General features: G+C 60.5%; 56 protein-coding genes (2 of these 56 running past the window's edge). 31 read left to right on the top strand and 25 right to left on the bottom strand.

Translation table 11 applies throughout. The annotated features are described in order from the left end of the window. The 4 genes from G9X67_RS22345 to G9X67_RS22330 all read left to right on the top strand — a co-directional run. On the top strand, window positions 1–159 hold the 3' end of the coding sequence (locus tag G9X67_RS22345) for a D-lyxose/D-mannose family sugar isomerase (protein ID WP_171599703.1). Its footprint begins 513 nt before the window's first position; only the last 159 of its 672 coding nucleotides appear in the window; its start codon lies beyond the left edge, outside the window; the stop codon is at window positions 157–159. Beyond that, window positions 159–1,217: a carbohydrate kinase family protein gene (locus tag G9X67_RS22340; protein WP_171599702.1), complete on the top strand. Its 1,059-nt coding sequence runs from the start codon at window positions 159–161 to the stop codon at window positions 1,215–1,217. Before G9X67_RS22345 ends, G9X67_RS22340 begins: the two co-directional genes overlap by 1 nt. A 109-nt stretch (window positions 1,218–1,326) precedes the next feature. After that, the gene (locus G9X67_RS22335; protein ID WP_138334422.1) at window positions 1,327–2,115 is read left to right on the top strand and encodes an L-iditol 2-dehydrogenase; all 789 of its coding nucleotides are present in this window, start codon (window positions 1,327–1,329) and stop codon (window positions 2,113–2,115) included. 106 nt (window positions 2,116–2,221) lie between these two features. Beyond that, on the top strand, window positions 2,222–3,232 hold the full coding sequence (locus G9X67_RS22330; protein ID WP_138334421.1) for a zinc-dependent alcohol dehydrogenase family protein: 1,011 nt from the start codon (window positions 2,222–2,224) through the stop codon (window positions 3,230–3,232). A gap of 15 nt (window positions 3,233–3,247) precedes the next feature. Here the strand turns inward: G9X67_RS22330 and G9X67_RS22325 are convergent, their stop codons facing one another. Then, window positions 3,248–4,267: a LacI family DNA-binding transcriptional regulator gene (locus G9X67_RS22325; protein WP_138334420.1), complete on the bottom strand. Its 1,020-nt coding sequence runs from the start codon at window positions 4,265–4,267 to the stop codon at window positions 3,248–3,250. 317 nt (window positions 4,268–4,584) lie between these two features. Here G9X67_RS22325 and G9X67_RS22320 point away from each other — a divergent pair, with 317 nt between their 5' ends. The 4 genes from G9X67_RS22320 (at window position 4,585) to G9X67_RS22305 (ending at window position 8,369) form a co-directional block, all read left to right on the top strand. Continuing rightward, complete coding sequence (locus tag G9X67_RS22320) at window positions 4,585–6,000, top strand: FGGY-family carbohydrate kinase (RefSeq protein ID WP_138334419.1); 1,416 nt, start codon at window positions 4,585–4,587, stop codon at window positions 5,998–6,000. Window positions 6,001–6,020: 20 nt separating this feature from the next. After that, window positions 6,021–6,776, top strand: coding sequence for a DeoR/GlpR family DNA-binding transcription regulator (locus G9X67_RS22315; protein ID WP_138334418.1), 756 nt, complete (start codon window positions 6,021–6,023; stop codon window positions 6,774–6,776). Between the two features lie 90 nt (window positions 6,777–6,866). Beyond that, window positions 6,867–7,568: a class II aldolase/adducin family protein gene (locus tag G9X67_RS22310; protein WP_138334417.1), complete on the top strand. Its 702-nt coding sequence runs from the start codon at window positions 6,867–6,869 to the stop codon at window positions 7,566–7,568. 27 nt (window positions 7,569–7,595) lie between these two features. Next, entirely contained in the window at window positions 7,596–8,369 is a 774-nt protein-coding gene (locus G9X67_RS22305; protein ID WP_171599701.1) for a glucose 1-dehydrogenase, read from the top strand. A gap of 70 nt (window positions 8,370–8,439) precedes the next feature. Here the strand turns inward: G9X67_RS22305 and G9X67_RS22300 are convergent, their stop codons facing one another. The 9 genes from G9X67_RS22300 to G9X67_RS22260 form a co-directional block, all read right to left on the bottom strand. Further along, complete coding sequence (locus G9X67_RS22300) at window positions 8,440–9,300, bottom strand: Pnap_2097 family protein (RefSeq protein WP_138334415.1); 861 nt, start codon at window positions 9,298–9,300, stop codon at window positions 8,440–8,442. A gap of 2 nt (window positions 9,301–9,302) precedes the next feature. Then, window positions 9,303–10,574, bottom strand: coding sequence for an MSMEG_0569 family flavin-dependent oxidoreductase (locus G9X67_RS22295; protein ID WP_171599700.1), 1,272 nt, complete (start codon window positions 10,572–10,574; stop codon window positions 9,303–9,305). A gap of 12 nt (window positions 10,575–10,586) precedes the next feature. Further along, window positions 10,587–10,874 (bottom strand): MSMEG_0570 family nitrogen starvation response protein, encoded by a 288-nt coding sequence (locus G9X67_RS22290; protein ID WP_138334413.1) that lies wholly within the window; start codon window positions 10,872–10,874, stop codon window positions 10,587–10,589. Then, window positions 10,867–12,036 carry an MSMEG_0565 family glycosyltransferase gene (locus G9X67_RS22285; protein ID WP_138334412.1) on the bottom strand — a complete coding sequence of 390 codons (1,170 nt, stop codon included), beginning with the start codon at window positions 12,034–12,036 and terminating at the stop codon, window positions 10,867–10,869. Before G9X67_RS22285 ends, G9X67_RS22290 begins: the two co-directional genes overlap by 8 nt. Continuing rightward, complete coding sequence (locus G9X67_RS22280; protein WP_138334411.1) at window positions 12,033–13,007, bottom strand: sll0787 family AIR synthase-like protein; 975 nt, start codon at window positions 13,005–13,007, stop codon at window positions 12,033–12,035. The genes G9X67_RS22285 and G9X67_RS22280 overlap by 4 nt, the downstream gene beginning before the upstream one ends. 2 nt (window positions 13,008–13,009) lie before the next feature. Continuing rightward, window positions 13,010–13,552: an MSMEG_0567/Sll0786 family nitrogen starvation N-acetyltransferase gene (locus G9X67_RS22275; protein ID WP_138334410.1), complete on the bottom strand. Its 543-nt coding sequence runs from the start codon at window positions 13,550–13,552 to the stop codon at window positions 13,010–13,012. Next, window positions 13,549–14,667 (bottom strand): MSMEG_0568 family radical SAM protein, encoded by a 1,119-nt coding sequence (locus G9X67_RS22270; RefSeq protein ID WP_171599699.1) that lies wholly within the window; start codon window positions 14,665–14,667, stop codon window positions 13,549–13,551. Before G9X67_RS22270 ends, G9X67_RS22275 begins: the two co-directional genes overlap by 4 nt. After that, window positions 14,594–15,640 carry a Nit6803 family nitrilase gene (locus tag G9X67_RS22265; protein WP_171599698.1) on the bottom strand — a complete coding sequence of 349 codons (1,047 nt, stop codon included), beginning with the start codon at window positions 15,638–15,640 and terminating at the stop codon, window positions 14,594–14,596. The genes G9X67_RS22270 and G9X67_RS22265 overlap by 74 nt, the downstream gene beginning before the upstream one ends. Window positions 15,641–15,714: 74 nt before the next feature. Continuing rightward, window positions 15,715–16,197 carry an MSMEG_0572/Sll0783 family nitrogen starvation response protein gene (locus G9X67_RS22260; RefSeq protein WP_171599697.1) on the bottom strand — a complete coding sequence of 161 codons (483 nt, stop codon included), beginning with the start codon at window positions 16,195–16,197 and terminating at the stop codon, window positions 15,715–15,717. Window positions 16,198–16,780: 583 nt separating this feature from the next. On the opposite strand from G9X67_RS22260, the gene G9X67_RS22255 reads away from it, so the two are divergent. From G9X67_RS22255 to G9X67_RS22245, 3 genes are all read left to right on the top strand, one after another. Then, window positions 16,781–17,476: an alpha/beta hydrolase gene (locus G9X67_RS22255; RefSeq protein WP_171599696.1), complete on the top strand. Its 696-nt coding sequence runs from the start codon at window positions 16,781–16,783 to the stop codon at window positions 17,474–17,476. 189 nt (window positions 17,477–17,665) lie between these two features. Further along, window positions 17,666–18,316 (top strand): alpha/beta fold hydrolase, encoded by a 651-nt coding sequence (locus tag G9X67_RS22250; protein ID WP_171599695.1) that lies wholly within the window; start codon window positions 17,666–17,668, stop codon window positions 18,314–18,316. A 156-nt stretch (window positions 18,317–18,472) separates the two neighbouring features. Beyond that, window positions 18,473–19,633: a right-handed parallel beta-helix repeat-containing protein gene (locus tag G9X67_RS22245; RefSeq protein WP_348649130.1), complete on the top strand. Its 1,161-nt coding sequence runs from the start codon at window positions 18,473–18,475 to the stop codon at window positions 19,631–19,633. A gap of 80 nt (window positions 19,634–19,713) precedes the next feature. On the opposite strand, the gene G9X67_RS22240 is transcribed toward G9X67_RS22245, so the two are convergent. Genes G9X67_RS22240 through G9X67_RS22230 form a run of 3 tightly spaced genes read right to left on the bottom strand, consistent with a single transcriptional unit; the run spans window position 19,714 to window position 22,940 of the window. Next, complete coding sequence (locus G9X67_RS22240) at window positions 19,714–20,820, bottom strand: acyltransferase (RefSeq protein ID WP_171599693.1); 1,107 nt, start codon at window positions 20,818–20,820, stop codon at window positions 19,714–19,716. Continuing rightward, the gene (locus G9X67_RS22235; RefSeq protein WP_138334403.1) at window positions 20,807–22,162 is read right to left on the bottom strand and encodes an O-antigen ligase family protein; all 1,356 of its coding nucleotides are present in this window, start codon (window positions 22,160–22,162) and stop codon (window positions 20,807–20,809) included. Before G9X67_RS22235 ends, G9X67_RS22240 begins: the two co-directional genes overlap by 14 nt. A gap of 43 nt (window positions 22,163–22,205) precedes the next feature. Further along, complete coding sequence (locus G9X67_RS22230; protein WP_171599692.1) at window positions 22,206–22,940, bottom strand: GDSL-type esterase/lipase family protein; 735 nt, start codon at window positions 22,938–22,940, stop codon at window positions 22,206–22,208. 236 nt (window positions 22,941–23,176) lie between these two features. Between G9X67_RS22230 and G9X67_RS22225 the strand changes: the two genes are divergently transcribed. Beyond that, on the top strand, window positions 23,177–23,983 hold the full coding sequence (locus G9X67_RS22225; protein WP_171599691.1) for a Ku protein: 807 nt from the start codon (window positions 23,177–23,179) through the stop codon (window positions 23,981–23,983). Between the two features lie 178 nt (window positions 23,984–24,161). Here G9X67_RS22225 and G9X67_RS22220 read toward each other — a convergent pair whose 3' ends face one another. From G9X67_RS22220 to G9X67_RS22210, 3 genes are read right to left on the bottom strand one after another with little or no spacing between them, the layout of a single operon-like run. Further along, window positions 24,162–25,016 (bottom strand): Ku protein, encoded by an 855-nt coding sequence (locus G9X67_RS22220; RefSeq protein ID WP_171599690.1) that lies wholly within the window; start codon window positions 25,014–25,016, stop codon window positions 24,162–24,164. An 18-nt stretch (window positions 25,017–25,034) separates the two neighbouring features. Beyond that, a complete protein-coding gene (locus tag G9X67_RS22215) occupies window positions 25,035–25,268 on the bottom strand; it encodes a DUF2188 domain-containing protein (RefSeq protein WP_171599689.1) in 234 nt (77 codons plus the stop codon). A gap of 46 nt (window positions 25,269–25,314) precedes the next feature. Next, window positions 25,315–25,575 (bottom strand): hypothetical protein, encoded by a 261-nt coding sequence (locus tag G9X67_RS22210; RefSeq protein WP_003545458.1) that lies wholly within the window; start codon window positions 25,573–25,575, stop codon window positions 25,315–25,317. A gap of 145 nt (window positions 25,576–25,720) precedes the next feature. Here G9X67_RS22210 and G9X67_RS22205 point away from each other — a divergent pair, with 145 nt between their 5' ends. The 3 genes from G9X67_RS22205 to G9X67_RS22195 all read left to right on the top strand — a co-directional run bounded on the left by G9X67_RS22205 (window position 25,721) and on the right by G9X67_RS22195 (window position 28,798). Then, window positions 25,721–26,155 carry an OsmC family protein gene (locus G9X67_RS22205; RefSeq protein WP_171599688.1) on the top strand — a complete coding sequence of 145 codons (435 nt, stop codon included), beginning with the start codon at window positions 25,721–25,723 and terminating at the stop codon, window positions 26,153–26,155. Window positions 26,156–26,203: 48 nt separating this feature from the next. Beyond that, on the top strand, window positions 26,204–27,688 hold the full coding sequence (locus G9X67_RS22200; RefSeq protein ID WP_171599687.1) for an FAD/NAD(P)-binding protein: 1,485 nt from the start codon (window positions 26,204–26,206) through the stop codon (window positions 27,686–27,688). 216 nt (window positions 27,689–27,904) lie between these two features. Continuing rightward, window positions 27,905–28,798 carry a DMT family transporter gene (locus G9X67_RS22195; RefSeq protein WP_171599686.1) on the top strand — a complete coding sequence of 298 codons (894 nt, stop codon included), beginning with the start codon at window positions 27,905–27,907 and terminating at the stop codon, window positions 28,796–28,798. 3 nt (window positions 28,799–28,801) lie between these two features. Here G9X67_RS22195 and G9X67_RS22190 read toward each other — a convergent pair whose 3' ends face one another. From G9X67_RS22190 to G9X67_RS22175, 4 genes are read right to left on the bottom strand one after another with little or no spacing between them, the layout of a single operon-like run. Then, window positions 28,802–30,421 (bottom strand): VOC family protein, encoded by a 1,620-nt coding sequence (locus G9X67_RS22190; RefSeq protein ID WP_171599685.1) that lies wholly within the window; start codon window positions 30,419–30,421, stop codon window positions 28,802–28,804. A gap of 21 nt (window positions 30,422–30,442) precedes the next feature. After that, window positions 30,443–32,038, bottom strand: coding sequence for a response regulator (locus G9X67_RS22185; RefSeq protein WP_171599684.1), 1,596 nt, complete (start codon window positions 32,036–32,038; stop codon window positions 30,443–30,445). Window positions 32,039–32,042: 4 nt separating this feature from the next. Beyond that, window positions 32,043–32,468, bottom strand: coding sequence for a response regulator (locus G9X67_RS22180; RefSeq protein ID WP_003545468.1), 426 nt, complete (start codon window positions 32,466–32,468; stop codon window positions 32,043–32,045). Continuing rightward, complete coding sequence (locus G9X67_RS22175; protein WP_171599683.1) at window positions 32,455–34,761, bottom strand: PAS domain-containing sensor histidine kinase; 2,307 nt, start codon at window positions 34,759–34,761, stop codon at window positions 32,455–32,457. Before G9X67_RS22175 ends, G9X67_RS22180 begins: the two co-directional genes overlap by 14 nt. A 28-nt stretch (window positions 34,762–34,789) precedes the next feature. On the opposite strand from G9X67_RS22175, the gene G9X67_RS22170 reads away from it, so the two are divergent. From G9X67_RS22170 to G9X67_RS22160, 3 genes are all read left to right on the top strand, one after another. Continuing rightward, window positions 34,790–35,167, top strand: coding sequence for a response regulator (locus tag G9X67_RS22170; RefSeq protein ID WP_138334394.1), 378 nt, complete (start codon window positions 34,790–34,792; stop codon window positions 35,165–35,167). A 480-nt stretch (window positions 35,168–35,647) separates the two neighbouring features. Beyond that, on the top strand, window positions 35,648–36,352 hold the full coding sequence (locus tag G9X67_RS22165; protein WP_138334393.1) for a helix-turn-helix transcriptional regulator: 705 nt from the start codon (window positions 35,648–35,650) through the stop codon (window positions 36,350–36,352). Between the two features lie 30 nt (window positions 36,353–36,382). Then, the gene (locus G9X67_RS22160; protein ID WP_138334392.1) at window positions 36,383–36,820 is read left to right on the top strand and encodes a response regulator; all 438 of its coding nucleotides are present in this window, start codon (window positions 36,383–36,385) and stop codon (window positions 36,818–36,820) included. A gap of 2 nt (window positions 36,821–36,822) precedes the next feature. Here the strand turns inward: G9X67_RS22160 and G9X67_RS22155 are convergent, their stop codons facing one another. The 4 genes from G9X67_RS22155 to ybaL all read right to left on the bottom strand — a co-directional run bounded on the left by G9X67_RS22155 (window position 36,823) and on the right by ybaL (window position 42,588). Next, on the bottom strand, window positions 36,823–37,539 hold the full coding sequence (locus G9X67_RS22155) for an ATP-binding protein (protein WP_138334391.1): 717 nt from the start codon (window positions 37,537–37,539) through the stop codon (window positions 36,823–36,825). Window positions 37,540–37,699: 160 nt separating this feature from the next. Next, window positions 37,700–40,249, bottom strand: a complete 2,550-nt coding sequence (gene secD, locus G9X67_RS22150; RefSeq protein WP_171599682.1) for a protein translocase subunit SecD — start codon at window positions 40,247–40,249, stop codon at window positions 37,700–37,702. Between the two features lie 83 nt (window positions 40,250–40,332). Beyond that, entirely contained in the window at window positions 40,333–40,713 is a 381-nt protein-coding gene (locus G9X67_RS22145; protein ID WP_164580610.1) for a hypothetical protein, read from the bottom strand. 54 nt (window positions 40,714–40,767) lie between these two features. Then, a complete protein-coding gene (gene ybaL / locus G9X67_RS22140; protein ID WP_171599681.1) occupies window positions 40,768–42,588 on the bottom strand; it encodes a YbaL family putative K(+) efflux transporter in 1,821 nt (606 codons plus the stop codon). Between the two features lie 34 nt (window positions 42,589–42,622). Between ybaL and G9X67_RS22135 the strand changes: the two genes are divergently transcribed. Beyond that, complete coding sequence (locus G9X67_RS22135; protein WP_171599680.1) at window positions 42,623–42,925, top strand: helix-turn-helix transcriptional regulator; 303 nt, start codon at window positions 42,623–42,625, stop codon at window positions 42,923–42,925. A gap of 78 nt (window positions 42,926–43,003) precedes the next feature. On the opposite strand, the gene G9X67_RS22130 is transcribed toward G9X67_RS22135, so the two are convergent. Further along, on the bottom strand, window positions 43,004–44,425 hold the full coding sequence (locus G9X67_RS22130) for a glycosyltransferase family 39 protein (RefSeq protein ID WP_171599679.1): 1,422 nt from the start codon (window positions 44,423–44,425) through the stop codon (window positions 43,004–43,006). A 725-nt stretch (window positions 44,426–45,150) separates the two neighbouring features. On the opposite strand from G9X67_RS22130, the gene G9X67_RS22125 reads away from it, so the two are divergent. The 12 genes from G9X67_RS22125 to G9X67_RS22070 form a co-directional block, all read left to right on the top strand. Beyond that, the gene (locus tag G9X67_RS22125; RefSeq protein ID WP_171599678.1) at window positions 45,151–46,785 is read left to right on the top strand and encodes a globin-coupled sensor protein; all 1,635 of its coding nucleotides are present in this window, start codon (window positions 45,151–45,153) and stop codon (window positions 46,783–46,785) included. 63 nt (window positions 46,786–46,848) lie between these two features. Then, window positions 46,849–47,145: an STAS domain-containing protein gene (locus G9X67_RS22120; RefSeq protein ID WP_003545491.1), complete on the top strand. Its 297-nt coding sequence runs from the start codon at window positions 46,849–46,851 to the stop codon at window positions 47,143–47,145. Next, complete coding sequence (gene cheY1 / locus G9X67_RS22115; RefSeq protein ID WP_003545492.1) at window positions 47,142–47,507, top strand: chemotaxis response regulator CheY1; 366 nt, start codon at window positions 47,142–47,144, stop codon at window positions 47,505–47,507. The genes G9X67_RS22120 and cheY1 overlap by 4 nt, the downstream gene beginning before the upstream one ends. A gap of 17 nt (window positions 47,508–47,524) precedes the next feature. After that, entirely contained in the window at window positions 47,525–49,810 is a 2,286-nt protein-coding gene (locus G9X67_RS22110) for a chemotaxis protein CheA (protein WP_171599677.1), read from the top strand. 4 nt (window positions 49,811–49,814) lie between these two features. Further along, window positions 49,815–50,282: a chemotaxis protein CheW gene (locus G9X67_RS22105; RefSeq protein ID WP_003545496.1), complete on the top strand. Its 468-nt coding sequence runs from the start codon at window positions 49,815–49,817 to the stop codon at window positions 50,280–50,282. Beyond that, a complete protein-coding gene (gene cheR / locus G9X67_RS22100) occupies window positions 50,279–51,187 on the top strand; it encodes a protein-glutamate O-methyltransferase CheR (RefSeq protein ID WP_017958975.1) in 909 nt (302 codons plus the stop codon). The genes G9X67_RS22105 and cheR overlap by 4 nt, the downstream gene beginning before the upstream one ends. Next, complete coding sequence (gene cheB / locus G9X67_RS22095) at window positions 51,184–52,227, top strand: protein-glutamate O-methylesterase CheB (protein ID WP_017958976.1); 1,044 nt, start codon at window positions 51,184–51,186, stop codon at window positions 52,225–52,227. Before cheR ends, cheB begins: the two co-directional genes overlap by 4 nt. Then, a complete protein-coding gene (locus G9X67_RS22090) occupies window positions 52,228–52,617 on the top strand; it encodes a response regulator (RefSeq protein ID WP_062942457.1) in 390 nt (129 codons plus the stop codon). It abuts the gene before it with no gap. Continuing rightward, window positions 52,614–53,168 (top strand): chemoreceptor glutamine deamidase CheD, encoded by a 555-nt coding sequence (gene cheD, locus G9X67_RS22085; RefSeq protein WP_003545509.1) that lies wholly within the window; start codon window positions 52,614–52,616, stop codon window positions 53,166–53,168. The genes G9X67_RS22090 and cheD overlap by 4 nt, the downstream gene beginning before the upstream one ends. Before the next feature lie 16 nt (window positions 53,169–53,184). Then, window positions 53,185–53,574, top strand: coding sequence for a hypothetical protein (locus tag G9X67_RS22080; RefSeq protein ID WP_003545510.1), 390 nt, complete (start codon window positions 53,185–53,187; stop codon window positions 53,572–53,574). Window positions 53,575–53,888: 314 nt separating this feature from the next. Next, window positions 53,889–55,580, top strand: coding sequence for a flagellar basal-body MS-ring/collar protein FliF (fliF, locus tag G9X67_RS22075; protein WP_171599676.1), 1,692 nt, complete (start codon window positions 53,889–53,891; stop codon window positions 55,578–55,580). A gap of 402 nt (window positions 55,581–55,982) precedes the next feature. Then, window positions 55,983–56,093 carry the start of a helix-turn-helix transcriptional regulator gene (locus G9X67_RS22070; protein ID WP_025393145.1) on the top strand. Its footprint extends 636 nt past the window's final position, so the window shows 111 of its 747 coding nt (coding positions 1–111); its start codon is at window positions 55,983–55,985; the stop codon falls past the right edge of the window.

The raw sequence follows: 56,093 nt of genomic DNA, 5'->3' as shown, positions 1-56,093 counted from the left end.
TACGGCAGGAAAGGCGGCGGACCTGTCCTTGTCGGCGAGGTCAGCCAGGTCAACGACGACAACAGCGATAATTTCTTTCTGGAGCCGATCGGGCGCTTTGCCGCGATCGAGGAAGACGAGCCGCCGCTGAGACCCTTGTGGAACAAAGGAGCCAGCTGATGCGAGCCGGGGAGGAGGTTCACGATCGCGACAGTCGAAAGCAGGGCGGCATCGTCTGCGCGGGAAACTTCATTGTCGATCGCGTCCACACCCTGTCCTATTGGCCCGAACAGGGCAATCTCGCCCATATCCTGCACCAGGATCTGGGCGTGGGCGGCGGGGCGGCCAATGTCGTCACCGATCTGGCCTCGCTCGGATTTCCCGGAAAGCTGGCGGCGGCGGGATGCATCGGCGCCGATCAGGACGGAGAGATCGTCAAGGCCCGCCTTGCACCTGCCGGCGTCGATGTCGGTGGGCTGACGGCGCTTTCCGACCGCGTCACGGCGCATACGCATGTCATGAATGTGCCCGGCCAGAACCGGACCTTCTTCTATCATGGCGGCGCCAACGATGCCGTCACGGATGAGCTTGTCTCACCCGCAACCTTCGTCAAGGCCGGCTATCGGCTGTTCTATCTGGGTTATCTCATGCTGTTGCCGGGTCTCGACGGCATCGGCCCCGACGGCCGTTCGGGAGCATCGCGCCTGCTGGAGGCCGCGCGTCGCGCCGGGCTTACGACCTGCGTGGATTTCGTCTCGAGCGAAGACCCGGAATTTGCGGCCAAGGTCGGTGTGGCTCTGCCCTTCTGCGATTATCTGATCATCAACGAGATGGAAGCGGGGCGGGCAACCGACGTTGCCGTTCGCGATGCGAAGGGAGATTTGATCGAGGCGGGGCTTTTGGAAGCGGGCGAGCGCCTGCTTGCGGCTGGTGTCGCCAAGGGAGCGATCATCCATGCGCCGGAAACCTGCTTCTGGTTCGCGCCTGGCGCTTCCCCGATCATGACGCGTTCACGACCTGTCGATCCCGATGACATCGTCAGTACCGTCGGCGCAGGAGACGCTTTCTGCGCCGCCGTGCTCTACGGCCTGCATGAAAACTGGCCTGTCGAGCATATCTGCGCCGTCGCCCATGCCGCAGCTGCGCGTTGCCTCAAGGGGGCGACAGCCACCGATGGCATCCCCGACATGTCTGTCCTTCTTCGCGAGGCGCAGGAGACGAACCCGGAAACCGCTTAGCCCATTGGCGTCGTCTCAGGAGTGGGCGGCGCCGATCACCATCCAGTCAGAATGGAGGAGCAGACATGAAGCTATTCGTTACGGCAGCCGCGACCAGGGAGGCAGTGTGATGACATATACCGAAACCGCGCGGCTCTCCGGCAAGGTGGCATTGGTCACAGGAGGAGCGAGCGGCATCGGCAAGGCGGTCTGCGAACGCTTCGCCGCCGAAGGCGCCAAGGTCATCGTTGCGGATCTCGACGGTGAACGATGTGCACGGGTAGCGGAAGCGATCGGCTCTGATGCCTGGGGTGTAGCGCTTGATGTGACCAGCCAGGACAGCATCGACGAAGCTGCCCGCTTCACCATCGCCACCGCCGGTCAGATCGACATCCTGGTCAACGCCGCCGGTATTTACGAGGTCGAGTCGATTCTGGAGATATCCCGGGAGCGCACCGCAAAAGTATTTCAGGTCAATATCGAAGGCTTGATTTTCATGACGCAGGCCGTTGCCCGGCACATGGTGGAGAGAGGGGAAGGTGGACGCATCATCAACTTCTCATCCCAGGCTGGGCGTCGGGGTGAGGGACCGGCAGTGGCTTACTGCGCTTCCAAGGCGGCCGTCATCAGCATCACGCAAAGCTGCGCTCTGGAGCTGATCCGTTACGGCATCAACGTCAACGCCATCGCTCCCGGCGTCGTCGATACGCCGATGTGGGATGTCGTCGATGCAAAACTCGGCAGCCGGGAAGGTTTGAAACCCGGTGACGTCAAGCGCCGCGTGGCAGCCGCCGTCCCCGCCGGACGATTTGGCGCCCCCCACGAACAAGCTGCCATGGCCGCCTTCCTGGCCGGACCCGATGCAGCATACATCGTGGCGCAGTGCTACAATGTCGATGGCGGCAATGTCATGAGCTGAGCGCTTGAGCCAGGCCCCGGGATGGTCGATGCCGCGTGGCGCGTCATCCCGAGAGGCGGTTTCATCACGCAAAAAGGCAATCAAACTTGTGGTCTGGAGGAGTGGAATGAGAGCTGTACGCTTGGAGTCGATCGGGTCTTTGACCATGCGCAGCGTTGAGAAGCCGGTTGCCGGGCCGGGCGAGCTGCTTGTCCGGGTGGTAGCTGCCGGCATCTGCGGTTCCGATCGCCACATGTACAAGGGCGAGTATCCGACAGCGATCCCCGTCACGCTGGGCCACGAATTCTGCGGCATAGTCGAAGCGATCGGCGATACCGTTACCCGCTTTACCGGCGGTGAGCTTGTGACGGTCGACCCCAATATCGCCTGCGGCATCTGTCGGGCTTGCACGCAGGCGCGGCCGAACTTATGCGAGAGCTTGACCGCCATCGGCGTGACACGGGATGGCGGCTTTGCGGAATATGTGGCGGTGCCACACGCGCAGGCCTTCATCCTGCCGGCCGACCTCGATCCCGTTCACGGCGCCTTCAGTGAACCGCTGGCCTGTTGTATCCACGCGATCGACAAGGCAAGGATCCGTCCGGGCGACAGCGTCGCGATCCTCGGCGGGGGCGTGATCGGTCTGCTCATGGTGCAACTGGCCCGCCTGGCTGGGGCAGCTGAGATCATTTTGATTACGCGGCAGCAATCGAGACGCCAAACCGCTCTGAGCCTGGGGGCGACGCACGCCTTCGACCCGGTTTCTTCAGACACAATCGCTTCCGTTCGAGAACTCACCAAAGGCGGCGCCGACGTGGTCATCGAATGCGCCGGCGTCAGCGAGACGCTTCAAACCGGTCTGAAAATGGCGCGGCGCGGTGGTGCCTTCGTGCTTTTCGGGGTGACGCCGGCGGGTGTCGAGGTGCCGGTTCTGCCCTTCGATCTGCTCGTAAACGAAGTCGATATCAGGCCGGCCTACCTCAACCCCTTCACCCATTCGCGCGCTGCGGCAATGGTCGCGAGCGGGGCGTTGGAACTGGACGCATTGGTCACCAAAACCATCGGTCTCGAGGAGGTCGCCGACGTGGTGGGCAACGCGCCATTGCCAGGCGAGATCAAGGTCATCGTCCGGCCCTAGCATCGGGGTCACATCTCAGTTGCGGACGCTACCGGTGGAATCGCGCTCGATCAGCGTGACCGGCACTTTTACGATCGCGCCCTGTCGAGATTCGTCTCCCGTTTGGTGCTCGTCGATCAGCGCTTCCAGCAGCCGTGCTGCCTGTCGCCCGACATCGCGGATCGGCTGTGCGACCGTTGTCAGCCGTGGAAAGACGTAGGCTGCCTCGGGCAGATCGTCGAAACCCACGACCGAATAGTCGCCCGGAACGGAAAATCCGCGATCCTGGACGGCATGGATTGCGGCAATCGCCGAAACATCGGTCGTGCCGATGATTGCGGTGACCTCAGGTCGAGACGCCAGCAGCTCGCGCGCCAGCCGGTAGGTCTCTGCAAAGCTGTGCTCTTCTGCCATCGCCACGATGGCGGGTGCGATCCCATCTTTCGCCATCTCGGCCGTGATGCCTTGCAGGCGAAGCTGGATAGGCTGGCTGTGTGCCGGCGCGCCGACGATGGCGATCGCCCGGTGGCCGAGGTCGATCAGATGGCGCGCCATCAGCCGTCCGCCTTCCTCGTGATCGGCCATGACAGCGTCGTCGGCGATGCCGCTCAACTCGCGGTCAATGGCGATGATTGGAATGTGAGCGTCACGCAGCACTCCGAAATGCTCGGTGCTGCCGAAGGCGCTTGCCACGATGACGCCATCGACGCGCTGGGCGAGCAGCATGGAGATGTAGCGCACCTCATGGTCCATATTTTCCGCCGTGCTGCAGATCAGCGTCTGATAGCCGTGCTGAAACAGCTCCTGTTCGATCGCATGGGCCAGGATGCCGAAGAACGGCACTTCAATCGACGGCAGCATCAGTCCGATCATCCGGCTTGGTGCACCGCGCAGCATACGGGCACCCTTGCTGGGGGTGTAGTTCAGCGTTCGGATAGCCGCCTCGACGCGATCCCTGAGCTCAGGCGAGGCGTAACCGCTGTTGTTGAGCACGCGCGAGACCGAAGAGACCGATGTTCCTGCAAGTTTCGCGATATGTCTGATGCTGGTCGTCACGTGCTCGCATTTCTTTCTCTACAGCGCCGCGCGTCTTTTCAGACGCGCATAGGAGGCTAGCACAGGAGCGGTCGAACATTCATCAGACGGACTGCTGAAGTTCACTTCCATTTGTCAGTCCACTAGATCACTCGCGGAACGCTGCATCAAGCGCGCCGCTGTTCGAAGACCTTTCTGTCGCTGCAAACCGCAAAACCGGGGCGCTATACAAGTCAAAATAAAATCACATAAAGCCACATTTATAAAGATTGGTTTGTGTTTGCGGTCTGATACTGTCGCTTTGGCAGGCGTCCGAGCCATTTATTGAGAGAAGCAAAATGATCAATTGCCTCGTAGTCGATTTGGGCGCTGGCAGCGGGCGGGCGATGCTGGGCCGTTTCGACGGACAAAAGATCGATCTTTCGGAGATTCACCGGTTCTCCGGGATAGAGATGCGCCTCGATGATGGACCTCACTGGGACCTCAATCGTTTGCTTGAGGAAATCAAGAAGGGGTTGCAGCTGGCACTCGAACGTTGCGCGAAGATCGATTCCATCGGCGTGGATAGTTGGGGGGTAGATTATGCTCTCGTTGACGCTTCTGGAAAGCTGCAGGCTGCGCCTCACCACTACCGGCATCCCCGTTCCCAACGAGGCTATGACGCCTTTCCCATGACGCCCGGTGAAATGTTCGAACGGACCGGTTCGCAGGTCCTCCCAATCAACACGGTCTATCAGCTTTTCAGCGCAGGCAAGGAAGATCCATCGGTGAACACCAGCCAGCGCGTGCTGATGATCGCCGATGCCGTCAATTATTATCTGACAGGGGAAGTCGGCGGCGACCTTACGCTTGCGCGCACCTCCGGCCTTCTCTCGTTGGACGGAAAATGGGATCGTTCCATCTGCAGCAGCGCAGGCATCTCCCTCGGCCTGCTTCCGCCGTTGAGGCAGCCAGGCACGGTCCTTGGCCGGCTTCGTGAAGAGCTCCAATTGGAACTTCAACTACACAACCGAATTCCCGTGATCTCTGTCGCGGCCCACGACACTGCAAGCGCAGTATGCGGACTTCCACTACGGACGCAGGAAGCTTTCCTGATCTGTGGTTCATGGTCAATCATCGGCCGCGAGGTACGTCACGCGATCGCTTCGGAGGACGCCAGGTTAAGCGGTTTCGGGAACGAAGGTGGCATTGAAGGTCGTCAGCTTTTCTTGCGAAGTTTGAATGGGTTACATCTGCTGCAAAAGCTTCGTGCGCACTGGTCGGGGCGCGTAGGACAGGAGATCAGCTTCGCTCAAATGTCAGACCTTGCGACGATTGCCTCCGCACGTGGGATGTCAGCCTCGATCAATCCGTCGGATCCAGCTTTCTTCGATCCGCCCGACATTGTGGCCGCTTTGACGCGCGCCTGCCCCGAACTCGCTGGATGCACCAATGACGACCTCGGCACTCTCGCACTTGCAGTTTACCGCGGGTTGATTGAAGACGTTGCAGCAAGTCTTTTGGCGCTCGAACGGCAGACGCACGAACCGGTGGCCCGCCTTCGGATCTGTGGTGGCGGGGGCCAGGACGCTCTTTTGTGCCAAATGATAGCAAACCGCACCAGCCGCATTGTCACCGTCGGACCAATCGAAGCAAGCGCTTGGGGAAATATCGCAATGCAGCTGATTGGCCTTGGTTTGATCGAAAACCTTGCAGCGGCTCGCATCGTGATTGAAAAGTCTGCCGATATCCTGAATTACTACCCTCAGAAATGACAATGGGTTTCCCCTAAAAAATGCTCGCAGTCGAACGAAGACAGAAAATTCTTGACCTGGTCTATCGTCACAAGACGGTGCAGGTCACTGATCTCAGCAAGTCTTTTGGCGTCACCGAAGAGACGATCCGCCGCGACCTGCAGACCTTGGATGGAAGCGGACTTCTGAGCCGCACACACGGAGGGGCGGTAGCAAGGGAAGCCGAAGCGGAAGATCTTCCCTACCGGATGCGTCAGGTCACCAATATCGAGGCGAAGCGGAAGATTGCCGCTCTCGCGGCTGCATTGGTGCATGATGCGTATGCCGTTATGATTGACTCCTCATCGACAGCTTTTGAAGTGCTCAGCGCGCTTAAAGATCATCACGACCTAACGTTGATTACCAATTCTGTACGCATTACCGCTAATCCCGGAGCAACGCAGCACACTATCGTGTCTGTCGGCGGCGAGCTGCGTAAGCAGTCGATGACCTTCGTTGGAACATTGGCAACGCAGGCAATCGCCAAATTCAATGCCGATATCGCGCTCATCAGTTGCAAGGCCATCTCGATATCGGGAGGCGTTATGGATGCGAGCCTTCCGGATGCTGAGGTCAAGCGTGCGTTCATTGCCGCCGCCCGAAAGGTGTGTCTCCTCGTCGACGGGGACAAGTTTGATGGTTCGGCGCTCACCAGCGTCTGCCCTGTTGATCAAATCAACGCTGTTATCACCGATCGTCAGCCTTCCGACGAATGGATCCAACATTTTCAAAAGCTGGAAATCCCAGTTCTCTACTAAAAACAACATTTTCAAACATTAAAATTTCTGTTTTTGTTGACTATGTCGCTGCCGCAGTTATGGTCCTCTCCGGAATTGAAGGTGAGGATCATGGAAAATAATCTCGAACTGCGTGAATTCATCTGCGAGGTGGGCCGACGCGCCTACGCGCGTGAGATGGGCGCGGCCAACGACGGCAATATTTCCGTTCTACTGGATGACGGTACGCTTCTTTGCACGCCGACCGGTGTCTCCAAGGGCTTTATGAAGCCGGAAATGATCTGCCATATCGATCGCAGCGGAAAGCCCATCGGTGATGGGCTATATCGTCCGTCCACCGAAATTGGCATGCATTTGTGTGTCTACGATCATCGCGACGATGTGCGTTCCGTCGTGCATGCGCATCCGCTTTACGCCACTGTGCATGCCATTTGTGGCAAGCCGCTGACCCAACAGATCATGCCTGAGTCGACAATGTTTTTGGGCGAAGTCCCGTTGACCCCGTACGGCCTTCCGTCCACGCCGGAACTGTCCGACGCCATCATACCCTACCTGCAAAGGCACGATGCGCTTTTGCTCGAAAACCATGGCGCCCTGACTTATGGGCATGATTTGAACAGCGCCTATTTCAAGATGGAAGCACTCGATTACTACGCCAAGGTCGTCTACCTCGCGGCCTCCTACGGCGGCGCCAAGGAGTTCAATGCAGATCAGATCGAGAGGTTGCTCGATGTTCGCCTCAAGCACTTCAACCAGCCGGGCCGCCATCCGTTTTTGAATCTCGCAGAGCAAGTTCGTCAAGAAGATCATTGATCTTTGAAGACTATGTGGAGGACACAAATGTACGCAGAAAAGTTTCGCCTGGATGGCAAGGTCGCTGTCGTTACCGGTGGCGGACGCGGCATAGGGCTAAGCTGCGTCGAGGCGCTTGCCGAACACGGAGCAAAAGTTGTCATTGCCGATATTGATAAGGCAATCGCCGATGAGGGCGCGGCGGCAATGAAAGCAAAGGGATATGATGTCGCCACCTACCAGGTCGATGTTACGAAATCGGCGGAAGTCGATAGGCTGGCCGACTGGGTGGTCTCGACCTATGGCAAGGTGGACATCCTGGTTGCGAATGCAGGGATCGCTCGTTCCGGCGTCGCCGCAGAAGACGTAACCGACGAGCATTGGCTCCACGTCAATGACGTCAACTACAATGGCGTATTTTGGTGTAACCGCGCCTTCGCCCGGCATATGCTCAATGCCCATTCGGGCTCGATCGTCAACATCGGGTCGATGTCGGGTCTGATATCGAACCGCCCGCAGAAGCAAACCTACTATAACGCCGCCAAAGCTGCCGTGCACCAGATGACATCGTCGCTTGCGGCCGAATGGGCCGACCGTGGCATCCGGGTCAACGCCGTTGCGCCCACCTACATCGAGACTGCGATGACCACATATCGTCACGACAATGAGGGAATGATCGATGTCTGGCTGCGAGATACCCCGATGCACCGTCTCGGCAAACCTGACGAGATCGCTTCCGTCGTCCATTTTCTTGCATCGGATGCGTCAAGCCTCATGACCGGTACGACAGTCGTTGCCGATGCTGGTTTTACCTGCTGGTAGTCTATTCCGAATGCATTTTGGCGGCGATCAAACGACAGGTGAGAGGCGGCTGAAATCTGCAATGCATGCCTCAGCGAAGACATGTCCACGTCCCGAATATTTTGGCGATCACTTTCCCATTTTCGCGTCGCAACTGCCCATGGACAGCTTTTTGCTCGTCAGAAAAATCAACAAGGTCGAAGAAAACGCTTTCATTTTGTTCGATATTTCCAAGGAAGAAGACGTCCTTTCGGACGACTGGCCCCTTGCGGGGAAGCCAGTTTTCCAAAGCGCGATCGGCCAATGCCTGATACTCGGCAAAGTAAAATAGTCCTGCGCCGTTGAACTCCTGGGAGGTGCTGGGATCAAACCGAAAGGTTCGGAGCGCTTTGTAGGCGGGGACCGGAAACCCGAAATGCGTCCCTAACCGCCCACTCCGGATGTCAGCAGCATTCTGGGCCAGACGGCTGGGCTGGAACCGCTGTCCCTGCGGCTCAGGCAACGTCACACGGGCAATCGAGTGATTGCTGTCTTTGATCGTTCTGTAAACGAAGGTTGAGATGAGTTCGACCGCGCCGACGCTTCGTCCGTGGACGGACAACTCGTGCCGGGTCGACGTCCGGGTTCGTGAGACTGCGGACAATCTCGAATGAATGGTCAAAATGTCGTTCGCCTGCACGACGTCGAAACATGCATCTGTCACGGACGTTGCACAGATCGCGGCATAAGCCTCCTCTCCATCGGCCGTTCTGAAATCCGCATTCTCGAGCCCAAGATGACAGGCGAGCATCAGCCAGTGACGATGGCCGAGTTCCTTCATCAGCCAGGTCTCCGATAACCCGCTTCCGTTCAGATGGGGCATGCCGAGCAGCACATGCGGATCAAGGGTACGTTCCATCAGGTCGCGTGCCGAAGGCCCTGCGGGCGGAAAATCGAGAAGGGCTGCGCTCATGATCAGGCGCTGACCGATTGCTTGAGAGACGATGTCTGTGCCGAACGTCGAGCCGCAAGATGCCCGACCACATGTTCGGCATCCCTGCCGACGCTGAGGAACCGGCCCGAGCCCCAGGTCCAGAGCCAGGGAAGTCCCAGCACGTAGACGCCATCGACGGCGGTGACGCCGCGGCGATGAACAGGATAGGCGTTGCCGTCGAAGATCGGCAGACCGACGAAGGACCAATCCGGGCTGAATCCCGTGGCCCAGATCACCGAGGTGATCCCCTCCGCCTTCAGGTCGAGTTCGGCAATCTCCGCCTCAGGCTCCCAGACAGGGACATAGGGGGATCCGGCCGGAGCATCGATGCCTTTTTCGGCGATATGCCGGTCAATCAGGGCATTGATGCCGTTATAGACACGGTCGGCGCCGTCGAGATTGGCCTTCAGGTTCGGCTCGAACAGCATCCGGCCGGCGGCGATGCCGGACATGCGGCCATATAGCGCCATGCCCTCCAGCGCGAACTTGCGCAGATCGATATCGCGTCCACGGTCGCGTCCTGTCAGGTAATGGTTGGTGTCGTGCTTCTTCTTCGTCATGCCATCATGTTCGACCGTGATGTCGTATTGGCCGATATCGGAAAGCCAGTCGACCACATCGCGACCGCGATAGAAACGGGCGCAACGCGGTGCGTTGCCGGTGACGAGATGCACCTTGCGGCCGGCAAGATGCAGATCCTCTGCAATCTGGCAGCCGGACTGGCCGGAACCGACCACGATGACGCCGCCGTCCGGCAGTTGGCCGGCATTGCGGTAGCCGGCGGTGTGGATCTGCATGATGTCCTCGGGCAGGCGCTCCGCCGCACGCGGAATGGCCGGATGTGCATAGAGGCTGGTGGCGATCACCACGGCATCGGCGGTCACCGCGCCAGCCGAGGTTTCGAGCCGGAAGAGGCCGCCATGCTTTTCGAGCGACGTCACGCCGGTTTGCTCGAAGATCGGAGCATCGACCTTCTTCACGAAGCGGTTGACATAGGCAAGGATCTCGTCCTTGACCATGAAACCGTGCGGATCCGTGCCGTCATAGGGATGATCGGGAAGCTGGCATTGCCAGTTCGGCGTCACCAGGCAGAAGGCGTCCCAGCGTTCATTCTTCCATTTATGCGCAACGGTCTTCTTCTCGAAGACCACATGGTCGATGCCGTGCCTCTTCAGGTAATGACTGGCGGACAGGCCGGCCTGGCCGCCACCGATGACGGCGGTGCTGTAATGCTGCTTCAGGTTCTGGGGCATGGACTAGTCCTTTCAGAGGATGAAGGTTTTGCAGTGGACGCGGGCATCTGCGTCATTCTGGAAGGCGACAGCGGCGCTTTCAATTCGGGCGAGTTGGTCGTTTGCGGATGAACAGGCAAAACCAAACTTCGCCTCCACGCGATCGCTGGCGATGGTAAGCGCCCCGCGGCTGCGATCGACGAAATCGGCGACCGAATAACTTTCACCCTCAGTGAAAAACTCACGGATGATCAGCGAGGGGGAATAACAGCTCTCTTCCTGGCCATCGGGCCAGGTTATGACAAAGCGCATTTCAGGCATGGTCGGGCTCCAGCAGCGTGTGATAGCGGGCAAGATGGGCGGTCGCGGTTTGCTGCCAGCCATGGCGGGCGGCAACCGCGAGACCACGGGGAATGATCTGCTCGCGGATCGGTGCGACCAGCGCCAGCGCCATGCCTTCGGCAATGGAGACCGGATGATGCGGATCGCACCAGATCGCGTCACCCGGGCCTAGATATTCGGTGAAGGGCGCAATCGAGGATGTCACGACCGGAATGCCGCTGGCCATGGCTTCCAGAACGACGAGGCCGAAGCCCTCCTTGAGGGAAGGGAACACCAGCGCATCCGCCAACCGGTAGAGGCTCGGCATATCGGCATCTGCTATCGCGCCCGTGATATGCACCGCTGCGGCGTCCCGACCGAGGCAGGCGAGGCAAGAACGGAACTCCTCCTGATAGTCGCCGTGGTCCAGAAGAGAGGCGCCGCCGGCAATGACAAGCTGGGCATCCGGCCGGATGGCGCGGACCTGACGAAAGGCTTCGAGAATACCGAGGGTGTTCTTTCGCGCCTCGATGCCGCCGACACTGAGGAAGATCGGTCCGCTTCCCAGCTGCAGTCTGTCGCGCAGAGCGACCTGTTCCCCGCTCCAGGCCGGCGAGAAGCGGTTGGTATCGACGCCATTGCCGACCACTGTCGCCGCGATGCCGCGGTCATCTCTCAGCTTGTCCTGCCAGAGGCGGCTGACGGCGAAGAAGATATCGGCCGCATCGATCGCGCGATCCTGCAAAGCCATCAGGCGCGGATCGGCGAACTGGTCGATGTGGTGGACAGTGCGGGCAAAATTCGGGATCAGACCCTCCAGCTTGAGGGTTGCCAGCGCATTGCCGGAAATGCCGTCATGGGCGTGAAAGAGGTCGAAGCCATTGGTTCCGGTTCTTCGGAAATAGTCGACATAATCGGCAATCCGCTGCTCGACCATTTGCGTCATGTCCGCGGGTGCCGGCGGCACGGCAATGCAGGCGGTGCCGCAGGAGGGTTGACGAAAGAAGCCCGCCCCCTTGGCATCGGGCGCATGCAGGACCACCTCATGGCCAAGCGAGGTCAGCGCTTCCGAAAGCTGCATGGCATGAACCACGCCGCCACGCGGGTTGGTGGAATGGGTCAGCATGGCAATGCGTAGCGTTCGGTGCGGCGGGAGGCTCATGCGGCGACATCCTGCCGACCAAGCTGCAGCAGCGGTGTTTCGGCATGATCGCGCACCACTGCACGGCTCTCGCCATCGACCAGCGCGACCTCGGCGCCAGCCACGACTGCGCCGATGACCGCAGCGCTGATGCCGCGCGCGGTGAAGCGGGTGACGACCTCGGCAGCCTGTTCCGGCGCGACCGAGAGCAGATAGCCGAAGCTCGGAAAGGTGACGAGCCAGCGGTCGAGGGCGACACCGGCGGGCAGGGGAATGGCGGTGACGTCGATATCGATGCCGACATGCGAACATTCGGCCAGCATGATGGCCGTGCCGATGATGCCGCCCTGGCTGATATCCTTCGCAGACAGCGCCAGCCCGGCCTCGGCGATCTCTGGCAGCAGCTCGAGGTCGCCGCGCAAGCGCGCCGGCGCGGCATCGGTGGCGGCTTCCCAGTTGCTGAAGGGTTCGCGGTAACGGCCGCGATGGTCGATCGCTGCAACCAGCACATCGCCGGGCTTTGCATCGAAGCTCGTCAGCAACTTCCCGGCGCGACCCAGAATGGCGACCGATAGCTGGCCGCGTTCGCTGCGGATATTGGTATGGCCGCCGACGATCGGCACGCCAAAGGCGCTGGATGCCGCCCGCATGCCTTCCAGAACGGGTGTCGCGCCAGCCTCGCCATCGGCCCAGACGGCATCGACCACGGCGATCGGCCGGCCGCCCATGGCAACGACGTCGGAGATATTGACCATGACGCCGCACCAGCCGGCGAACCAGGGGTCGGCGGCGACGAACTCGTTCATGAACCCTTCGATGGCAAAGAGCAGATAACCGTCGCCATCGGGCAGCGCGGCGCAATCGTCGCCGACGGCAATCTGCTGCCCATGCAGACCGAACCTTGCCGCGATCGTGCCGATATCCTGCTTGGCGGCGATGCCGCTGCTGGCCGAGAGTTTTGCCGCCAGGCTCTTGATGTCGATTGCGGCCATCCTCACGCCGCCTTTCTGGAAAGGGCGGTGAAGCCTGCCTCGGGTGTGGCGCAGGGTGGATAATAGGCAAGGTCGGCCTTCATCCTGAGATGCGGCTTGCCGTAGACCTCGAACTCTTCGATCACATCCCAGTGCAGCCTGCGGAACAGCAGACCGTTCTGCACCTGCACATTGGCGAGAAACGTGTGGCATCCGATCGCATTGGCGGAGGACACGGCGAGTTTGATCAGGGTCGCCCCAAGGGCGCCGATCTTGCGGAAATCCTGGTGGACCGCCAGTCGCGAGCCCCACCAGAGGCCGGGTTCGGCCTGATGAATGCGCACTGTTCCGACCAGCTGATCGGCGGCAATGCCGAGCATGGAGAGCGCCACGATCGGGATGGCCTGATCGTCGATCGCGTCGCGGTCATCGCCCTCGAAGATCTGCTGTTCCTCGCAGAAGACGGCACGGCGCAGCGCATGCGCTTGGCTGCGTTCCCAGGCGGAGGTCGCGAACTTCACCTGGAATTCGCTCGAGCGATAGGGAGCAAAGGTTTCGAGCATCATTTGGTGAGCATCCTTTCATAGGTGGAAAGGGCGGAGCAGGCGCCGCATTTGCCGCAGCCGGCCTTGATATCGACGGCCTTCAAGCCGCTGGCGACCAGCATCCTGGACAAGGGCCCGAGGATCGAGTGCATGAAGTCGGGCCTCGGCGCCGGGTGGCTTTCGAGCGGCGTGCCGGAGATCGGCACGAAGGGCACGACGAAGGGATAGACGCCGAGCGCAACCAGCTTTTCGCAGATGTCCAGAATGGCTTCACGGCTGTCGCCGAGCCCCGCCAGGATATAGGTCGAGACCTGGCCGCGCCCGAAGACCTCCACTGCGGCCTTGAACGAGGCCATGTATTTGGCGATCGAGACCTGCGCCTTGCCCGGCATGATGCGGGCACGCACCTCCGGCGTCACGGCTTCCAGATGCATGCCGAGGGCATCGACGCCGGCCTCCTTCATGCGGGTGAACCATATATCGTCTTCCGGCGGCTCGCATTGCGCCTGGATGGGAATGTTGACGGCCGCCTTGATGGCGCGGGCGCTGTCGGCGAGGATCGCAGCACCGCGGTCGTCGCCCTTCGGCGTCCCGGTGGTCATCACCATATGTTTGACGCCGTCCAGTTCGACCGCGGCCTTGGCGACTTCCGCGAGCTGCTCTGGCGTCTTGTGGGCGATGGTACGGCCGGCTGCCAGCGATTGGCCGATGGCGCAGAACTGACAGGTCTTGGTGCGGCTCTGATAGCGGATGCAGGTCTGCAGCACGGTCGTAGCGAGCACGTCCTTGCCGTGCAGAACGGCGATCTGCGAATAGGGAATGCCGTCGGCGGTCGAGCGCTCGTAGAAGCGCGGGCGCAGGGGAAAGGAGACCTCGCCCAGCACCGTGCCGTCCCTGCTGATACGGCTGCGGCCCATATCGTCCGGCTTTTCCACCAGATAGGGGCTCTCGAACGCAGGTGCGGTGTGAACCGGCACCATCACCGTCATGCCGTCAATGGTCAGTGCCTTGTGGTCGGAAGGTCCGGCACCACCGCGGCGGCTTTCATGTCCGGCCTTGGGGTCAACGAGCCGGGCTCCGTAGGACTGCAATTCGTTGATCAGAACCTCGGTCGGCAGACGTGTCGTATTCTCCATCGGAAAGGATCCTTGCTTCGGCTGTGGGGAGGGATGGCTGGGTGGTAGTGACCATCGGCGCCGTGGCGCGACCATCCATGACAAGATGCAGCAGCTCGGGCCGGGCATAATGGCCGACGGAATCCATCATCCGCTTGCGTTTGACGATCAGGCTCATGTCGAGATCGGCGATCAGGATGCCTTCGCCTTCTGTGAGCGGCGGCACGACGTGTTTGCCTTCGGGTGAGATGATCGCGGTCATGCAGCCGCCGCGAAGGGCCTTCTGCAGCCCTGCGTCGGACGTGATGGAGGCGATCTGCTCGTCGGTCAGCCAGCCTGTGGCATTGACCACGAAGCAACCGCTTTCCAGCGCGTGGTGGCGGATAGTGACCTCCATCTGGTCGGCAAAAATCGGCCCGACCATCGAGCCCGGAAACTGGGCGATATGGATGTCCTCGTGCTGTGCCATCAGGGCGTAGCGGGCCAGAGGGTTGTAGTGCTCCCAGCAGGCCAGCGCCCCAAGGCGTCCGACGGCGCTGTCGACCACCTTCAGGCCGGAGGCGTCGCCCTGGCCCCAGATCATCCGCTCGTGAAAGGTCGGGGTGATCTTGCGACGCTTGAGGAGGAGCGTGCCATCGGCATCAAACAGCAGCTGGGCATTATAGAGCGATCCGTGGTCACGCTCGTTGACGCCAAGCGCCACGACGATGCCATGCTCGCGGGCGGCTGCCGAGACGGCATCGGTGGCAGCGCTCGGTACCGTGACGGCTTCCTCGTAAAGTCGCACATGCTCCTTGCCGGAGAGAACAGGCGGCAGCACGAAAGAAAAATAGGGGTACCAGGGGACGAAGGTTTCGGGAAAGACGATCAGCTCGGCGCCTTTGGCTGCCGCTTCACGAATTGCATCCAGCACGCGGGCCAGTGTTTTCTCGCGCGAGGTCAGATCCGGCGCGATCTGCGCGGCGGCAACCCGGACGCTCGGTTTTTTCTCCATGACGAAATCCTCGATTGACGGGCGGGGAGGCGGAGCGCCAAGGCTCCGCCCTCTATTCTTCGGCGCGCTGCTGCTCAGAGCGTCCAGGTATCGAGGATGAAGGCGCCGTCGCGGCGATGGATCAGGATCAGGTCGAGAACGTCGAGCGGACTGATCGGCGTGATGCCGGGGATCAGCGCGCCTTCGCCATGGCCGTAAAGCGCCTGAAGGGCAAAACGGCAGGCATAGATCTTGCCGCCTTCTTCTATGAACTTGACGATCTGGTTGTTGAAATTCAGATGGCCGGGAAAGGCCTCCGCGCCGAGCGTCGGAAAACCACGCTGGACGCCGAGCGTCACGCCTGGGCCGTAGAGAAGGATCGAGGTCTCGAAACCCTTCCGCTTCAGGCGCGTCGCCTGCAGCAGGTTGACGAATCCGATCGATCCTTCAAAGGCCACGGTATGGAAGGTGACGAGGGCTTTTTCGCCTTCGCCGGCCTGTACGTCTTCGAAAACCTTGTCCTCGTAATCGACAAGAAAGTCGCCTTTTTGATTGGCTGGCTTGGTCACTGCGGGCATGGATGGCTCCTTGATTGAAATCCGATCCCCATCCGGGGAGCATCCATCCAATTGCAAGCACCATGCCAGATTGATTATGCATAAATAGCAGTCAAATAGAGCTATAATGCATTCATTTATGCAATCAATTTTCAGAATGAAATTTTCATAGCTGATTTTCTGTGCGACAGAACGCCAAAATCGAATGCACGAAAGCCCAAATCAGATGCATTCAATTGGCCGTCAATCACTGGGAGGAGCCAGAATATTTGAGCAGCACGAGCCTCTGTCACCTGTTTACGCGGGACTTTAGGAAGGGGACTGCCTCGACTCGCAGCCGCTTTTTGGTGTCGGCCGCAATGGCAATGGATGCGGCTTGTATCCAAAGGAAGGTTTGCGGCAAGATGACTTATCGCATCCATCGGAAGATCTAGCTATATTGAATGCAATCAATTAATGCAGTTGGATGTATATGTAGGACCGTTCGCAAGGCGGCCACCGGAGTACGCCGCCAATTCCGTCGACGGCGGAGGAAGGAGGCGGCTCGGAATCCCTTGTCGCCGATCACGGCCGTGTCGCTCTTCCCAGGAAACAGGAGAAAACTATGAGTAATAAACCGACGATCATTCTGGTGCATGGCTTTTGGGGTGGAGCCACACATTGGGGCAAGGTCATACTCGAACTGGCGCGCAGGGGTTATCAGTCCGTGCACGCCGTCGAACTGCCGTTGACTTCGCTAGCTGAGGACGCTGAACGGACACGCAAGATGGTGGCCCAGCAGAAAGGGCCGGTCCTGCTCGTCGGTCATTCCTACGGCGGCGCGGTCATCACCGAAGCGGGAGATCAACCGAATGTCGTGGGGCTTGTTTATATCGCCGCATTCGCTCCCGACGCAGGCGAAAGTACAGGCGGAATCACCCAACAGAGTCCTCCTGTGGCAATGGCCAATATCGAGCCGGACAGCGACAACTACCTATGGCTCAAGGCCGACAAATTTCACGAAAGCTTCTGCCAGGATATATCCCCGGAAGATGCTTTCGTTTTGGCGGCGACCCAAAAGGCGCCGCTCGCCGGCACCTTTGGAGACGTCATCACCGCCCCGGCCTGGCGGAAGAAGCCGTCCTGGTATCAAATAGCAAGTGAAGACAGAATGATTGCTCCTGAAAATCAAAAGGCAATGTCGGCTCGTCTCAATGCTCGGAAAGTCGCGACCTTGGAGGCAAGCCATGCTTTGCCTCAATCAAAGCCCCTGGAGGTCGCTGCCCTTATCGATGAGGCGGCCGTAGACGTCTCAAAATAAGAACAAGGCGCTTGTGGCGGGGGCGTGAGAATAGGCGCACCCCTGCTTTCACCCCTTGCATGCTCCGGCTTCGAGCACATGTGCGCCACAACGAAATTATTCGGATGTCTGGCTATTCGGCATTGATCGACAAGGTTCACCTTGAAAGCTACAGGATAGACCCGATCGATAGCAGTTGAGCGGACACTGATGAACGACACAGTCCTCCTTTTTCACGGCATCGCCCGGACGAAAAAAAGCATGGCGAAGCTCGCCGGCTTCCTGTCCGGCCACGGTTATCGGGTTGTGAATGTCGGTTACCCCTCCACTCGGTTTTCGATCAGCGACCTCGTCGACATCATTCGGCCGGAGATCGACGACGCCGTGAAGAAAGCAGACGATGGCCGGGTCCATTTCGTCGGTTATTCGATGGGTGGGCTGGTCATCCGCGCGTTTCTCAGGAGCTATCGCCCAGCCAACCTGGGGAGAGTTGTGATGGTCGGAACGCCGAACAACGGCAGTCAGATTGCCGATTTCCTCAAGACCTGGCCGCTATACAGGAAGGTCTATGGACCGGCGGGACAGCAGCTGATTACCGATCAAACCGCAATGACCGAGTTGTTCGGCACGGTCGATTACGAACTTGGCATCATCGCCGGGAATCGGACCATCGATCCGGTCTCTTCGCTTATCATTGGCCTCAGGGTTCCGAATGATGGAAAGGTTTCGGTGGAGAGCACGCGTCTCGACGGCGCAGCTGCGCATATCGTCATTCCGGCAAACCACACTTTCTTGCCCGTCAACAAAACGATGTGGAGCCAAGCCTTGTCGTTTCTGAAAGATGGGCGGTTTACAAGCTGACACGATGTGCTGTCAGCTTCGCTTGGTCTTCGCGATCACTTGAACAGTGCCTGTGGAAAGGCGAAGCGTGTAACATACTCGATCAAGAAGCCCGATGATTTCCAAATATTCAAACATCCGCCACATGCCCTCTGCTTAATTCCCCGCGGCACCAGTATCGAAGGAAATGCAATGACCGCCATCCTGCGAAAGAAAGTTCACGGCGCGTCTACACGCGGACAGGTCATCGATGGTGCGCCCGATGTTGGCGTCGCCTATCAGGTGTTTTCCGATACGGTGGTCGAAGACGTTATCGTCAAGAACTCTCCTCGAGGTTTCAAATTTCACAATGGCAAGAACCTCACCGTCAGGCGCTGTGAAACGGAGAATGTGAACGGCGACGGCATCTACCTGACGAAGACGACCCACGTCTTGCTGGAGAATAATCGCATCGGCGCGGCCCCGGGCGAGGGAGCAGACTGCTGCCAGTTCGCTTATCAAAACAGCGACGACAATATCAGCTCCGATATCGTGATCCGCGGCAACCTCTTCCTGCAGTCGCCGGCGAGCGCATCGAACAAGGGCGCGCTGGTCTGCGACAAAACGCGAAAATACCTCGTCGAGTACAATTTCATCGGCGGCAAGAATTTCTCCTTTTCGTCGATCGGGGATGACGCCGTGGTGCGCAGCAACATCATGCGCGACGGCAGGATGAATGACTATTCCTTCGGCTACGGCGTCGGCGACAAGGCCGACCACGCCGGCCATCACATTTATGATAACTGGATCGAGAACACCAATCGCGGCGTCAGCCTGAGCGGCTTTTCGGATCAGGAGCAGGCATTTCGCAAAGACATCGATATCCACGACAACGTCATTAGCCAATGCGATATCGCGTTCTTCGCCAACCGTCGGTGGTCCGGCAGCTTTCGGCGCAACATATTCCTGCGGTGCGAGCAGGATATCGTTCTCAAGGGAAACGGCAAAGCGACTGCGGGTGATATCGATGGCAATTATCGCAACGATGGCAGCTTCCTGAACGTCACGCCGCCGCCGCTGCGCTTCAAGCCCGATGGCAACGCCTCCGTTGCCGCCGGCGAATGGACATCCGAGCCCGACGAAATCCGCATCCAATGGCGGAACAAGGGGATCGATATCCCAGGCGCCAACCGGCCCTCCATTACGGTCGAGCCTGGCATGGAATTGTCATGCGTCCTGCTGGCCCGCAAGGCGCAGAACTGGATGCTGGCGATCGCTGAAACTGCCTATGACGATTTCACGCCGCGCGCATGGCAGGAACACAGGCTGCCTTGGCAGAAGCGCTATCTGTCGATTTAAGCGGCGTATCGCTTGGCTGCACGGGATTAGAGCACCGTGCGTCCTTTCAGGCGGAGAAAGGACGCTCTAATTCGCCAAAATCAGGATCGCCGCCAGCGAAGCCTCATGGCCTTTCCTGCGCTGAGCGCTTTGCGAACCGGTTCATCGTAAAGGCGGGTGACGACAATGGCCAATACGACGATCAGCGGAAGAACGATGGCAAAGATCGCCCAGGCCGGCGGTTGTCCCAGGCCAGCGGCTTTCCAGGCTCCCAACAGCAATCCGAGCAGCGGAACATGAATTGCATAGAGCGCGTAGGACGCCTCCCCCGCAATAAGAAGGGGCCGTCGCAGCACGCCATCGAAGTTGGCTGTGTAAAGGACAAGCACGGCGAGAGGAAATAAAGCAGTGATGACAATCAGGTCTTTTATGCCAACCAGGGCGGCTGGCGCCTGGAAGACGAGAAGAGCAGTCGCGACGACGATTGTTGTCACTGCGGCTGCTTTTCCGATGCCTGAAGGGGAAAGCCGCGCGCGGTAGCGGTACATCAAGATGCCGAGGCTGAAAGAAAAGAGAACGCGGGGAAATCCGGAGAGCAAGGCGCCGTCGAGCGGGATCAGGTCGGCGCTTCCATGAGCCAGCGTTTGCGCCGCCAGCCAAACCCATGACGCAAGCAGGATGACAGCGAGCACACCGTTGGACAGCAATCTCGCCGTATAGCCGTAGGCGAGGTTGATCACGATCTCCAGGAATAGGGACCATGACGGACCATTGAAGGGGAACAGGTTCGGCGCCTTCAGCGATGTTCCACCGATCGCCGGCAGGAAGAACATCGAGGCAATCAACGAGGTGGCAAACAGCATCGGATCCATCTGCTGATTTCTGCTGAGCGACATGCCTGCATATGCGAGGACGCCGAACAACAAACCGAGCAGATAGAGGGGGTATAGGCGAATGAGACGCTTGATGGCGAAATCATTGGCGGAGAGCGAAGACTCTTGAATGAGTTTCCTCTCATAGGCGTGGCCGATCACGAAGCCGCTGAGACAAAAAAACAGGTCGACGGCGAGGTAGGCAGCAGGTGCTGCATCAAAGCCGACAAAACCTTCGGTGTGATGCACGGCCACACAAATAGCCGCCAAGCCACGAATCCCATCGAGGCCAACCAGTCTACGATTATCTGAAGTCATCTTTTTAGCCTGATGCATGTTGCGCGCCTGCCTGGGTCGGTTTGCGGAAGCGGGACAGGAACTCCGGGCCGAGGCTCGTAAGTGCGATCACGGTATGGGGCCATAAGATGAAGGGGGCGAGCATCATTCCGGCTTCGGTAAACGCGCCGATCAAGATCAGGAGGATGATGACAACCTCCTTTCTCTTGGTGATGGCGAGCGCTTGATTGAGGGGCGACGAGGTCATCTTCGCCACGAGCCGCACCACGACGAACGAGGTCCAGATGATGGTGGCGGGTATGCCCATGTTCAGCGCAAGTTCGATATAGGTGTTGTGGGTGGATTGAGCGTCCCACGTAAGGCGAACATATTGCTCCATGATGTCGGGTTGTCGGAACAAGGCAAATCCCCAGCCTGAAAGCGGCCGCTCGTAGATCAGCGGCAGCAACTGTTCCCAGACATTCGTGCGTCCGCTGAGCGTAAGGTCTTTCCCGAATGACTCGGCAATCGCCTGTGCCACACCCATCAACGCGACGGAGACGACGAAGCCCAGCAGGGCGAATGCAAGAAGAACGACGAAGGATCTGAAGATGCGGCCCGGAAAGCGCTGAATCCAGCTCATTCCGTAGTATACGGCTACTCCGATCGAAAGCAGGATGATCGCCGTCGATGATTTCGCCAGCACGATGAGCACGAGGTAGAGCAGCATTGCCGCCCATCGCAGGAGATCATAATAGCGCAGACGCCACATCGGCAGGGCTGGAAGCAGCAGGATGAAGTTTGTTGCCGAAAACTGGCCGAGCATGTTTTTGTGGTAGAACGCCCCCTTCACCATCCCGGCATAACTGCCTCTCATCACCGCAAACCGGGGAAAGGCTGCCGTGTAAAGAATATTGATGAAGGCCGTCGCAATGGCAAATTTCGCCAAGCTTTCAAATGTGTCAACGGCTCCATAACGGGCTCTGTAAAGAAGGGGTCCAGCTGTCAGCAATGCGACGGCGACGAGAGCCCGGAGCGAGGCTGTAACGCTGACGGAAAAAGCGATTGAGAGAAAGACACATAAGCAGACTATGCCGACCAGCGGCGAGGCGCTGCGGAGCAATTCAACGACTCGCCTGGGCTCCAGCAGGCAGTAGAGGCCAATGAGTGGAACGAGCGACATCAGCAAGAGTCGCATTGGCATGGGATCTTTGCCGACACCCTCCTGGAAGTCGGCGGGCAGCCCGTACCACATGCCAGTCGCTCTCCAGAGGGAAATATAAAATATTGCCGAGAGGAGGATCCGAACGAGGGTTTCACGCCGAATGCGATATTGCGCGCGAGCTCTGGGTCTATGTCTTTGCAGGCCAATCGGTTGGTAGCTGTCAAATGAGGTGCTCATGACATTCCGCCTTACGTTTTGGTAACCACCTGAGCGGCAAAAATCAAAGCTGTAGACCCGCTGTGGCGAGGAAGCTCGTGATCAGCTTGTATGCCCCTTCATTGAAATGAAGATGGTCAGGCTTGTAGTTGGAACATTCTTTATCGCTTGGCTTACCGCACCGCAACATATCATCGTTCATTTGAACAAACGTGACACCCGGCATTTCAGCCAATGACGATGCGACAAGTTGGTTGGCCGGAATTCTGACATCCTCGTAGAAGGCATAGCGCTTGCCCCGAGGCGGTATGGACAACGCATAAATATGGGCGCCCGGCCAAAGAGCGCGAACCTTGCTGACAACAGCCACGACACCAGCTGCCACTGCGCATGGCGTAGTTTTCGCACCCAGGTTGTTCGTGCCGATAAGCAAGACGACATCCGCGGGATGGAAATCCGGAAGGTCTAAACCATCGAGGCGGTACAATGCATTTTGCGTGGTGTCGCCGGCGACCGCGAGGTTCATCACCGGGCGCGTAGGAAAGCTGTCCTTGATCCAGGGCTGCCAGAGTTCGACGAGCGAATCGCCGACAAGAGCCAGATTGTATCGGGCCGATCTGGCGCGATAGATGGGAAGAGCGCGATTTAATCGCTTGCTTGCCTGCTTTTGTTGGGCCGAGGCATTCGTCGCTTTTGTCGGGTCGGGGCATTCCTGTGCGAAGGACGCGCCAGCATTGACGACGATGAGAAAGAAATTGCATGCGAGGACGATGACGAGGTTGGCGAAAAGTCGCAACATTCAGATTACCGATATCCTGACGTCTTGGGGCTTTCATTATTGAAGAGGAAAATGGCGGTGGCAAGGAAAGAGTGGCTCTGGTCTCTCCGCCTACAATGCTCGGCCCAACGGCAGCCGATCCATGAAATGGAAATGCACCGACCGTATCTGATCAACGAAATCTTCAATTGCCGGAACCAAAGACCGAACTCGCCGTTGATTGCCATGCTCAACCGTGTCCGGGAGACAGGACAGACATGGCACGTCAGACATTCTGGAAAGGTTATCTCAAGCTCTCGCTTGTCACCGCCGCCGTCTCGCTGACGCCGGCGACGACCGAAAGCAACAAGGTCCGTTTCCACGTCCTCAATCGCCAGACGAAGAACCGCGTCGAAAGCCGCTATGTCGACAGCGTCACCCATAAGCCGGTGGCCGAGAGGGACCAGGTAAAGGGTTATCCGCGCAGCGAGGACGACTATGTTCTTCTCGAAGACGAGGAGATCGAGGAAGTCGGGCTCGAAAGCACCCGCACAATCGAGATCGACACATTCGTGCCGCGCGGCTCGATCGATTGGATCTGGTACGACAAACCGCATTTTCTGGCGCCGGAGGACAAGGTCGGGGTGGAAGCCTTCTGCGTCATCCGCGAGGCGATGAAGGCAAATGACGTTGTCGGCATTGCCCGCCTTGTCCTTTATCGCCGCGAGCGTGCAGTCCTGCTGGAACCGCTGGGCAAAGGCATCGTTCTGTGGACCCTGCGTTATGGCGACGAGGTGCGTGATCCCGTGGCTGAACTCGACGACAAAACCGAGATCGACACCAAGCTGCTGACGCTGATGACGCAACTGGTGAAGGAGGAGACGAAGGATTGGAGCCCGACCATGGTGCAGGATCCGATCCAGAAACGTCTGAAGTCGATGATCCGCGGCAAGCAGAAGAACCTGAAGAAGGCAGCGCCCGCGCAAAAACCTGCACCGGTGAAATCGACCGGCAACGTCATCAATATCATGGATGCGCTGAAAAAGAGCCTGGCGGCCGAAGGCGGCGAGAAGCCGCGCCAATGAAAAAGTGGCCAGCGATTTTGGGAAACGACATAAATAGATCAAGGACTTAAAGCGCACCGCGGGAATCTACTTTGACGCGCTTCAGGTCCAGTAGCTTCGCCGGCGCGACAAACCGATGCATTCGAGCGAGGTCGGGTGCGCCTGAGATTGCCCATCGCCCGCCAGGGGCGAGGCCATCTCAGCTTGCCTTCTTGCTGCGGCTGTCGCTGCGCGCCGGCGCCTTCTTCTTCGCCGGGGCCTTCTTTGCTGGCGCCTTGCCGCTCATCTTGGCGCTCTGGCGCAGCGCTTCCATCAGGTCGACGACCTTGCGTTCCGGAGCCGGTTTCTTCTTCTGTGGCACCCGGCCCTCGATCTTCGCCTTCACCAGCTCAACAAGGGCAGCCTCGTAGCGATCTTCGTATGTGCTCGGTTCGAAGCTGCCGTGCTTGGTGCCAATAATATGGCCGGCAAGCTCGATCATTTCCTTGTCGAACTTGATGTCGGGAATGTCTTCGAAAACCGTATCGGCCGAGCGCACCTCGTAGTCGAAATTCAGCATCGTCGCGACGATGTAGTTGTCGTGCGGGCGGATCAGCAGCGTCCGGTTGCGCCGGAAAAGCACGGCTTCGGCCAGAGCCGCGACCTTGCCGTCACGCATGCCCCTGGCGATCAGCGACAGCGCCTCCTCGTCATGTTCGTCGACGGGCGCGAGATAGTAAGGGCGGTCGAAATAAAGTTTGTCGATATCGTCGTAGGCGATGAAAGCCTTGATATTGAGGACCTTGTCGCTTTCCGGCATGATTTCGGCAATCTCGTCGCCCTCGATGACGATGTAGTCGCCGTTCTCCATCTGGTAGCCCTTGACCTGGTCGCCCCGTTCGACCGGTTTGCCGGTCTCGCTATCGACGAATTGCCGTTCCACCCGGTGGCCGGTCCTGCGGTTGATAATGTTGAAGGAGACGCGGTCGGAGGAGGAAACGGCGGTGTAGAGCCCGACGGCGCAGGCAAGGTCGCCCACCTTCAGATGACCCTTCCAGCTTGCCCGAGCGGCCATTCCATCCTCCGTTGCAGATCAGAGCCGGCTGCCGCTCTTGTCGGTTTCGAGTTCCTGAAATGCCCAGCCGCGGCCGTCGGGCGCGGGATAGGCGAGCAGCGCATCGCCATCGCCGATCTTCTGGCGCGATGCGGCGTCCTGGGCATGGACGATCGCCTCGTCCGCTGTCGCATAGGTCTCCGAAAGTGTGTCGCCGAGCTTATAGGCCCAGCCATTGTCATGCGGCACGACCTGATAGGTGATATCGGCCATTTCGGATCTCCTCTTCTCACTCAAATAGAGTGCATGTCGTCGTCGGCTAGTTCCGATTTGGTTTGCGCCGTTCATCGAGCGCAATGATCTTCTCTAGCGAGGCGATATCCTCGCTGGTGACGACCGGAACCGGATCGGCAGCGATGGCTTCCAGCACCTCCTGTGAGACGGCGCCATTTCGGATCGCCCATTCCAGCGTTTCGCGGGTTTCCCGCTCGGCTTTCAACTGCGCATAGAGCGCAACGATCAGTCGATCGCGAGCATCCATCCGCCGGCCTTGGTTATCCATGCTGCGGACGTCAGGCATCGCAATCCACCTTTGTCACGGATTTCGTTCAGGTGTATTCAACTGATGACGGGTGGAAAGGTTCCGAAACCCATGGGCGGCGTTTGCCATTGCCGCCTCAGGCGGAAATCACCATCTGCAAGATGTTCGTCAGAGGATTTTCAACATGGCCGATCTCAAGGCTCGTCCCCGCCCGACCGGCGCCACCGCCGTTGTCGGCCGTACAGGTTTCCCGCACATCACCTCCGCCACCAAGGGCGAGATCGATATCGTCACCGCGCCGTCACAGCCGGGTTTCAATCCGCTCGATCTGCTCTATTCCTCGCTCTCGGCCTGTCTGGTGCTCAGCGCCCGCATCGCCGCCAGCCAGATGGGTATTCTCGACAAGATCAGCGAGATCACTGCCGAGGTCACCGGCGAGAAGGCGACGGAAGGCCTTTCGCGCGTTGCCAAGTTTAACATCGCTTTTTCGATCAAGGGCGATATCGACGAAGAAACCCGGCAGAAAATCGCCCATGTCGCCGAAGACGAGATCTGCACGGTGAGCAACACCATCCGCGGCAATCCCGAGTTCTCGACGACGATATCGGGGCAAGGCTAAATCTACATAATAATTATAGACAATCGGGGGCGGAGGATTGCGTGACCAATGCCCGGCTTCTATGCTCGGGCATCGAAAGCAATGATCCCGGCCACCATGCAGCCCAAGCCTCTCCCGACGTCTGAACAGCCCGTCGTCGCCATCATCGGCGGCGGTGTCTCCGGCGCCGGTGTCGCCTATCATCTCGCGAGAGCCAACTGCGGCGAGCGCCCTGCCATTATGGTCTTCGAGCCGCGCGCCGAACTCGGCCGCGGCCTTGCCTATGACACGGCCGATCCGGCCCACCGCATCAATGTTCCAGCCGCCAAGATGAGCCTGCAGCCCGATGACCTGGGCGAATTCCTGGCCTGGATCGAAGCCCGCGACGCCGTCGCCGGCGACCCTGAGGCCAGGCAGCCCGATGGCTCGCTCTTCCCCCGGCGCCGGCTGTTCGGCGAATATGTCGCCTCGCTGCTGAAGCCGCTGCTGGAAGACGGAAGCGTGCGTCATTGCCGCGCCGCAGTGACGGCTGTCGAACGCCGTGCCGGCCGCTGGTCGATCCTCGACGACAGAGGCGGCGTGACGGAGGCCGATATCGTCGCGATCGCCACCAGCCATCCGCCGCCGGCAGCCCCGGGCCGGCTTGCGAGCCGGCTTGCCGCCCATCCCCGTTTCGTCGCCGACACCACCAAGCCCGGCGCGCTCGACGTGATCCGCCCGCAGGACCGGGTGCTGGTCATCGGCAACGGCCTGACGGCCGCCGATGTCATCGCCTCGCTGGCTGAGCGCGGGCATGACGGTCCGGTGACCGCGATCTCGCGCCGCGGTCTGCGGTCTCGCGGCCATCCGCCGGTACCGCAGGAGCTCTTCGGCGATTTCATCTCCGATGCGACCCATTCCGCCGTGTCGCTGCTGAGAGGGATCCGCGCCGCCATAGATGCGGCGAAGGAAGAGGGCATCAGCTGGCATGGGGTGATCGATCAGGTGCGGGCGCAGGGATACGATCTCTGGCAGACGCTGCCGGTTGCCGAACGACGCCGTCTCGTCCGCCATCTGCGTCCCTATTGGGATGTGCATCGTTTCCGTATCGCACCGCAGGTCGAGGCCGTGCTCGACGCGGCGGTTGCTGCGGGTCGCCTCGATATCCTGGCCGGGTCGGTTGCCGATACGCGCATCGAGGGCGAGCTCATTCTTTGCACCCTGCAGCCGCGTCATCAGCGCCAGCCGTTGGAGGGACGCTATGACGCCGTCGTCGTCACCACCGGCCCGGCGCATGGCGGTATTCTCCAAACCCAGCCCTGGCTCGCAGCCTTGGCGGCAAGTGGCCATTTGACGCTCGACCCGACCGGCCTCGGCCTTGCCTGCACCGAGCGCTCGGAGGCGATCGGTCCGTCAGGAAACGCAGATCCTTCGCTGCTGATCTCCGGTCCGCTGGCGCGCGGCACCTTCGGCGAGCTGATGGGACTGCCGCAGGTGACCGAGCATGCCTTCTTCGTCGCGACCGAGATCGCCGAAAAGCTGCGGACCAGCACGACGAATAGGCATCCTGCCTGATTTTCCACCAATACGTCGCTCTTCGACTGTCCCCGGTGATCGACTTCTGATAGTCCGTCGGCCATCACTGCATAATTCCTTAAATCGAAATCGATTTAAGGATAAAATTATGCAGCAATTTAAAGTGTTACAGCGTCCTTTGCGGCTCTCGAAAAGACGCGCGGCGCTGTAATATCCCGCCGGCCCGGCATTTGGGCGACCAGAAATATCGAGATCATGTCGCAGGCCGCTCCCACCCTTTCCGAAGCCTCGCCTTCCAATCGTTTCGCTCTTGCCGCGCTCCTTCTCGGCGGGGCGGCGATCGGCGGCTCGCCGATTTTCGTCAGGCTGTCCGAAGTCGGTCCGATGGCGACGGCCTTCTGGCGCGTGGCGCTGGCGTTGATCCCGATCGTCATCGTCGCGCTCATGAAGAAGGAAAGGGGGCCGAAGCCGCAAAGCCTTTCCGACTATGGCATGCTGGTTCTCCCGGGCGTCATGTTGGCGCTCGATCTCGCCGCCTGGCACCTTTCGCTCACCATGACGTCGGTCGCCAACGCAACGCTGCTTGCCAATCTCGCACCGGTTTTCGTCACGCTGATCGCCTTCGCCTTTTTCAGCGCGAGGATCAGCCGCGTCTTCGCGCTCGGGCTTGTCCTGGCACTATCAGGCGTCGTCATTCTGAAGGGCGGACCGGCAGCCATCGGCAATGGCGACCTTCGCGGCGACGGCATGGCGATGATCGCCGCCTTCTTCTATGCCTGCTACATCCTTGCGATCGGCAGGCTGCGCAGCCGCTTCGATACAATCCGCATCATGCTGTGGAGCACGGCCTGCGCTGCCGTCTGCATCTTTCCGATCGGCCTCATCTACGAGGGCCATATGCTGCCCGCGACCCTCTATGGCTGGTCGATCGTCTTCGGCCTGGCCTTTATCAGCCATGCCGGCGGGCAGGTGGCAATCACCTATGCGCTGGCCTATCTGCCGGCGGCCTTTTCCTCGCTGACGCTGCTGTTGCAGCCGGTCGTTGCGGCAATCCTTGCCTGGGCTCTGCTCAACGAGGCGATCGGGACGATGCAGGCGCTCGGCGGCGCCGTTGTGCTTGCCGGCATCATGGTTGCCCGCCGCGGCTGATCGTCAGCGATTTTCCTGCAACAGCCATTTCTGGATGATCGGAATGTCGGCATCGCCGAGATCGTGGCCGCCGGGGATGACGTCGGAATCGACGGTGGCGCCTGAACTTTTCAGCCTTTCTTCCAGTTCGCTCGCATATTTGCCATAGGCATCCGTTTTGCCACTGATGACGAGCAGGTCCGTGCCTTTCAGATCGGCATGCGGATAGTCGCTGAGTACAGGCATGGAGCGCAGCAGCACCGCCTTGTGAACCAGGTTCGGGTGCAGGTAGAGCAGCGAGTTCAAAAGGTTGGCGCCATTGGAATAGCCGACATAGACGACCTTCTGAGGATCGAGCCCGTAGGATTTGACGGCGCCCTCGATGAAGGCCGCGAAGGCCTCCGCCTCGGTCTTGATGTCGTTCTGGTCGAAGGAGAAGGGGGTGATGCGCTTGTACCAGCGCGGAAACCCTTCCTCCGTCGCCCGGCCGCGCACGCCGAGCAGCGTCGCCCGCGGCGCCGCCTTGTTCAGGAGCGGCATCAGCGTCGTCTCATTGCCGCCGGAGCCGTGCAACAAAACGAAGACGCTGCCATCGGGATCCGGGGGCGTATAGAACCGGTGGACGAATGGCAGTTCGCGATAATTGACATGCGGCTGGCCGGGCATCGAAAATTGCGGCAACATCACCTTCAGGTCGTGAAGGTTGGTGATGGCTTCGGGTGGCGCGAACAGCTTCCCCCCGAGGGCGGCCTGCTCTTCGTCGACGGTCATGCCGGGCTTGTCGGTGGCGAGTTCCACCAGCGTGCCGCCGGGCTCGCGGGCATAGAGCGAGCGGAAATATTTGCGGTCATGCATGTTGGTCGGCGAGGCGTCGGTCGCCTCCAGAGCCTTGCGGACGGAAAGCAGCGTCTCCTCGTCGGCGGCGCGGAAGGCGACGTGATCGACCGTCCCCGTGCCAGGCGCGCCGGACCAGAAGCCGCGTGCATCGCGCACGTCGATGACGTCGCCGGATTGCGACACCAGCCTGTCGATCGTGCCGCGGGTGGCCTGGAAGCGGTAACCGAAATGCGTTTCGAGGAAGCTGCGGCTTTCGGCGGGCTTCTCCGTCAGCATGGTCGCGCCGCGCACGCGCTGAACGGCATGCTCGACCGGGATCGAGGCGCCGTCCCAGGCGGCCGGCGATGCGAGGTTCTTTGCGCCCGCGAGCTTGAGGATGATGTTGTCGGGGTCCTTCAGCCTGAGCACTGGTTCGCCGAATTCGTCGGCCGGTCCCTCTGACCTCAGACCGAAGCTCATGGCGCGCGTCAGCCAGTAGCCGATGCTGGTGGGATTGATCGACAGCGATATTTCGCTGATCTGCCCGTAACCGGCTCGGCCGGCCGCACCATCTTCCCAGGCAAGGAAGGTCAGCAGCGAACCCGGCGTCCCCACTGCATCGCCGTAGAACAGATGAAGCTGCGTCGCGTCCTCGTAACCGGCTGTCTGCTTGACGAGCCGCATGCCGAGAAATCCCGCGTAGAAGTCCACATTCGCCTGCACCTTGCGGGTGACGGCCGTGATGTGATGTATGCCTGATACCATCGAGAGCAGTCCTGATTGAAGCGGTGTCGTCAGGAGCGCGAGTATGAGAGCTGCGAAGGTCATACCGTTGCCAATGACGATCGCTTAATTTTGTTCCGCACAAAGCGCAAGCGAATCGCCGCGCTGCAACAACTCCAAATGTTCGACATCTTCGAGTGCCTCTTCCAGTTGCTGCAGGGTCGGCGGCTTGATCATATAGGCGCGCGCGCCGAGATTTCTGGCCCGCCGCATGTCGCTTTCGTCGCTTGACGTGCTGAGGATGCAGACGGGAATTCGCTTGAGACGGATGTCGGCTGAAAGCGCATGCAGCACCTCGAAGCCGTCCATGATCGGCATGTTGATGTCGAGCAGCATCAGGTCGATCTGCGGCACATCGGCGATGCCGGCGCGCTCTTCGAGCAGCCGCATCGCCTCGCGTCCGTTGGTGGCGACATGCAGGTTGAAATTCACCTTGTCCCGCCGCATCAGCTTGATCTTCAGAAGCTGGATGTCGGCCGGGCTGTCTTCGACGAGCAGCACTTCGGCGAGCCTGCCCGAACCTTCGCCTGGCTGCTCCGCCGGCCTGGCGCTGTGCGGCACGGCCGATGCGGCTGATGGCGCGGGCCTCGCCTCGGCGAGCGGCACTTCGAGAATGAAGGTGGCGCCCGGCCCATTTTCTGCCTCGCACCAGATCGAGCCGCCATGCATCTGCGCGATGCGGCGGCAGATGGCAAGGCCGAGCCCGGTGCCTTCGATGCCGCGGCCGACGAGACGCTTGAACGGCTGGAAGATCAGCTCGCGGTGCTCGGGGTCGATGCCGGGCCCGTTGTCACGTACCGTGAGGCGGCAGGTATCGCCCAGCGCTTCGCCTGTGATGCTGATCTCCGGAACCTTCTGCTCGCAATAGCGGACGGCATTCGACACCAGGTTCTGCAGGAGCTGGGTCAGCAGCGTCGCATCGCCCATGACCTCCGGCAGCGCCCCGCGGATGATGATGGCTCCGCGGCTCTCGGTCTGCTGGCGCAGATTGTCCTCCACCTGGTCGAGCACATCGGAGAGCGAGACCGGCTTGAGCTCCAGTCCGCCGGAGGCCTCGAGCTTGGTGAAGCCCGAGACCTTGACGATCAGGTCTTCCATATGGTCGGCAGCGCTGAGCACGTAATCGAGCAATTCCCGGTCTTCGGCCGGGAGTGCCGCAGAACCGTGCAGGATGCGGCTGAAGGATTTGATCGTCCGGAGCGGCTCCTTCAGATCATGGGCCATGGCACGGGTGAAGATCTCAAGCGATTGCCGCTTCTGCTCCAGCTTTGCTTCCAGCATGCCGTGCATGATGGCGTTTTGAATGCAGCGATGCAGTGTCTCGGGCGAAAGCGAATCCTTTGTCAGATAGTCGCGCGCGCCGCTCTTCATCACCTCGACGGCGACGGTTTCGTTGCCCTGACCGGTCAGCATGATGACGTTGGCGGCGGGATCATCCTCCAGAATATCGGCAAGAACGCCGAGCCCGTCGCGCCCCGGCAGCGAATAGTCGAGCAGGATGCAGTCCGGCCGTTTGCGGCCGTTCAGCGCACGACCCTCTTCGCCGGTCTCCGCCTCCACGACGGTATAGGCAGTGCTGGAAACGCGGCCCAATATGCGGCGATAGACCTCGAGATCGTCGATGTTGTCGTCGATGATGAGAATAGAGCAGTGTTCCGCCAATCTGTCAGTCCTCGAGCGGCAGGATCGCGATTTCGAACCAGTATTCCTTCAGCCGCTGGATCGCGGCGAAGAGCCCGTCGAGATCCACCGGCTTCTGCACATAGGTATTGGCGCCGAGCGCATAGCAGCCTTCGATATCGCGTTCGTCGTCGGAGGTGGTCAGGATCACCACCGGGATCTTGCGCCAGCCGGCGTTCGACTTGATCGCCTCCAGCGTCTTGCGGCCGTCAAGACCCGGCATGTTGAGGTCGAGCAGGATCAGCCCCGGTTTCGGCACCATCTCGGCGAGCATGTCGAGCGCTTCCTGACCGGAGGCCGCCCAGCGGATCGAGTTGCGCAGATTGGTGCGTTTGAAGGCGCGCATCGTCGCTTCGAAATCGTCTTCGCTGTCCTCGACGATCAGGATCGGTTGCGTATCACGCTGCTGCATTCTGCCCCTCGCGCTTTTTTCCCAGTGTGAAGTAGAATGTCGTGCCGGTGCCGACCTCGGATTCCAGCCAGATATCGCCATTGTGCCGCGCGATGATCTTGCGAACGAAGGTGAGGCCTGCTCCGGTCCCGTCGTCGGAATCCTGCGACTTTTCCAGCCGTTTGAAAATGCGGAAAATATCCTCGTGGAATTCCTGCGGAATGCCCTTGCCGTTATCCTTAACGAAAAACACGTTGCGGGCAACCGTGCCGTCCTTGCCGACGAACCGGTCAAGATAGCCGATCGAGACGAGCGGCGCCGGCTTGTCGTTGTATTTGATCGCGTTGGTAATGAGATTGCGGAACACTTCGGTCAGCCGCGGCGCGTCGCAGACCACCTCCGGCAGCCGGCCGTCGATGATCACCTTGGCGTGCCGTTCCTCCAGCAGCAACTCCATCGTCGCGACGACATCCTTGACGATCAGGCCGATATCGGTGCGTTTGACCGCCAGCTGCTGGCGTCCGAGCCGGGAGAAATAGAGAAGCTCGTTGACGAGCTTCTCCATGCGCTGGCTGAGACGCACGAGCCGGTTCAGCCGGCGCACGCCGTCCACGTCAAGCTTGTCTTCATAATCCTCCAACAGGAAGCGGGAGTGGTTGTGCAGGCCGCGCAGCGGTTCCTTGAGATCGTGCGAGGCGATATAGGCGAATTCATCGAGGTCGTGGTTGCTGCGCTCGAGCTCGGCCGTATAGGCCTCGAGCTGGGAAAGCGTCGTTTTCATCCGTTCTTCCTGCCGGACGCGCTCGCTGATGTCGCGCACGATACCGACGAAGGTCTTCGTATGGCCGGTGGCGACGGCGCTGATGGAAACATCGATCGGAAAGACGATGCCGTTCTTGCGTCGTCCGGAGACCATGCGCGTCGTGCCGATGATGCGCTCCTCGCCAGTCTTCCGGTAATGGGCGAGATAGCCGTCGTGCTCGGAATGGTAGGGTTCGGGCATCAGCATCTTGATGTTTTTGCCGATCGTCTCCTGCGGGGAGTAGCCGAACATGCTTTCAGCCGCCGGATTGAAATTCTTGATCGTTCCACGCTCGTCGATGACGACGACGGCATCAGGCGTGCCGCGCACCAGCGCGCCGAAGCGGACACGCTCGCTTTCCAGATGATGGGTGTTGCGCATGAAATAGAAGACGAAGAGCGCGATCAGCCAAAGCGTGGCAGCCGTAATGGTGCGGTTGGCGATCTCCTGCCAGAACCCCGCTTCGTCGTGCTTGACGGCGAAGAAGCCGAGCATCAGCAGCACGGTACAGGCAAAGGCGAAGAAAAGCGGCGCATTTCTGTTGCCGAACCAGAGCGCCGTCAGCACCAGCGGTACATAGAGAATGCCGTTGGCGACACCCAGCGGCGTATAGAGATCGACGAGAAGGCCGGTGAAGCAGACCGCAGCCGGGATCCACAGCGGGATCTGCGCCCGGTTTGCCGGCTGCATCCACCAGGAGCGGGCGAGAAGCCCGGAGCCGAAGATCACCATGCCGACCGCCGTATGCAGCGCCATCGCCGCATAGGGTCCCCAGCGGTAGCCCTGTTCGGCATCGGTGACATAGCTGGCCAGCGCGATCATGCCGAGCGTGATGACGACGTAGCTCGTCAATTCCTGCACCACCTGGCTTCTGGACCTCTCCACCTGGAGCGAGAGCAGCAGCGAGAGATTGGCGATCAGGAAGACCAGCGCCGTGTTCGGCCCCATGCCGCCGCCGATCTCCGCGATGAAGTCCGGCGAAACCAGGAAGCGCGAGATCAACACGTCGACATTGTGAAAAGTTCGCCCGATCATGACGATTTCCACGAGCCGGGCAGCGGCGATCGCCGCCGCAAGCCCCGCCGTGATCGCCGCCGTTGCTCGAAAACGGCGGGCGGCGAGTGTCGAAGTGGCAAGTCCCACGCCGGAAAGCACGAAGCAGAGCGCCGTATTGAAGGCCATCGATGGAAAGCCGGGAACCAGCGAAATGACAATCTCGATCTGCAGCAGCCAGCCGGTAAGCGCCGTTACGCCGAGAAGCAACATCAGGCAGCCGACGGCTATCGCAAAGGCACGGTAGTGCCGCCTTGGCTGGTCCTGCAGGTCCACGTTGCCCTGATCCTGCACCCGTGTGTCCTCCTTCGGTTTGCGCGGCCATCTTTTCCGAAATCGAGGAATACTCAATAGGCAAGGCAGGGCGGTGCCGCGCTTTTTGCGAAATGATCTGCGATGAGGTATATCGAATTTTAGTGGAACCGCGGTATGGTGATGTCGAAGGACAGCGAGGTTCATTCGAACAATATCCAGATCACGGTGCTAGATGACCACCCTATTTTATGTCGACGATAGCAAGGATGACCTCTTCTATGTCGACTATATGAGCAAAAAGCAGCAGTTAGACGTCGATCTATTCTGTTTTTCGACCGCCGAATTGGCGCTGGAGGCACTGGAGACGCGCGCGGCGGAAGGCAAGACCTCACCCGATCTGCTGGTCGCCGATCTCTACATGCCGCTCGATAGCGGAATCGGCCTGATCACTCGGTTGCGCCTGGATGATCGTTTCAAGGCGATGCGGCTTGCTATCTGCAGCGGATCGGATGCTGCCGAGGACCGCGCGCGCTCACTCGATGCCGGCGCCGATGTCTATCTGGAAAAGCCACTTGACCTTGCCAAGATCATTCTCAATCTTGAGATGTAGAAAACGGCGAAAGCCGTATGCCCTATTCCCTACCATTCGTCCAAGCCATCTGACAAACCGCAATTGACAAGGTCGAGGACGCATCACAAGATGCAACCGAAGCGAAGAATATGGAACGCAAAATAAGCGCTGAGAGAACCGATCAACCCGCGTTCGCCGCCACGAACATCAGCCAACCCCTTAGCTGAATGGGTCTATCGGCTCTCTCGCGCTTACGTCTGGCACTGCCTTCTCGCATTCATGGATGTTGAATGCAGGAAGAATACGATACCCAGGTAAGAACTACTGCCCCTCAGTAAAATCTGCCCGTGCATCACCTGTCGTTGAGATAATTGATGATTTCCGCCTTACATATCGAAAGTCCCCGTTTTCGATATCTCTCATCAATCGTCTCGCAATTTTTGTAGCTCTTCGCGTTTAAGACGTATATCCCAAGATTTCGGGATTAGAGGCATTGGCGGGAGGAGAGGAAGAGTGGGAATGAACAATGCCCCGGCAATTCCCTTTCATGCCGGACCGGAGCTGAGCCGGGCGATCAACCGCACCGATTTTTTCCGTCTGCTGAAATCGGCGGCACAGCATTACAACTTCGATAATTTCGCGCTGGCCCGCATTTCCGAGGCTTCGGCCCCTTTCGGTGAACGCGATATCGTCATCACCAATGTTGCCGAGCGGCGTGTCGGCCTTTTCATCACGACGTTGAAGGAAGCGCTGGGCACCGTCCGGGCAAAGACCGCCCAGTTCCTGGCCACGCCGGTCCATGGCAGGAGCGCACAGCCGGAAGATTATCCGTCCGATCTTGTTTTCAACGAGTTCCTCGGCGGCGTCTTTCTCTTCATCCCGCTGTTCACGCCGGAAGGTCGGCGATATTGTCTCGTGCTCAGCGGCGAGCGTCAGGAGCCGGATCAGAGTGAGATCGCCGACATGCTTCTCGACGCCATGCGCATTTTCGACAAGCTCTACGAGGAAATCCTGACGCCGGAAATGTCCGGACGGCTGACCCAGCGCGAATCGGAAATCGTCAAATGGACGAGCGAAGGCAAGACGTCCGCGGAAATCGCCATCATTCTCGGTCTTTCCGAACATACGGTCAATTCGCACATCACCGCGGCCGCGCGCAAACTTGACGCTGTGAACCGCGTTCATATGGTGGCGATCGCCTTGAGGAATGGTTTGGTTTCGTGAAGTTGGTTTCGGGATTGGGGAAATGAGACGATGATCACCGAAACGGGCCGGAGGAATGCCGTAAAGGTTCTCTTTGTCGACGACGAATTCATCGAATTCCGCGCGCTCAAGAAGAAGATCGCCGATCTCTCCGAGCCGGCCGTCGAGGTTGAATATTCGCAATCGATCGGTGACGCGCTGGAAAAGATCCGCGCGGCGCGCTTCGATCTCATCCTGCTCGACAATCGCCTTTTGCCCAATGCCGATTTCCGCGACACGGTGCCGGAGTTGCGCGGCATCGGTTACACCGGTCCGATCGGCGTCGTCTCGACCGATATATCGGGCGGCTATTTCCAGGAATTCCCGGATTACGGCGTCGATTTCCGCATCGGCAAGGACGAAATCGATGCCCAGACGCTGCAACACATCATTCGCGAATATGTGACCTATGACGTCCCGGATTTCTGGAAGGACGATTACAGCATCTGATCTCAAGCGATGGGAAGGCGGATGATGAAGCGGCTGCCGCTTTCATCCGAATGTTCGAGGCTGATATCGCCGCCGAGCGCCGTCAGAAACTCCCGCGTCGTGGTCAATCCGAGACCGGCGCCCTGGACCGTTCCGGGCTTCGGCAATTTCCAGAAAGGCTCAAATATCCGCTCCCGGTAGGCGGGATCGATGCCCGTGCCGTTGTCGGAAATCCGGATGAACCAGTCCGTCCCCTCGCGCTCCGCGGCAATGGCCACATGCGGCGGCGCTTCGCTGCGATACATGAGGGCATTGGTCAGCAGATGCCGCAGCACCAGACCGAAGAGGGCAGGGTCGGTACGGATGGAGGGCAGGCCGTCGCTTTCAAGCGTCGCCTCGCCGACCGCCGTCTCGTCGGTCAGTTCGCCCCAGACATTTTCGGCGAGCGCCTGCAGATCGACCTCTTCAGGCGTCACCTGGGGTGTGCCGCCGGCAAGGCTCATCAATGCCTTGGTGAGGCGCTGCGCCGTCTGCGCCTTTTCCATGATCATCCGCAGGCTCTGAAGCTGTTCGCCGTCGAGCGTCTCCTCGAGATCGTCGAGCAGCAGTTCGGCATACATGGCGATATGGCGGAGCGGCGATTGCAGGTCGTGCGAAGCGGTCGCGAGAAAACGCTTGATGCGCTCCTCGCTGTCACTGGCAACGGTGGTTTCCGGCGGTCTTGTCGGGTCGGATGACATCTGGCGGCTTCCCCGATCTCAATGACAGCGCCGCGCGTCTTTTGAGACGCGCGAAAGACGCTGTAACACCTTGAATTGGCACATAATGCAATAGCCGACAATAGAAAGAGGGCGCCGGCTCTGCAACCGGCGCCCTCTTCAAGGATGCGTTAACGGGATTTTAGCTCGCGGACTTGCGCGGGCGACCCTGTTCCGGCGGAATGATTTCGACTGCCTCATCGGTTGCCGCTGCCGCCTTGGCATGGCGGCGGCGCCAGTCGCCGAGGAAGAGCAGGATGGGTGCCGCGATGAAGATCGACGAGGCGCCGGCCACGAGAATGCCGAAGACCATCGGGATCGCGAAGCTCGAAACCGCGCTGCCGCCCCAGATCGCCATCGGCACCAGCGCGAGGAAGGCCGTCGCATTGGTGTAAAGGCTTCGCGCCAGCGTCTCGTTGATCGACTTGTCGATGATCTCGCGCAACGGCATCGACTTGTAGAGCCGCATGTTTTCGCGCATGCGGTCATAGACGACGACCTTGTCGTTCACCGAGTAGCCGACGAGCGTCAGGATGGCGGCGATCGCCGTCAGATTGAAGTCGAGGCCGGTGATCGCGAAGAAGCCGATCGCCTTGGTGACGTCGAGCACCAGCGTGACGATGGCGCCGACGGCGAACGGCCATTCGAACCGCACCCAGATATAGATGAGCATTGCAAAGCTTGCGATCACCACCGACAGGATGCCGGCCCAGGCAAGCTCGCCGCTGACCTTCGGGCCGATGACGTCGGTGCCTTCGACGGTGGCGGTCGGATCGATCTTGGCGACTTCGGCCTTCAGCTTGGTCACTGCTGCCGTCTGCGCCTCTTCGCCGCCTTCCTGCCGTTGGGCACGAACGAGAATGCTGCTTTTGTCGCCGAAGGACTGCAGCGTGATTTCGCCGAGGCCGAGACTATCAAGACCTTCGCGGAACTTCGCAAGATCGGCCGTGCCCTGGGTCTTGACGGCCATCTGGATGCCGCCGCGGAAATCGACGCCGTAGTTGAGACCGGGATGAATGAACAGCACGACGGAGGCAATCGAAAGCAGCGCCGAGACGGTGACGCCGAAGAAGCGGGCCTTCATGAACTCGATGTGCTTGTCATAGGGGCTGAACGGGATCAACGGCCGGATGTTCAGCACCTTGAGCTTGCGGCGGCGGGTGATCTCGATCATCGCGACACGCACGAAGGCGACCGATGTGAACATCGAGATGATCAGGCCGAGCGCCATGGTCACGGCAAAGCCGCGAACCGGTCCGGAGCCGAAAAAGAACAGGATGGCCGCAGCGATCAGGGCCGTCATGTTGCCGTCGATGATGGTCGAATAGGCACGGCGGAAGCCCGTATCGATGGCGGCAAAGGCGCCCTTGCCCTTGCGGGTCTCTTCACGAATACGCTCGTTGATGAGAACGTTGGCGTCGACCGCAAGGCCGATGCCGAGCACGACACCGGCAATGCCCGGCAGCGTCAGCGTCGCGCCAACCAGCGTCAGGGCCGAGAAGGTTAGGATCGTGTGGATCAGCAGCGCGACATTCGCCAGGATGCCCCAGGTGCCATAGAGAACGAAGATGAAGAGTGCGACGAGAGCAAAGCCGACGAGGCCGGAATAAATACCCATCTTGATGGCGTCAGCGCCGAGGTCGGCGCCGACGGTGCGTTCCTCGATGACCGTAAGCTTGGCGGGCAGGGCGCCGGCGCGCAGCATGGCGGCCAGCGTCGTTGCGCTGTCGGCCGAGAAGCTGCCCGAGATCTGGCCGGAGCCGCCAGTGATCGGCTCGCGGATAACAGGCGCGCTCAGCACCTTGTCGTCGAGGACGATGGCGAAGGGATTGCCGACGTTCTGGCGGGTGATCTCGGCAAAGCGGCGGGCGCCGGCGCTGTCGAAGCGGAAGCTGACGATCGGCTCACGCGTGTTCGGGTCGAAGCTGACGCGGGCATCCGAAAGGCGGTCGCCGGAGATTTCGACGCGGTCGAGGACCGGATAGGACCTGCCTTCATCGTCCTTCAGCATGGTCACGCCGGGTCCGGGCGCATTGTTCGGCGACAGCATATGGAACGACATCTTGGCGGTGGAGCCGAGAAGTTCGCGCAGGCGCGAGGGATCCTGCGCGCCCGGAAGCTGGACGAGCACGCGGTTGGCGCCGATGCGCTGGATGGTCGGCTCGGAGACGCCGACCTGGTCGACGCGCTGGCGGATGACTTCGAGGCTCTGCTGGACGGCATTGTCGACATTGGCGGCGATGCCGGCCCGCGAGAAGCCGATGGTGATGGTGGCGCCGTTCGCCGTGACATCAAGATCCGCCTGACCGGCGCTGAGGCCGGTGCTGATCGGGTTGGCAAGCGTCTTGAGTTCGGTGACGGCAGCATCGCTCTGTGAGGCATCGGCGAGCGTCACGACGATCTGGTTCTGGCTGCGGACCACGGCTTTCGGCTGGATGCCCTTTTCGCGCAGCACGCGGCGCGCGTCCTGAAGCAGCGATTGCAGCCGCTCCTTGGTAAGGTCGGCTTCGTCGACTTCCAGAACGAGGTGCGAACCGCCGCGAAGGTCGAGGCCGAGCGACACCTGCTCATGCGGCAGCCAGGCCGGCACGCGCTGGAGGACGGATTGCGGCAGGACGTTCGGTAGGGCGATCAATAGGCCGAGTAGGATGATCACCGTATAGGTGACCACCAGCCATCGTGAAGTACGCATATTGTATTCCTTGATATCGAGGGCCGGCGCTCGGGCGCTGGCGGCATGTCGTCAATAGTCGGAAGCGCCGATCGGCGCGAGCGTCAGGCAGCGACCGGCGGTGCGCGCGGCTGATGGGTCCTGGAGACTGCGGCATGAAGCGAAGCTTCAAATGCCGGAAAAGGCGCGGCCATGGTCCAGCCGGAAAAATCGACAGCCGGGGCGGCGGCAAGGGCAAGCGGTCCGGCGTCATGCGCCGCCTGCTTCGGTGCAAGCTTGCGTTCTGTGGCAAGCAGCCCGCGCACGGCATCGCGCGCAGTCAGCTGCGGCGGCTGCGAATCCCGATCGGAAGAGGAAAGCGTATTGGCGGCGGCGGCCGGCGAGATCACCAGATTGCCGCCGAAAAGCAGGCCGAGATAGGCAAGGACGGCGACGAGGAGGGAAGCGGCGATACGGCTCGTCAGACGGCGCTGGTCCAGCTCCATCTTCTCCGTCCCGGCAATGTCACTCCCGTATCGGCTCAAAAGCGCGCCAATCTCTCATTCTCTTTCCGGCGGAGGGTCATCCGTCGGCATAATTGTATCAGGCCCATGCCCGTCTTCATAGGGCACACTCTCATGATGCACTTGAGCGAGCCGGTCAACCATGCCCAGCGCGATTTCACGCTCGCCCATGATGACCGTGTCGGCGCCATATTGCTTCAGCTCATCGACCTCGGCGTCGGAATGGGCGCGGGCAACGATGAGGATCGATGGATTGACGCTGCGGGCCTGCTCGATGATGCGGCAGGCTTCGAAGGCGTTCGGGATGGCGATGGCAATGCTGCGGGCGCCAGAGAGATTGGCAAGGTCGAGCGTTTCCCGCATCACCGCATTGCCCGACAGAGTTTCGATACCCTGCGCCTTCAGCTCGCCGATGCGCTTGTCGGAGTCCTCGATGACGAGAAAAGGTGTGGCCGACGACTTGAGATTCTGTCCGACGATGCTGCCAACCCGCCCGTAGCCGACGAGAATGGAATGGCCGCTGAGAGCGGTCGGGTGCACCTCGTCGTCTTCGGGCGGCATCTCCTCCTGCGCTGCTATGGCATCTGCAGCGGGAGCAGGGTCCGCCACGACGTCTTCGCGCTTTGCACCATCCAGCAGCGGCCGCATGCGGTCGCAAAGGAAGAACAGCAGCGGATTGAGGATGATCGAGATGATGGCGCCGGCAAGGATCAGATCGCGGCCTTCCTCCGGCAGCAGCCCCAGTTCGACGCCGAGGGCGGCGAGGATGAAGGAGAATTCGCCGATCTGGCCGAGGCTGGCCGAAATCGTCAGCGCCGTACTGAGCGGCTTCTTGAAGGCGAGCACGATGAGGAGCGCGGCGACGGACTTGCCGATGACGATGATGAAGATGGTGGCAAGGATCGGCAGCGGCTTGTCGATCAGGATGTTCGGATCGAACAGCATGCCGACCGAGACGAAGAACAGTACGGCAAAGGCGTCGCGCAGCGGTAGGCTTTCCTGTGCGGCGCGATGGCTGAGCTCGCTTTCGGCAAGCACCATGCCGGCAAAGAAGGCGCCGAGCGCCAGCGACACGCCGAAGAGCTTCGCCGCTCCGAAGGCGACGCCGAGCGCGATCGCCAGCACGCCGAGCCGGAAGAGTTCGCGCGAACCGGTATGGGCGATGCGGTGCATCGTCCAGGGAATGAGCTTGCGGCCGAAAACCAGCATCAGCGCCACGAACAGCGCCACCTTTACCAGCGTCATGGCGATCATGCCGCCGATGCCGAGATCGAGGCCGAACAGGCGGCTCAGCGCGGCCGACAGCGGCTCGACGGGAGCGTGACCCTCACCGCCGATGCTGGCTGCGGCCGGGATCAGCACCAGCGCCAGCACCATGGCGAGATCCTCGACGATCAGCCAGCCGACGGCGATCCTGCCGCGCTCCGTCTCGACCAGGCGCCGCTCCTGCAGCGCCTTCAGCAGCACGACGGTGGAAGCGACCGAAAGCGCCAGGCCGAAGACCAGGCTGCCGCCGGTCGACCAGCCCATGAAGGCGCCGAGCCCCCAGCCGAGCAATGTCGCAAATGCGATCTGCACGATCGCGCCCGGCACGGCGATGCCGCGCACCGACAGCAGGTCTTTCAGGGAGAAATGCAGCCCGACGCCGAACATCAGCAGGATGACGCCGATTTCGGCAAGCTCCGGCGCAAGGTTCTGATCCGCCACATAACCCGGCGTATGTGGCCCCACGAGCACGCCGGCGATCAGATAACCGACGAGCGGCGGCATCCGCAGCCGATGGGCGAAGGCGCCGAAGATGAAAGCCAGCACAAGGCCGCCGACGATTGTCGAAATCAAGGGCGTATCGTGTGGCATCATTGTCTCCCGATCTGGAAATCCCGTTCGTAATATGACATATATGGGTTATATCGACCAATATGGGCAACTTGAAATCATGGGTCAAGGCGCAAGAGAAACAATTCTCACTCCCGCTCTCTGCCGCGCGGCGCGCGGCCTGCTGGACTGGACCCAGACAGACCTTGCTGAAAAGGCCGCCGTCTCGCGCAGCACCATCCGCGATTACGAGGGCCGGCACCACGACATCCATCGTGCGACGGAGGCGCAGCTGCGCCTCGCCTTCGAGGAAGGCGGCGTCAAATTCGTGGAGATCGAAGGGACGGGCACCGGTCTCTGCCTGCCCACTGCCCAATAAAATGATGCAGCAATACAAAGTGTTACCGCGCCGCGCCTCTGAAAAAAGCTTGGCGCTGTCATAAAACGGGCTGAAACCTCAGGGCGCCAGGCAGGTGGCAGAGACCTTGTAGATGGAAAGCGTCTTACCCTTGTAGTTGCCCTCCGTCGGCTGCCAGTTCTTCAGCACCTCGGGCGTCTCGGTGGCGCAGGTAAAGGCCCCGTCCGTTAGGAAAAGCACCTTGCCGGTGATGCCGGCGGGCAGAGCGAATTCCTGCTCGTAATAGCTTTCCGGAAGGCCGGCGGGCGCTCGCGCATAGATCCTGTAGGATGCATCCCGCAGCGTATAGAAAAGATCGGCGACCATGTCGCGATTGTCGGTGACGATAATGTCGGTGCCGGCCTGAGCTGCGAGTGCTGCGGCCTCGCGGCTGACCTCGGCGCGGCCGAGATAGCGCTTCATCAGCGCGTCGCCGTTCGGCAGCAGCAACTGATGCGGAAAGATCGTCGCCAGCGGAAAGAGCAGGCTGGCGATGCCGTTGATGGTGAGCGACAGCCTGAGCCCCTTCGGCCACTTCAGGTAGAGCAGCCAGACGGCAAGGATGGTGCCTGCGACATAGGCGGTCACCGCCCAGTTGGCATAGGCCTTGGCGACCGTTGCCTGCAGCGTGATGAGCAGCACGACCGGCATCGACAGCCAGACCAGCATCTTTTCCCGATCGTCGCTCCTGCCTCTGATCATCCGGTAGACCGCCCAGAGCATCGCAAAGAAGATGATCGGCCCGACGACGCCGAATTGGGCGGAGAAGAATTCAAGCCCGCGACGGAGATTGATGCCGAGTTCGCTCCAATGGGCGATGTCCTGGGTATGTCGCACCGTCGTGTTGTCGTGCTGCAGGTTCCACCAGAGGTTCGGCAGGGCGACGACCGCCGCGACCGCGACCGCGATGATGAAATCGCGAATGGCGATGCGGGCCGCCGGAATGAGGAGGAGGGCAATCGCGCCGCCCGGAACGACGAACAGCACGGCATATTTCGTCAGGAAGGCGAGGCCGACGCCAAGGCCCATGACGAGCGCCAGCCCGACCGAGCGCCGCTGCGTCAGGCCGAAATAGGCAAGCAAGGCGATCGCGATGAAGAACAGCAGGATCACGTCGGTCGAGAAGAACACCGAAGAAAGCGCCACACCGGGGAACGTGATGTAAGTGGCGCCCGTCCAGCCTTCGATCTCCGGCCCGACGAAACGTTTTGCCGTCTTCATCAGCACCAGTGCTGCTGCCATGTGGATCAGCGGTCCGAGCAGCCTGATCCAATAGATGGCGTTGGAGCCGGAAAGCTCGGTCATCGCCCGGATCACCCACGCAATCATCGGCGGCTTGGAATAATAGCCGAGGTCGAGGTTTTGCGACCAGAACCAGTACTGCGCCTCGTCGACGAAAAGGTCCGTCGTATCGAAATTGAGCATGACGACGCGCCAGAGCGTGAAGCCAAGAACGATGAGGAGACCAGATCTGGGGGACATGAACCGATAGTTCCGCTGACATGAAAGGCGCGAGTGCGATACACCAAAGGTGCCGGACTGCCAACGGGGAAGGGTGGGTCTAAAGCATGTCACGCAAAACTGTGCAGCGGTTTTGCGACAACGACATGGTGGAAATAAAGCCTAAAGCGCGCGGAGCGTATCTGAAAGATTGCGACGCGGTTAGAACACCCGAAGGGCGCGGATGTCGCGGTTTGCGGCGATGGAATCGAGGCGGGCGACGGCGGCAAGCAGCGTCATTGCAATCAAGCAGGCACCCAATCCGAGAACAATCATTGCTCTGTCCTTGTCGACGTCATGTCTTGGTTATCGACCGGCATATAACACGGAGCTTGCGTGTGCCTTGTAGCAGCCATGCAACTCCGCAACAGTATTTGCTGCGAACTGCCTTGAATTGCTTGAAAAGCCTGTCCTCCGAAAGGCTTATTAACCTTCAAGCAAGGAATTAACCATAAACATTGGTCTACACGTCGGAATGGGAAGATGCACTCGTTCCCACCAGGCATGACGCCGTCCCGCCGTACCGGGTTGATCCGGTATCCATCTCTTCAGACAGCTCCGAAACATAGCTGATCAGGGGGCTTCGCTCCGCCGGTTGTAACCGGTGGTGAGGACCGTCTCAACGCTTCGCGTTCATCGGATGCTGCACAAGTTTTTGGCCGGGCTTTCGCCCGGAAAGTGGTTGGGGACAGGCGTTGAGGCAGGACATGCCATCAGATCAGGCTCGTGGAGCGCAGGCAGGCAGCTTGCGCGACCGCCTGCGCTTTGCCGGTCTCGATGCCGACCAGTGCGAGCTGGTGCGCCGTAACCGGCCGGCGCTTGAAGCCCATCTGAAGGCGGGCCTCAGGGATCTCTTCCACCGGTTCCAGTCATTCCCAGACGCCTCGCGCAATTTCGAGAGCGAGCGCCAGGTCGAGCGCCTGCACGATCTGCAATCTTCGCATTGGGACGTGCTGACGGATGCACGGTTCGACAGCCTCTATGCCGAGCGCGTCAAGGTTCTCTCCGATACCGAAAGCAAGATGGGTCTTGACCCGCGCTGGCACGTGGCCGGCCATGGCGTCATGCTGGAGCATCTCGTTTCCGGCCTCGCCGAAGTGATCGCCGGCCGTCCACTGCTGCCGTCGGCCAAGCGCCGCACCCGCGAAATCTCCGACCTGATGACGGCGATCATCCGCATCGTCATGGTCGATGTGGAAATTGCCGTCTCGCTCCGCTTCAATGCGCTGCGCGCCGGGGAGCAGCGCGCGCTCGCCGATCAGCGTGCCGCCAACGAGGCCGAAATCATCCGGATCTTCGGCGATGTCATCGACGGCCTGTCCGCACGCGACCTGACGCGACGCGCGCCGGTCGACAGCGACGGCGCCTATGGCGGCATCGCTGTCGCGCTGAACAGTGCATTGGATGGCCTCCAGGCCGAATTCACCACTATTACCGAGCGCACGGTCAAGGCCGAAGCGGCGACGGGCTCACTTGCCGGTCTGTCGCGGCAGTTTGCAAGCACGGCGTCCGGCCAGGCCGACCGGCTGCAGCTTTCCGCCGTTGCCCTTGCCGGCATCGCCGGCAGTGTGCGCGACGGCGCCGCCGACAGCCGTGCTGCCGAACAGGCGGCCGCCACGACGCGCGCTGCCGTCGAGGAAAGCGGCGAGGTCGTCGGCCGCGCGATCAGCGCCATGGCCGATATCGAGCAGTCGGCCGAAAAGATCGGCCAGATCATCGGCGCGATCGACGAGATCGCCTTCCAGACCAATCTTCTGGCGCTGAATGCCGGCATCGAGGCCGCCCGCGCCGGCGATTCCGGCCGCGGTTTTGCCGTCGTCGCCCAGGAAGTCCGCGCCCTTGCCCAGCGTTCGGCCGAAGCCGCCCGCGAGATCAAAACCCTGGTGACGACGACCAAGGCGCAGGTCGATGCCGGCGTGCAGATGGTTGGCCGCACACAGGATTCGATCGGCAGCATCGTGCGTCAGGTCACCGACATCAACGCCGCGATATCAGGCATCGCCACCCGAACCGGCGAACATGCCGCAAGCCTCGACAGCGTGACAGCCGACGTCAAGGGCCTGGGTGGCGAGGTGGCCGATAGCGCCGGCCTTGCGGAGCGCTCGGCCGAAGGCGCCGACCACCTCCACACCGTCATTCTCGAGCTCGGCCAGACGATTCGCGAATTCCGCATCGCCCGGGAAAACGCCACCGCCGGGCGCCCGGCGCCGGTGCGCGTGACACCGCCGCGCGCCCTTGAGGGCGCTACCCGCCCGGCACCGGTCGTCGACGAATACGAAAATGAAGATTTTGGCCTACCACAGCCCTTCGCAAGCGTCGGAGGTGGGCGGAATGTTTACTAACCTATCGGATGATTGCCTCAGCCTGTCTTTTCGGGCCGGGGACAAGGGGACAAGGAAAAGCTGATGGCAGCAAAGAAGAGTGGCAAAACGCTGGATTTGACAGCGGTGCTCGACCTCAACGAGGCTTCCGCCTTGCGCGATAAACTCCTTTCTCTCCGGGGTAGCGGTCTTTCGATAGACGCTTCCGGCGTCGAACGGATCGGTGCGCTTTGCGCCCAGGTTCTGATGTCCGCCGAGAAGACCTGGGAGCAGGACAAGCAGCCGTTCACCTTCTCCAAGGTGTCCGACGCATTTCAGAAAACCATGCAGCTGGTTGGCGTCAATATTGACCACCTGCTTGCCAAGGAGATTCGGCAATGAAGAAAAAAGTGCTGACCGTGGATGATTCCCGCACCATCCGAAACATGCTTCTCGTGACGCTGAACAATGCCGGCTTCGAGACGATCCAGGCGGAAGACGGCATCGAGGGCCTCGAGGTTCTCGAAGAGTCCAATCCCGACGTCATCGTGACCGACATCAACATGCCGCGCCTCGACGGTTTCGGCTTCATCGAAGGTGTCCGCCGCAACGAGAAATATCGGGCGATCCCGATCCTGGTCCTGACCACCGAAAGCGACGCGGAAAAGAAGAACCGCGCCCGCCAGGCCGGTGCCACGGGCTGGATCGTCAAGCCTTTCGACCCGGCCAAGCTGATCGATGCCATTGAGCGTGTAACCGCTTAAACCCAGGATTTGCTCCTATGGATATGAACGAAATCAAAGAGATCTTTTTCCAGGAGTGCGAGGAACAGCTCGCCGAGTTGGAATCCGGTCTTCTGAAATTGAATGATGGCGATCGCGATCCGGAAACCGTCAATGCGGTGTTCCGTGCCGTGCATTCGATCAAGGGTGGCGCCGGCGCCTTCGGCCTTGACGATCTGGTCGCCTTCGCCCATGTCTTCGAGACCACTCTCGATTGCGTTCGATCCAACAAGCTTGAGCCGAACCAGGATGTCCTGAAGGTGATGCTGAAGTCGGCCGACGTGCTCGCCGACCTGACGAATGCTGCGCGCGACGGCGGCAGCGTCGATGAAAGCCGCAGCCGCGGCCTCGTCAAGGAGCTCGAGGCGCTGGCCAACGGCGAATTGCCGTCTCCCTCTGCGTCAGCCGAGGCGCCCGCGCCGAAGGCCGCCGCAAAGGCAGCATCGGCCGCTCCGGCGCCGACCCCCAAGCCGACGGACGACAGCGGCTTCCAGCCGGTCCCCTTTTCCTTCGACGATTTTGGCGGCGAAGACGATGCGGGCGGCATGCCGACCTATGAAGTCATCTTCAAGCCGCGCTACGAGCTCTATTCCAAGGGCAATGACGCCACCCTGCTGCTGCGTGATCTCTCGCGCCTGGGTGAAATGACGATCTATTGCAATACGGATGACCTGCCGGGCCTTGAGGAACTCGATCCGGAAGGCGCTTATTTCTTCTGGAACGTCACGATCAAGACGGACAAGGGCGAGGACGCCATCCGCACCGTCTTCGAATTCGCCGAGTGGGATTGCGAACTGACGGTCAAGCCGGTCGAAGAAGCAAGGGCTGACGCGACCAGCAACGACGAACTGCCGATGGTGCCGGTTCCCTTCGATCTGTCGATCCTGGACGAAACGGGCGCAATGGAAGAGGTTTTCGCCGGAGACGCGCGGGCCGAGGAGACGGCTGCAGCCGTTGCCGCCGCCGAGACTGCCTCCAACGTCACGCAGATTGTCGCCGCCCGCGTCGAGAAGAAGGAATCGGCAGCCGCCGCAGCGGCCGCAGCAAGTGCCGCCGCCCAGAACAATGCCGCCGGTGCCGGCCAGACCATCCGCGTCGATCTCGACCGTGTCGACCGCCTCATCAACCTCGTCGGCGAATTGGTCATCAACCAGGCGATGCTGTCGCAGAGCGTCATCGAGAATGATACGACCGGCACCTCCTCGATCAATATGGGCCTCGAGGAGTTGCAGCAGCTCACCCGCGAGATCCAGGACTCGGTCATGGCGATCCGTGCGCAGCCGGTGAAGCCGGTCTTTCAGCGCATGTCGCGTATCGTTCGCGAAATCGCCGACATGACCGGCAAGTCGATCCGCCTGATCACCGAAGGTGAAAACACCGAAGTCGACAAGACGGTCATCGACAAGCTGGCCGAACCGCTGACCCACATGATCCGCAATGCCGTCGACCACGGCATCGAAACGCCCGAAAAGCGTGCAGCCGCCGGCAAGAACACCGAAGGCACGGTCCGCCTGACCGCCAAGCATCGTTCGGGACGCATCCTGATCGAGCTTGCCGACGACGGCGCCGGCATCAACCGCGAGAAGGTCCGCCAGAAGGCGATCGACAACGACCTCATCCCGGCCGATTCCAACCTGTCGGACGAGGAAATCGACAACCTGATCTTCCTGCCGGGCTTCTCGACGGCCGATAAGATCTCAGACATCTCCGGCCGCGGCGTCGGCATGGACGTCGTCAAGCGTTCGATCCAGGCGCTCGGCGGCCGCATCAACATCACCTCGAAGCCGGGTCACGGCTCGGTCTTCACCATGAGCCTGCCGCTGACGCTCGCCGTCCTCGACGGCATGGTGGTCACCGTCGCCGGCCAGACGCTGGTCGTGCCGCTGACGGCAATCGTCGAAACCCTGCAGCCGGAAGCGGCCGCGATCCACTCCTTCGGTGCGAACCACCGGCTGATCTCGATCCGCAACAGCTTCTGCCCGCTGGTCGATGTCGGCCGCATCCTGAACTTCCGCGCGACGCAGGCCAATCCGGTCGAGGGCGTGGCGCTTCTGGTGGAATCCGAAGGCGGCGGCCAGCGCGCCCTGATGGTCGACGCCATCCAGGGTCAGCGCCAGGTGGTCATCAAGAGCCTGGAAGCGAACTACACCCATGTGCCGGGCATCGCCGCCGCCACCATCCTCGGTGACGGGCGCGTCGCTCTCATCCTCGATGTCGACGCGGTCGTCGGCGCTTCGCGCGGCCAGTCGCTCAAAGCGGAAATGTCGTTAGCAGCGGTGGGATAAGGGAATGTCGTACACTGTAAAAAATCTGAACGAAGGGGATCGCGAGCTGATCGCGTTCCGCATCGGGGATCAGGAATTTTGCGTGAACATCATGTCGGTTCGCGAAATCCGCGGCTGGACCCCGGCAACCGCGATGCCGCATTCGCCTGGCTATATGCTGGGTGTCATCAACCTGCGCGGCGCGGTGCTGCCGATCATCGATCTTGCGGCCCGGCTCGGCATGAAGCCGGCCGATCCGACTGCCCGTCATGTCATCATCGTCGCCCAGGTCCGGCGCAAGGTTGTCGGCCTGCTGGTCGATGCCGTTTCCGATATCCTGACGGTGACCGACGAAACCATCCAGCCGACGCCCGAGATCTCCTCCGAACTCGAGCGTCAATTTGCCCGCGGCGTTCTCGCCATCGAGAAGCGCATGATCTGCCTGATCGAACTCGAATCCCTCTTTCCAGAGACCGAAAGCGAAGCCGCATGAGTGTAATGGGCGCAAAAGATCAGAGGCAGGGATCCGACGAGGTCCTGGCAAGCGGAGAATATCCGCTGACACGCCGCGACCTCACTGAGATCGCCGCGATGATCTATTCGGATGCCGGCATCTTCCTCAACGAGACGAAGGCGTCGCTCGTCTATTCGCGCCTGTCGAAGCATATCCGCAATCTCGGCCTGTCCGGCTTCCGGGAGTATTGCGACCTCGTCGCCTCGCCGGCGGGTGCTGCGCCGCGCCGCGAGATGCTCTCGCATCTGACGACCAATTTTACCCGCTTCTTTCGCGAAAACCACCATTTCGACCATCTGCGCGACCATGTCCTGCCGGAGCTTCTGCAGCGGGCGAGATCGGGCGGCAGGGTGCGCATCTGGTCGGCCGCCTCTTCCGACGGGCAGGAACCCTATTCGATCGCGCTGACGGTGCTGTCGCTGATGCCGAATGTCGCCGATTACGACTTCAAGATCCTGGCGACCGACATCGATCCGAAGATCCTCGCGATCGCCCGCGCCGGCGCCTATGACGAAAATGCGCTCGAAACTGTGTCGCCCGCCATGCGCAAGCAATGGTTCAGCGAAGTTGAGGTGCAGGGCCGCAGGAAGTTCCAGGTCGACGACCGCGTGAAGCGGCTGATCACCTACAACGAGTTGAACCTGATGGCGCAATGGCCGTTCAAGGGCAAGTTCGACGTCATCTTCTGCCGCAACGTCGTCATCTATTTCGACGAGCCGACGCAGATGAAGATCTGGCAGCGTTTTGCCGGTCTGCTGCCGGAGGGCGGTCATCTCTATATCGGCCATTCCGAGCGTGTTTCGGGTGAGGCAAAACACGTCTTCGACAATATCGGCATCACGACCTATCGCTATACGGCCAAAGGTCTCGGGAGGAAGGCATGAGCGCTCCGGCAAGAGTTCTCGTTGTTGACGACTCGCCGACGATGCGGGGCCTGATCACCGCCGTGCTGAGTTCCGACCCCGAGGTCAACGTCATCGGCCAGGCCGGCGACGCTCTGGAAGCGCGCGAGGCGATCAAGCGGCTGAACCCCGACGTCCTGACGCTCGACATCGAGATGCCGAACATGAACGGCCTCGATTTCCTCGAAAAGATCATGACGCTGCGTCCGATGCCGGTCATCATGGTATCCACGATGACCCATCGCGGCGCCGAGGCGACGCTTGCGGCGCTGGAGATCGGCGCGTTCGACTGTGTCGGCAAGCCGGCGCCGGGCGAACTCAGGCCTTTCGGCGACCTCGCCGAGAAGGTCAAGGCAGCCGCCCGCACGCAACGCCAGTATTCCCAGCCCGTCGCTGCCGTCGCGCCACCACCCTCGGTCGCCGACTTCCGCGTCGGCCGCAAGATCGTCGCGATCGGCTCGTCGACCGGCGGCGTCGAGGCACTCATTGCCGTGCTGCAGAAATTTCCGGCGAATTGCCCGCCGACCGTCATCACCCAGCATATGCCGCCGACCTTCACCAAGAGCTTTGCCGAACGGCTGAACCGCCTCTGTGCGCCGGTGGTGCAGGAAGCGACCGACGGCGCCCGGCTCGAAATCGGCAAGATCTATCTGGCCCCCGGCGGCGAGCGGCACCTGCAGGTCAGTGGTGCCTCGGCACCGTGCTGCCGTCTCATCGACCGCGCGCCGGTCAACGGTCACCGCCCCTCGGTGGACGTGCTGTTCGATTCGGTCGCGGAACTGGCGGGCCGCAACGCTGTCGGCGTGATTTTGACCGGAATGGGCCGCGATGGCGCCGCCGGATTGTTGAAAATGCGCCACGCCGGCGCCAGAACGCTCGGCCAGAACGAAAAAACCTGTGTCGTTTACGGAATGCCAAGGGTTGCTCATGAACTTGGCGCCGTTGAGCAGCAGCTGCCGCTGTCTGCCATCGGTGAAGAAATATTGAAAATGACAGCCGCCCGAAAGGAAGGGACCGAATAAATGTCGATCGCGGAGAAAATCAAAGTTCTGATCGTCGACGATCAGGTAACGAGCCGGTTGCTGCTCAGTGACGCGCTGACCCAGCTCGGTTTCAAGCAGATCACGTCGGCCGGCGACGGTGAGCAGGGCATGAAGATCATGTCCGAGCAGCCGCACCACCTGGTGATCTCGGACTTCAACATGCCGAAGATGGATGGCATCGGCTTCCTTCAGGCGGTGCGCACCAACCCCAACACCAAGAAGGCGGCCTTCATCATCCTGACCGCCCAGGGCGACCGCGCACTGGTGCAGAAGGCGGCTCAGCTCGGCGCCAACAACGTGCTCGCCAAGCCATTCACGATCGAAAAGATGAAAGCGGCGATCGAAGCCGTGTTTGGAGCCCTGAAATGATCACTGAGGGGGCAGCCCGCCGCGTGCACATCATTCAGGGCGAGTACAAGGTTCTGAACGATCCGAATGCGGTCCTCTCGACCATTCTCGGTTCGTGCGTGGCTGCGTGCCTCAGAGATCCTGTCGCCGGTGTCGGCGGCATGAACCACTTTCTGCTGCCCGGTTCGGCGACGTCGCCGACATCAGGCGGCGATGCAACGCGGTACGGCGTGCATCTGATGGAACTGCTGATCAACGGTCTCCTGAAGCAGGGCGCCCGGCGCGACCGGCTGGAGGCAAAGATCTTCGGCGGCGCGAAGACGATCTCGACATTCTCCAATGTCGGTGAGCAGAACGCGGCCTTCGCCGTGCAGTTCCTCAGGGATGAAGGCATTCCGGTGGTCGGTTCCTCGACCGGCGGAGAACACGGACGCAAGCTTGAATATTGGCCGGTCTCCGGTCGTGCCCGGCAATACCCCCTGACCGGCGCCGAAACGCAGAGAACCGTCGCTCTCGAGCAGCGCCCCGCCGCTCCGCAGAAACCCGTCGAAACCAGTATCGAATTTTTTTGATGGCGAGGATTTTCATATGACATTTACCCAGATGATGGAGCCGCCTGCGCCTGTCGAAGCGCTGAGCGACATCCTGATGCGCATCGTGTCCGAACTGCACGATGTCGCCTACCTCATCGAGCGCATCGAGCCGCAGCTTCTCGAAATCGGCGGCGCCGAAATCCTGAATTCGCCGGATGCCATGAAGGTCATGCAGGGCATTGATCTGGCCGTGCAGAAATCGCGCGGCCTTGCTGAATTCATCGATACCATCACCGGCGAAATCCCGCACGGCTGGGCAGTCGACGTCGCAACCGCGCTCAGCCTCGTCAAGCTGGCAGAGATGCAGAAGGCTTTGGGCGGCGCCACACGCCACGGCCACTCCCAGCCATTGAGCAAGGCAGCCGGTGACTTCGATTTCTTCTAAAGCGCGTCGCGATCTTTCAGATTCGCTCCTCGCGCTTTAGGTCTTTGTTTTTACGCATGTCGTTGTCGCAAAACCGCCGTACACTTTTGCGCGACATGCTTTAGAACGCCCCCGTTTTTCTCCGAGTCACGGAAACGCTCTCTCCTTGTTCTTGCGCAATTCCGGACGCAAAACCGCTGCGCAGTTTGGCTGGAATTACTTTAGGCCTTTTCACTCCCGCACGCTCTCACGAAACGCTCGCACAAGTTTCGCCGACTATTCGTCTGATGAGGCAATAAGCCTGCTTTGTCTTTGACGGATCGTGCGAGAACAGAATGAATCTGTTAAATCAATTAGTTCAGATCTTTAAGAACTTCGGTTCCCTGGGCCGAACACGCCTGATGATTCTTGGAGGCGTCGGTGCCGTTTCCATTGCAATCATCCTTGCGGCCGCCCTTTTCGTCAACAAGCCGGCACAGGAAACGCTCTATGTCGGGCTGGACTCACCGGATCTCAACCAGATCAGCATGGCGCTTGCCGAAGCCAACATCAATTTCCAGGTCGGCACGGATGGCTCCAGCATCAGCGTTCCCGCGGGGATGACGGGCAAGGCCCGCCTGATGCTTGCCGAGCGTGGCCTGCCGAACAGCGCCAATGCCGGTTATGAACTCTTCGACAATGTCGGCTCCCTCGGCCTGACCTCCTTCATGCAGGAGGTAACGCGGGTTCGAGCGCTGGAAGGCGAAATCGCCCGCACCATCCAGTCGATCTCGGGTATAACAGCCGCGCGCGTCCATATCGTCATGCCGGAGGTTGGAAACTTCCGGAAGGCGGAGCAGAAACCGACCGCATCCGTCATGATTCGCGCAAGCGCCACCACGGGGCGCAGCGCGGCGACCTCGATCCGCCATCTCGTCGCCTCGGCCGTGCCGGGGCTCGACGTCGATGACGTGACCATCCTCGATTCCGCCGGCCAGCTGCTCGCTTCCGGCGACGAGGCGAGCAACAGTTCGCTGAACCGCTCGCTCAATATCGTCCAGAACGTTCAGCAGGAAGTCGAATCCAACATCGACAAGGCGCTGGCGCCCTTCCTCGGCATGGACAACTTCCGCTCCAGCGTCACCGCCGATCTCAACACCGACGCCCAGCAAATCCAGGAAACGACCTACGATCCCGAATCCAAGGTCGAACGCTCGGTCCGCTCGACGAAGGAAGCTCAGCAGTCGCAGCAGAAGCAGTCCGATAGCGCGACGACGGTCGAGCAGAACATTCCGCAGGCGGCGCCCGAGGCCGGCGGTTCCGCCGGGCCTGAATCGCAAGACAAGTCCGACAAGCGCGAAGAGCAGACCAACTACGAAATCAACAGCAAGACGACGGCGACGACCCGCAGCAGCTATAAGGTCGAAAAGCTTTCGATCGCCGTGGTGGTCAATAAGGGCCGCATCGCCAAGATGGTCGGTGAGCCCGCCGATCAGACCAAGGTCGATGCCTATCTTGCCGAAATGCAGAAGATCGTCGCTTCGGCGGCCGGCATCGACGCCAAGCGCGGCGACGTCGTCACCGTGACGGCCATGGACTTCCTCGAGAACCAGTTGCTCGAAGACGCCACCGGTGGCGTCCGCGTCATGGACATGCTGAGCCGCAACCTTGCCGGCATCATCAACTCGCTCGCCTTTGTCGCGGTCGCCTTCGTGGTGGTCTGGATGGGCCTGCGGCCCCTGGTGCGCAGCATCAACGGCAACGGCAGCTCCGCGGCTTTCGGCGACGCGACGCCGGAAGCGGCAGGCCTCGAGCTTCCGGACTTTGCGCCTGCATCGGGAGCACCCGGCGGCGCTCTCATGGACGGCTTCGGGTCCGACTTCGGCTTCGACAGTACCGAGGACCTGCTCAGCCTCGGCGACGACGATGGAAACTTCAATCGCCGCGTCAAGGAAGGCCCGGAACGCAAGCTTTCCCGTATGGTCGAGATCAACGAGGAACGCGCCGCGAAAATCCTCAGGAAATGGGCGATCGACGAAGCAGCGTAAAGGAAAGGCCGGGCAACCGGCCTTTTTTCATGTCGGTACCGAAGCTGGATCCCTAACCGCTGTTTGCTGAAAAGCCGTGACTGGAAATGCGAAAGACCCGACCACTGAAATGCGGCTGTAGGGCGATATGATGAGATGGACTCGCGTAAAACGCGAAGCAAGTTGCGATACCGCCAGAATCACCTTAGCCTCCCTATATCTTGAAGGCTGGAACGAGCGGTCGAATCAGTGCATTGGCGACAGAGAAAGTAAATCCCTAGAAGTCGGAGATGGTGATTTGCATCGACTGGCTTACCCTTGGGTGATTCGAAATGGGATTCGAGCGGGACTTGAATTGAATCCCTTGCAGAAAAATTGCTGTTGCACCGAGTTCGATCGTTTCTCAGCCGCAGGACATTGCCAATGGATATGAATGTAATTCAGGCGAGCAAAGGCGAGAGGCATATGGCGAATTTCGCGAATGCAGTGGTGCCGGATCTGTTGCCGCGCGATGAGCTGCTCCAGCGCCTCCAC

Source organism: Rhizobium sp. WYCCWR 11152 (genome assembly GCF_013087615.1).
GTDB classification, from domain to species: Bacteria; Pseudomonadota; Alphaproteobacteria; order Rhizobiales; family Rhizobiaceae; genus Rhizobium; species Rhizobium indicum.
The sequence above is the reverse complement of the archived record's forward strand: the minus strand, read 5'-3'. Positions and strand labels throughout refer to the sequence as shown.

Coding starts and splice junctions, on each gene's coding strand:
- G9X67_RS22265 (WP_171599698.1), bottom strand. CDS start 15,640: ATGGAGAAAAAACCGAGCGTCCGGGTTGCCGCCGCGCAGATCGCGCCG.
- G9X67_RS22205 (WP_171599688.1), top strand. CDS start 25,721: ATGGCCGATCTCAAGGCTCGTCCCCGCCCGACCGGCGCCACCGCCGTT.
- G9X67_RS22090 (WP_062942457.1), top strand. CDS start 52,228: ATGTCGATCGCGGAGAAAATCAAAGTTCTGATCGTCGACGATCAGGTA.
- G9X67_RS22270 (WP_171599699.1), bottom strand. CDS start 14,667: ATGGAGAATACGACACGTCTGCCGACCGAGGTTCTGATCAACGAATTG.
- G9X67_RS22340 (WP_171599702.1), top strand. CDS start 159: ATGCGAGCCGGGGAGGAGGTTCACGATCGCGACAGTCGAAAGCAGGGC.
- G9X67_RS22195 (WP_171599686.1), top strand. CDS start 27,905: ATGTCGCAGGCCGCTCCCACCCTTTCCGAAGCCTCGCCTTCCAATCGT.
- G9X67_RS22230 (WP_171599692.1), bottom strand. CDS start 22,940: ATGTTGCGACTTTTCGCCAACCTCGTCATCGTCCTCGCATGCAATTTC.
- G9X67_RS22225 (WP_171599691.1), top strand. CDS start 23,177: ATGGCACGTCAGACATTCTGGAAAGGTTATCTCAAGCTCTCGCTTGTC.
- G9X67_RS22240 (WP_171599693.1), bottom strand. CDS start 20,820: ATGCATCAGGCTAAAAAGATGACTTCAGATAATCGTAGACTGGTTGGC.
- G9X67_RS22170 (WP_138334394.1), top strand. CDS start 34,790: ATGACCACCCTATTTTATGTCGACGATAGCAAGGATGACCTCTTCTAT.
- G9X67_RS22190 (WP_171599685.1), bottom strand. CDS start 30,421: ATGACCTTCGCAGCTCTCATACTCGCGCTCCTGACGACACCGCTTCAA.
- G9X67_RS22120 (WP_003545491.1), top strand. CDS start 46,849: ATGGCAGCAAAGAAGAGTGGCAAAACGCTGGATTTGACAGCGGTGCTC.
- G9X67_RS22125 (WP_171599678.1), top strand. CDS start 45,151: ATGCCATCAGATCAGGCTCGTGGAGCGCAGGCAGGCAGCTTGCGCGAC.
- G9X67_RS22200 (WP_171599687.1), top strand. CDS start 26,204: ATGCCCGGCTTCTATGCTCGGGCATCGAAAGCAATGATCCCGGCCACC.
- G9X67_RS22165 (WP_138334393.1), top strand. CDS start 35,648: ATGAACAATGCCCCGGCAATTCCCTTTCATGCCGGACCGGAGCTGAGC.
- cheD (WP_003545509.1), top strand. CDS start 52,614: ATGATCACTGAGGGGGCAGCCCGCCGCGTGCACATCATTCAGGGCGAG.
- G9X67_RS22320 (WP_138334419.1), top strand. CDS start 4,585: ATGATCAATTGCCTCGTAGTCGATTTGGGCGCTGGCAGCGGGCGGGCG.
- G9X67_RS22145 (WP_164580610.1), bottom strand. CDS start 40,713: ATGGAGCTGGACCAGCGCCGTCTGACGAGCCGTATCGCCGCTTCCCTC.
- G9X67_RS22235 (WP_138334403.1), bottom strand. CDS start 22,162: ATGAGCACCTCATTTGACAGCTACCAACCGATTGGCCTGCAAAGACAT.
- G9X67_RS22130 (WP_171599679.1), bottom strand. CDS start 44,425: ATGTCCCCCAGATCTGGTCTCCTCATCGTTCTTGGCTTCACGCTCTGG.
- G9X67_RS22215 (WP_171599689.1), bottom strand. CDS start 25,268: ATGGCCGATATCACCTATCAGGTCGTGCCGCATGACAATGGCTGGGCC.
- G9X67_RS22300 (WP_138334415.1), bottom strand. CDS start 9,300: ATGAGCGCAGCCCTTCTCGATTTTCCGCCCGCAGGGCCTTCGGCACGC.
- G9X67_RS22210 (WP_003545458.1), bottom strand. CDS start 25,575: ATGCCTGACGTCCGCAGCATGGATAACCAAGGCCGGCGGATGGATGCT.
- G9X67_RS22255 (WP_171599696.1), top strand. CDS start 16,781: ATGAGTAATAAACCGACGATCATTCTGGTGCATGGCTTTTGGGGTGGA.
- G9X67_RS22080 (WP_003545510.1), top strand. CDS start 53,185: ATGACATTTACCCAGATGATGGAGCCGCCTGCGCCTGTCGAAGCGCTG.
- G9X67_RS22180 (WP_003545468.1), bottom strand. CDS start 32,468: ATGCAGCAGCGTGATACGCAACCGATCCTGATCGTCGAGGACAGCGAA.
- G9X67_RS22280 (WP_138334411.1), bottom strand. CDS start 13,007: ATGGCCGCAATCGACATCAAGAGCCTGGCGGCAAAACTCTCGGCCAGC.
- G9X67_RS22310 (WP_138334417.1), top strand. CDS start 6,867: ATGGAAAATAATCTCGAACTGCGTGAATTCATCTGCGAGGTGGGCCGA.
- G9X67_RS22135 (WP_171599680.1), top strand. CDS start 42,623: ATGACATATATGGGTTATATCGACCAATATGGGCAACTTGAAATCATG.
- cheR (WP_017958975.1), top strand. CDS start 50,279: ATGAGTGTAATGGGCGCAAAAGATCAGAGGCAGGGATCCGACGAGGTC.
- secD (WP_171599682.1), bottom strand. CDS start 40,249: ATGCGTACTTCACGATGGCTGGTGGTCACCTATACGGTGATCATCCTA.
- cheY1 (WP_003545492.1), top strand. CDS start 47,142: ATGAAGAAAAAAGTGCTGACCGTGGATGATTCCCGCACCATCCGAAAC.
- G9X67_RS22260 (WP_171599697.1), bottom strand. CDS start 16,197: ATGCCCGCAGTGACCAAGCCAGCCAATCAAAAAGGCGACTTTCTTGTC.
- G9X67_RS22330 (WP_138334421.1), top strand. CDS start 2,222: ATGAGAGCTGTACGCTTGGAGTCGATCGGGTCTTTGACCATGCGCAGC.
- G9X67_RS22175 (WP_171599683.1), bottom strand. CDS start 34,761: ATGAACCTCGCTGTCCTTCGACATCACCATACCGCGGTTCCACTAAAA.
- G9X67_RS22315 (WP_138334418.1), top strand. CDS start 6,021: ATGCTCGCAGTCGAACGAAGACAGAAAATTCTTGACCTGGTCTATCGT.
- G9X67_RS22290 (WP_138334413.1), bottom strand. CDS start 10,874: ATGCCTGAAATGCGCTTTGTCATAACCTGGCCCGATGGCCAGGAAGAG.
- G9X67_RS22220 (WP_171599690.1), bottom strand. CDS start 25,016: ATGGCCGCTCGGGCAAGCTGGAAGGGTCATCTGAAGGTGGGCGACCTT.
- G9X67_RS22295 (WP_171599700.1), bottom strand. CDS start 10,574: ATGCCCCAGAACCTGAAGCAGCATTACAGCACCGCCGTCATCGGTGGC.
- ybaL (WP_171599681.1), bottom strand. CDS start 42,588: ATGCCACACGATACGCCCTTGATTTCGACAATCGTCGGCGGCCTTGTG.
- cheB (WP_017958976.1), top strand. CDS start 51,184: ATGAGCGCTCCGGCAAGAGTTCTCGTTGTTGACGACTCGCCGACGATG.
- G9X67_RS22275 (WP_138334410.1), bottom strand. CDS start 13,552: ATGATGCTCGAAACCTTTGCTCCCTATCGCTCGAGCGAATTCCAGGTG.
- G9X67_RS22335 (WP_138334422.1), top strand. CDS start 1,327: ATGACATATACCGAAACCGCGCGGCTCTCCGGCAAGGTGGCATTGGTC.
- G9X67_RS22250 (WP_171599695.1), top strand. CDS start 17,666: ATGAACGACACAGTCCTCCTTTTTCACGGCATCGCCCGGACGAAAAAA.
- G9X67_RS22160 (WP_138334392.1), top strand. CDS start 36,383: ATGATCACCGAAACGGGCCGGAGGAATGCCGTAAAGGTTCTCTTTGTC.
- G9X67_RS22155 (WP_138334391.1), bottom strand. CDS start 37,539: ATGTCATCCGACCCGACAAGACCGCCGGAAACCACCGTTGCCAGTGAC.
- G9X67_RS22110 (WP_171599677.1), top strand. CDS start 47,525: ATGGATATGAACGAAATCAAAGAGATCTTTTTCCAGGAGTGCGAGGAA.
- fliF (WP_171599676.1), top strand. CDS start 53,889: ATGAATCTGTTAAATCAATTAGTTCAGATCTTTAAGAACTTCGGTTCC.
- G9X67_RS22285 (WP_138334412.1), bottom strand. CDS start 12,036: ATGAGCCTCCCGCCGCACCGAACGCTACGCATTGCCATGCTGACCCAT.
- G9X67_RS22305 (WP_171599701.1), top strand. CDS start 7,596: ATGTACGCAGAAAAGTTTCGCCTGGATGGCAAGGTCGCTGTCGTTACC.
- G9X67_RS22105 (WP_003545496.1), top strand. CDS start 49,815: ATGTCGTACACTGTAAAAAATCTGAACGAAGGGGATCGCGAGCTGATC.